We start from the raw sequence: 57,671 nt of genomic DNA, 5'->3' as shown, positions 1-57,671 counted from the left end.
CGCAGCACGAATCATATTTCCTGCGCTATCATACTGATAATTCAGGCCGTTCGCCTGAGTGACCGCATGAGGCCCAGCCCCCTGCTGACCATAGCTGTAGTTGCCCACGTCAGTTTTCGATTTGAGGTTGCCCAGCTTGTCGTAGCTGAAATCAAAAGGCCCTGCAAAGTCTGGATTATTCAGTCCGTGTTTATCGAGGGAATCCAGCACAACCCGGTTGCTCGTCACCCGATCCAGGCCATCGTAGACATAGCTGTCGGTAACGCCCAGCTCACTGTCCTGACGGTAAACCACATTATTATGGTTATCGTATTTGTAGTGCAGGAAGCGAACGTTTCTGCCTTTTTTCTGGGCACTTGGCAACGCCGCCTGAAACAGCTGGTCGCTCTGGTGTGTTGTCATGTAATCCGGACGGCCGGTTGCTGCATTGTGACTGTAGGTGTTCACCAGCCCGTTACCCAGAGTTTCTGCCAGCGTGTGATCAAATGCATCGGTATCACGTCGCTGCCAGTAATATACATAGGCAGTATTTGATGCTGACTTTGCCAGTTCGGCATTTGTCAGAATGGTATTGAGATGATCGGCCTGCCCGACCTGCTGCGTTTTTTCACATTGACTGCCTGAAACGTGCTGTATTTGATGCCCACCTAACTGATTGGCGTAATCGCAGTAGGCTCCGGTTAAATCGGCGACACGTTCAGCCAATGCAGTTAAGTCACTCGCCAGATCGGTGTAGAATTTATAACGCTGCCCTGAAATCCGCGCAGCTTCAGCCAGATCTTCTGCGGTAAAAAGCAGTTCTTCACGGGTTTCACCATCGGCATGTGCCGCGTAAATATCCCGATGGCTCATCAGATCTTTGTGACCATTACCGTCGTAATCCGCCAGAATCAGATCGTCGGAAGCAGTCAGTGGAAGTTTATCGAAATCCGCCTTGGTGAACTGATGAACCGTGGCATCATAATTCCGCTTTCCACCGCTGGTGCCCGCCAACGATGTCTCTAACTGGTACACCGCTTCACCTAAGGTGATATCCAGCGGCACGCTGACATCATCATGCAGCAATACCCAGGTCGCCGGACGCAAATAGCACTGCCCCTGACTGTCGCACCATTGCTTAAACCGATACCCATTGCCGAGCAGATCTGCTGATGCAGCGTCCAGACTCCGGATATTGACGGTTTTCCGCTGATATTCTGCTGCCTTTTTGTGAAAGAAAGCTTCACGGGTGGCATATTTCTCAGCCGTTGCCACATACTGCATGGCCTGAGCGGTCGCCTGATCGAGCAAGGCTTGGATATCTTCTCGGAAACTCGCGCTGGTAAAGACATCGTCAGCATAGGTTTTTGGACTACGCACTGCTGACATATAGCCCTGAGGGTTATAGATATATTCAACTGCAAAACGATCCAGCGTATTGTTTTTATCACTGAGTTGATTGACGAGACCCACGACAGAACTGTCGACGCCATTCGGACGCACTTCACGGCTGACACGCTCATAGCCATCGTATTCGTACCGTGTGCTGAATTTTTCCCCGCCCGTTTGTACCGTCACCTCTTCAGTGAGTCCGGCCGCGTTATAGTAATAGTCGGTCCGATTACCATAGCCTTCAAAGTAAGACAACGCCCCCGTGAGTCGTGTGTCATACACCCAACGCGAGGTGTGCCCACCTTCGGTTTGTGCCGTTTTTCGGCCAAGGGCATCGTAATCAATCGTCGTGATCACGCCATTGGCATCACGTTTTTCAATTAACTCACCCAGAGCATTGTAGGTATAGGTCCACTTCCCTAAGTCCGGGTCATCCAGTGAGCGACGGTGACCCAGATTGTCATACCGGACAGAAGTTGTATTTCCGGCTGAGTCGCTAGAAGAGCGAAGAAGGCCATCCGGATAATAGGTATAGGTTTGCGAAGCACCTTCCGGTTCGTGTTTCTGCAGTATATGGCCCAGCAGGTTTTGCACTGTGCTGTGCTGAAAGCCGCGTGCATCCGTGACTGTCGTTGTTAAGCCTTGATAAACCGTCGTGAATTCCGCCCGTCCGCCATGGCTGGCAGGTTCCGACTTTTTCACTTCACGGTCCAGAGCGTCATATTCAATCGTGACATAAGGCGCAGGCGCATGCTTTTTCACAAACTGCGGACGTGTCACTTTCACCTTACGACCTTGGCGGTCCCATACCGTATCCACGACCACAAACTGACCATTAAAGGCCTGATGCAGTCGACGAATTTCACGTCCCGCATAATCATACTGAGTCACGACTTCACCACCGGCAGCGGCTTTCGTCACCGAACATGACACCGTTTTCGGCGTCTTGTGCGGACAGGTCTCATTCAGGGTGTAGCCATAAGAGACTGTATGACCGTTCCCCGGCAAAGTTTCCTGTGTCAGACGATTGAAGCCATCATACCCGTAACGGGTTGTCCGGCCTTGCGGGTTGATGCTGGATGCCATGACGCCATCGGCGTTGTAACTGACCTGGGTCTCATGGCCCAACGCATTTTGAATCCGACTGGGAAATAATCCATCGTGATCGTAAATGGTGACGGTTTCACGTACAGGAACATCAGTGCCGGAAACAGATTCTGTCGTCAGATTACCCCAGCGATCATAATGAAATTGCTTGGTCAGCGTTTTACCGGCGACACCCACTGTCGCACCGGCTTCATAGTCTGACGCTGTGGTCCTTGATGCGCTGATCAGCCCGTTTGATGTGTAATCAAATTCATTCTTAACCGTCCGCGTCAGACCCGTTTTGATATCTTGCACGGTCGTTTGAGTCGATTTCAGCGCCCCCACCTGCCAGTATCTGTCGCCGGCTTCAGTCATCAATTGCGACACAGTTCGGGAACTGGAGGAAAGCTCATTGCCGCTGTCACTGTTGACATTTTTAAAGACAAAGCTACCGCCACAGGCTTTTGGCGATACGCGATTAAAATCTGCCCCTGAAATCGCGGTCAGATGACCGGTATAGGTCGTCACACCAACGGCATTCGTCGAAGCACCGCGACCATCGTAACGGTAGTAACTGTTGTATCTTTCCAGTACAAGCGGAGTTGAGACATCACCATGAATCAGAATGACAAAATCACTGGGCTTAAAATACGATTTTCCGTCTGAGCCACAGAACTTCTGCAGCCCGGCTTTGAACGTCGAGATTGTCTGCGAAGTCACGCCTTTGTATTGGGTAATATCGTAAATTTGATGGTGTTGAAGGGCACCGGGCGACAAGTATTCATGAGTCACCTTCTGGGTAAAATGGCCTGCATGCGCATCTGTCCCCGTGAGTGTCGTTTCTTCTTCTTCCACATTTCCGAAAGCGTCCACGACACGTTTGATCGTTTCTTTCTTGGTAATCAAAGACGCATTGTTCAGATCGTACTGAACAGATTCAGAAGTATTCGCGTAAACCTGGAAATAATCACCTTTTTTAACGGATGTATATTGATGACTGGTCGAGGAAACTTTTTTCCCATCTTTATAAACCGTAATACGGTTTACTTTTCCGGATTTAACCGGATCAATATTTTCAAATTCGGTGACCCGTACCGTTTGAACATCACCTTTTTCTGTTTCAGTCACCTTGGCAAAACCTAAAAAGCCATAACCTTCCCGATGAGATTTTGCCCCTTCATACAGATAACTGTAGCTCGTCGAACTGTAGCCACGGGGAGATTTCACAACATCTGACACCAGATAGCGACGAGGTGTACTGTTTTGCACCGGATACTGATGGTATCGGTGTTGCTTATGAACTGATGCGTCTGAAGCAGGCTTATACACAATGGTGTAATCAACACCGTACTCTTGAATTTTCTTAATTTTATCCTGAGCAAATGGCACGCTTTCTTTTAATAAGCGTCCATTAAAGTCATCTGGCCAACCATCTGAGTTAATATCAGAATAATCAACAAAAACGTTAGTGTTTCCCGAGGATTTACTTAGCTTTGTAACGAATGAATTATCAACATTAAACACACCACCACGATTAACGTAGACTTTATCATCATAATGAAAGTCCAAGTAGCCATCGCTATTAACATCTAATAATTTAATCTCGTAAGGTGTAAACTCAACCGTTGTACCTCTGCAGGTCTGAGGATGAATTGAGCTTACGCTACAATCATATTTAAAATCAACCAACTCACCTTTAACTTTAATATTAACAATTTGCGTGTCATTCTCGAAATCAACGCCATCAAAATACTTTATCGTTAGTTCATAACTGGCGTTTCCAACCTTCTTCGTCAATTCATTTGCTATCTGTCTTGACAGCAATACATCCAAATAACCATCACCATTAAAATCATTAACACTCTCTAGGCTATATCGTGAACTCGAGACTTTAACAACTTTATTATCAATAACTACTACGATGTCATTTTTATTAGTGAAAATAGCTTCATTGTTTTTACCGTCATGATCAAAATCATAATAAACACAATCACTACACCCTGTCTCTAATTTATATATACCATCGCCATTAGTATCTCTAGGAGATAGATTGTTCGTATTACTCCAGCTTTTATAGTCACTAACATATCCAGAAAAGAACTTAGAATATTTACCATTACCTGATGGGTAAGATATAAAATCCCCCAAAGAAGCACCTAGTGCTGAAAAAAGCCACTCTCCTGAATTCCAGGCGCATAAAGCCAAGTAGTATGGCTTATCATTTCCGTCCCAATCGTTAAAAGCAAAATCCTGACAAACTGGTCCATATTTATTCGTAAATTTATGACCGTCGATTTTGACTGAACTTTTATTCACCACAACATTTTTAAAATCTTCACTAAGAGAGAATAATTCAAAGATACCATCTCTTTCAATATCATAATATTTGACTTTCTTGGTATTAAAACCAAAACCTGACTTAGATGAAGAAAGACTGACACTTTTTTTTGACTGCCATTCAAAAGCCACCGGTGTGCTGCACGCACCGCCAACACATTGTTTAATTTCTTTCAAAAGAGAACGCTGGGTCCCAGCAGAGGATTGATAAGTCAGATGATAAGTGGCAAATTCACGACCTGAACCATTTCTGGAGACAATCGATTTGATCCGATGCTTCTGATTGAGCTTACTGCCTTTCAGATAAGAGAATGTTTGATCTGTCCGTGTATCATAATTGAGTACCACAGAACCGCCGACATAACTCACTTTGCTCAGCAGATGTGTCCCGGCAGCCTGGTTTTCTGAATAAGCATAGTGAATCGCGTTTTGTTTGGTTTTATCCGTTATTTTATTCAGCGACCATTTGTAGACATCTGACTTCCCGGGCAGTTCGACTCTTGCATCACCAGTGACACCATACTCAAACACCTGACCCGTTTTGGTCCAGACTTTGAAGTATTGTGGGCCATTCCCTTGCTGACCAAATGACATCACCTTACGATAGTCATCAATATGGGTCCGGTATTCTGTTTGTGCGCCACCAGCCTTACCGGAAATGGCGATTAAACGCTTTCCATCAATACAGAACTGATCTTCTGCATTAAAATGAACCCCACCCCAGACACCATCAATGGCACGGTTCTTCCCACAGCGGTAGATAGATGACAGCCCCTTCAGATGCCAGCCGACACCGAGCGGACCATTGCCACTGTTACTCCGGTATTCAAAACTGAGACTGGGCTGATGCCCCGCCCGGCCAGGCGCGACAGCAATGGGTAAAGAATAGGTCGCTTCACCGCCTGAGGTTTGATATTCACCGCTGAGGACAATATTCTTTCCATCACCAGCGGTCAAAGCAAAAGCTTTCACTGGCGAAAATCCAAGGAAGATTCCCAGAAAAATACATGATGCTATCGCCAGTTCATTGCCCGACAGACGATGGAAAATTCCGTTTTTCATTCTCGTTCCCTGCAACTGAATTTTTTATTCTTTATTTTGTTGTGATGAAAGCATCTGGTTCAGCGCTTCAAGTCGCTGTTTGAGTTCAACCAGCTCTCGTTCCCGGTTCTCATTCAAAACAACCGCTGTGGCATTGATATTATCCTGAGAAAATTGCGCCAGTTCTCCCCGGAGCAAAGGTAGGTCGGGGGCATCCTGATTCACCAGACCATAAGTCACGACCTGCTGTAATTGCTGAACTGGCGAGGGGTAGCTTGCATCATCACTGAGCACACTCTCTGTAGTTTCAATGCCTTCTTCTGTGCGGATTTCATCAATATTCACCGTTTCTTTTTGTGGTAACGATGTCAGTTGATAATACCCGGCACTGCATAGAGCCAGTACCAAAGCGAAGAACACCACTCCAGAGATGATCTTGGATTGAAGCACGACACTCCCCTCAAAAAGCCCATACATCGTCAAAATAATGACGAATTCAAAAGATGAATAGATTCACAGGTTGAGCATCATATATTTCTATAACGTTAAATCAACAGTTTCATACTTATTCTGTGCAGCCATCAAAAAGAAATATGACGGCTTCCGCTCTCAATCAGCCAATGAAATAAAATAAGTGATACATCTATTGCTTATAGGAATATCCAGATTAATTCCATATCACCGCAGTTCAATGATCTCCACATGTATCATCAAAATAATAACCCAATGAAAAGACAAGAATAAAAGACCACTGACCATTGAATAAATAAAATAATCACCCATTTCATTTGGCTATTTCTTGAAGGATAAAAACAAACGCGTGAACCCCTTCACTCTTACCAATCGACTGAAGGCAATCATTGCAGATGAATATCCCCCCATAAAAAAAGCCGGCTTCTGCCGGCTTTAAAAAATTACGATAATTCGTTGGAGGGATTCAATCGGGGCTGTGATTGCGTGAGGCGCTTGGCCAGATAATTCAGCAGGACACCATACATGGGGACGAACAGGCCCAGACTGATGATCAGCTTCACGCCATAATCCACCAGCGCGATCTCAACCCAGTGTTCGGCCATAAAGGCATCCGGGCTTTGGTAGAAAGCAATGGCGAAGAACGCCACAGTATCCATGGCATTGCCGAAAACGGTCGATGCAGCCGGGGCAATCCACCATTGCTTGCACTGACGCAGACGGTTAAACACCGACACGTCCAGGATCTGGCCCAGCAGATAAGCCATAAAGCTGGCAATCGCGATGCGGGCGACGAATAAATTGAATTCCCCGAGCTGTGCGAATCCCTGAAAATCGCCCTGATAGAAAATCACCGACAGCACATAAGAAACCGCCAGCGCTGGCAGCATCACCCGGGTAATGATCTGGCGGGCCATTGCCGCGCCATATATCCGCACGGTGAGATCTGTGGCCAGGAAGATGAAGGGAAAAGTAAAAGCACCCCAGGTGGTATGCACGCCGAACAGAGTAAAAGGAAGCTGTACCAGATAGTTACTGGAGGCAATGATCACCAGGTGAAAGGCCACCAGAATCCAGAGGGCCTGGCGTTGCTGCGCCGGAGAAAAAGCAGAAGTCGTCATTGATAGACCTTTTTGTCAATGGGGGCGAGGGAACCCATGAAGTTCACGCAGCACATTTTTTAGACAGTACTGCGACCAAGGGCGCCGATTATACCGTAACCAATCCGGCTGCCAACCCATCGGCGACACAGCAAACGTTTACTATAAAAAATTGATTACCGAGTCAACTTTTTAAGCCAGTCTGCCAAAAATTGCAACGTTTCATTGTCTTCCTGACTGAGGCTTTCCAGCCAGAGGCTGGCACTGTAGTGCTCGCCTTTCAGCAACAGGCGGCAGCCTTCAAAATCAATCAGCCAGACATGCAGATCGGCATTGGTTTCCTGCTCCACCACCACCGCATCCAGCACATGCACCAGCGATTGCGCCACAAGGGCAAAGCTGTCGTAATCAAAATCCGGAGCCGTCAGGTGCAGGCACCCGCGTTGCAGGTCCAGTTCTCGCACACCAAAACGGGTTTCTGAGAGAGTCATGGTTCACAATCCTTTTCTATCTTGTCGCGCTTGCAGGGCAATAGGCCGCTTTGGTGTAACCAAGTGTTTCTTAGCGTGTCAAAGCATAAGCAGCCTGTAGCAACCCAATCGCTTTCGTGGTTTGATCGCCCTGTTGTGCTGATGGCCAGGAGGCTGCAGCCCAACATGTGGTGAAGAATTGCATTCTCACCCCAATACGCAAGCTGTTTTGTAGTAAACAAAATCTCGGGTTTTGTTTCTGCTACACTCTCTGCCGGATAATCTGGGATTGTCCGGTATTTTTTTATCTGCCGCGGCTCAGTATTCCGCCGCAGCCAGCAGATGTTCCTCAATCACAGATAAAAACACCTTGCCGTATTTCTCCAGCTTCCGCTGACCGACACCGTTCACGGCCAGCATTTCCCCTTCCGAGGTCGGTAAGCGCTCTGCCATTTCCATCAGGCTCGCATCATTGAAGACGACATAAGGCGGCAGGGATTCTTCATCCGCAATCGCCTTGCGGACCAGACGCAGCTTGGAAAACAGCTTCTTGTCATATTGTCGTTTCAGACGGCTTTCGGTGCGTGAACTGCGCGCACTGCTGTCGATCCGCGGCACCGCCAGTTGTAACGGCACTTCACCACGCAGCACGGTGCGGGCTTTTTCGGTCAGTTGCAGAGTCGAATGATTCGCAATACTCTGCGCCAGATAGCCGCGGTGGATCAGCTGTCGCACAATACTGACCCAGAACTCATGGCTGTGTTCGCGACCAATCCCGTAGGTACTGAGCTTATCGTGCCCCTGCTCTCGGACTTTGGCATTCTGTAATCCGCGCAGCACATCCACCACATGGTGAATGCCGAAACGCTGATTGACCCGGTACACACAGGACAGCGCCTTCTGCGCCGTTTCCAGTGCTTCGAAATGGGTGGGCGGATCGATACAGATATCGCAGTTCCCACAGGCATGCTCGCTGTGCTCACCGAAATAATGCAGCAGCACCTGACGACGACAGGTCTGTGCTTCGGCAAACGCGCCCATGGCGTTGAGCTTATGGCTCTCTACCTGCTTTTGCGGGCCGTCATCTTTCTCATCCAGACAACGGCGCAGCCAGGCCAGATCCGCCGGGTCATAGAACATCACGGCTTCTGCCGCCAGTCCGTCCCGCCCGGCACGACCGGTTTCCTGATAGTAAGATTCAATATTCCGCGGGATATCGAAATGCACCACGAAGCGAACATTGGGTTTATTGATGCCCATGCCGAATGCCACAGTGGCGGCGACGACCTGAATATCATCCCGCTGAAACCCTTCCTGAACCCGGATCCGCTCCTCGTGTTCCATACCGGCATGATAGCCTGCTGCCCGAATCCCCTGCTCGGTCAGCTTTTCTGCCACCTGCTCGACTTTTTTACGGCTGTTGCAGTAAATGATGCCGCTCTGCCCGCGGACGGTCGACAGAAAGCGCACCAGTTGCGCCATGGGTTTGTATTTTTCCTGCAGGGTGTAGCGAATGTTGGGCCGGTCGAAACTGCCCAGATGGATAAAGGGATCGGTCAGCGACAGGCGGTTCATGATGTCCTGCCGTGTCGTGTCATCCGCCGTTGCGGTCAGGGCAATCACCGGCATGTCCGGGAAGTGCTGCTTGAGGCTGCCCAGCGCCGCGTATTCCGGCCGGAAATCATGACCCCACTGGGAAATACAGTGGGCTTCATCCACCGCCAGCAGGCTGACCGGTAACCCCATCAGCCGCTCGATAAAATCCCGGCTCAGGACGCGCTCGGGTGAAACATACACCAGCTTCAGACGGTTGTCGGCCATCCCCTGCCAGGTGGCCTGAATCGCTTCCGGAGACATGGTGGAGTTCAGACACCCAGCCGCCACACCGTTGGCCTGCAGCTGGTCGACCTGATCTTTCATCAGGGAAATCAAAGGAGAAATCACCAGCGTCAGCCCGTCACGCATCAGGGCCGGAATCTGGTAACAGAGTGACTTGCCGCCACCGGTTGGCAGGATGACCAGACAATCCCGGCCGGAAGCAACGGCGTCAATCACTGCCTGCTGGCCGGGCCGGAAAGACTGGTAACCGAACACCTGCTGCAGAATTTGCGCACTGGTGGCGGACGAAACGGCGCGGCTGAGATCTGGGGTTGAGGCAGACATGACATCACTCTTGAGGAACACAGCGGGCTATTCTATCTCAATCAGATCCCGGATGGGAGCCGTGCAAATCAACCGTCAGAAGTCACTGGTCATTTTTGGGGAGCTGGGATTATACTGCTCGTTCCGATACGCCTGGCGTATTTCCCAACCTTTCTGCTGATTTTTACCACAACATACTGGAATCGCATGGACGATCAAACAAAAATGACTCAGCGTGGTGTCATTCTGGCGCTGGCCGCCTACACCATGTGGGGGATTGCACCGATTTACTTTAAACAGCTGCAAAGTGTCAGCCCTTTTGAAATTCTCAGCCACCGCATTATCTGGTCTTTCTTTTTTCTGGCTGCACTCATTTTTCTGGGCCGGGGCTGGGGCAAAGTCCGGCAGTTGCTCAAACAGCCCAAGTCCATGCTGATGCTGCTGATCAGCTCACTGGTGATTGGCGGCAACTGGCTGATTTTTATCTGGGCGGTGAACAGTAACTATATGCTGGATGCCAGCCTGGGCTACTTTATCAATCCACTGCTGAATGTGTTGCTCGGGATGGTCTTTCTGGGCGAACGGCTGCGACCGCTGCAATGGCTGGCCGTGGCGCTGGCGGCTGGTGGCGTTGCGATTCAGCTGATCCACTTTGGCTCTCTGCCCTGGGTGGCACTGGTGCTGGCCGCAAGTTTCGGCGTCTATGGCCTGCTGCGCAAAAAGGTAAATCTGGATGCACAAACCGGCCTCTTTCTGGAAACCAGCATTCTGCTGCCGCTGGCGCTGGGCTATGTGTTTTTCTTCGCCGACAGCGCGACGTCTGACTGGACCCAAAATACGATGGGCACCAACCTGCTGCTGATGGCCGCCGGGGTCGTCACCACCCTGCCTCTGCTGTGCTTCACGGGGGCTGCAACCAAGCTGAAACTCTCAACACTGGGCTTTTTCCAGTATATCGGTCCGAGCCTGATGTTCCTGCTGGCCGTGATGGTATACGGCGAAGTCTTCAGCGCCGATAAGAGCCTGACTTTTGCCTGCATCTGGCTGGCGCTGGTGCTGTTCAGCTTCGATGGCATCAAAGGTCACCGCAGAAACCGCAAAAAAGCGCAGCCCGCCTGATCCCTGTCGCGTCTTCAGATCGCGTCATCCCACAGATTGCTCAACCTGACGGGCAATCTGTGGTAAAACCATCTATGCTCTATCCGTTTCTTATCCCTTGATTCACAACAATTTTAAGAAGGATCTGCCATGAAAAGGACTGCGCTTACCCTGGCACTGTCTGGCCTGCTGTTCTCCGCTTCCGCATTCAGCGAGCAAGCCGCCGATCAGGTTGCGCCTGAAGGGGCCACAGGCTTTCAACATAATGCTCAGGTCACCGGCAAAGACTGGATGATCGCCACCGCCAACCCCTATGCCAGCGATGCGGGCGCTGCCATGCTTGCCAAAGGCGGCAACGCGATCGATGCCATGATTGCCGCGCAGCTCGTGCTGGGACTGACTGAACCGCAGTCATCCGGACTGGGTGGCGGTGCTTTTCTGGTGTATTGGGACAGTGAAAAAGATGCACTGACCACTTTTGATGGCCGTGAGACAGCTCCTGCTGAAGTCACACCGCAGCTGTTTCAGGATGATCAGGGCCAGCCGCTCGCATTCTATGACGCGGTGGTGGGTGGCCGTTCCGTCGGCACACCGGGCACAGTCAAACTGCTGTGGCACACGCATCAGCGTCTGGGCAAACTGCCCTGGAAAGCGCTGTTCGAACCCGCGCTGACCCTGGCCCGTGACGGATTCACCGTGAGTCCGCGTCTGGCACAGCTGGTTCAGGAAGACAGCGAGCGCCTGCAACGATTCCCGGCGACCCAAGCCTATTTCTATCCGAACGGTCAGCCGCTGCAAGCCGGTGCAACCCTGAAAAACCCGGCTTATGCCGATACGTTGCAGCAAATTGCTGAACGGGGCGCGAGTGCCTTTTATCATGGTGATATTGCCAAAGATATCGTGAAAACCGTCCGGGAAGCGTCGGGCAATCCGGGTGTGCTCAACACCATGGATCTGGCGACTTACCGCGTGAAAGAGCGCCCGGCGGTGTGTGCCCCTTATCGTCAGTATGATGTCTGCGGCATGGGTCCGCCGAGTTCCGGCGCGCTGACGCTGGGTCAGATCCTGGGCATGCTCAGCCACTATCCGATGAAAGAACTCGGCCCGAATAAAGCCCTGAGCTGGCACCTGATTGGCGACGCCTCGCGACTGGCATTCGCCGATCGCGGCCGTTACATGGCTGACAGTGATTTTGTGCCGATGCCCACCGAAGGATTACTGGATAAAAATTATCTGCAGCAACGGGCCGGTCTGCTGAAAAGCAATCAGGCACTGAAGGAAGTCAGTGCCGGTCTGCCGCCCTGGTCACATGCGATGAACTATGGCAAAGACAACGCGATTGAGCTGCCGTCCACCAGTCATCTGGTGATCGTCGATAAAGACCGCAATATGATCTCCATGACCACCACCATTGAGAACGGCTTCGGCTCTCGTCTGATGGTGCGCGGATTCCTGCTCAATAACGAGCTGACCGATTTCTCTTTCAGCACCCATGACAACGGCATGCCCATTGCCAACCGGGTCGAACCGGGCAAACGCCCACGCTCGTCTATGGCACCGACCATTGTCCTGAAAGATGGCAAGCCGGTACTGGCGATTGGCTCTCCGGGCGGCAGCCAGATCATCGGCTATGTGGCGAAGACGCTGGTTGCCCATCTCGACTGGGGTCTGAGCCTGCAGCAAGCGGTGGATTTGCCGAACATGAACAACCGCTTTGGTCCGTTCGAGCTGGAACAGGGCACCGCCGCAGAACGCTGGGCACCTGAGCTGGAGAAACTCGGTTTTGACGTTCAGATCAAACCGCTGAACTCCGGGGTTCAGGCCATCGGGATTTTCCGCGGCCAGCTGAACGGGGCTGCCGACCCGCGCCGGGAAGGTAAAGTCGTCGCACAGTAATCGGCTGTCTCCCGCCCGGCAGGATCAAAAAACGCGCCGCCTCCTCAGGAGCACGGCGCGTTTTTTTAACAGCAATTGATGAGACGTTACACGGATTCCAGCTTCGCGTACTGAGTCACCAGCCACTTGATCCCTTCGCCATTGAAAGCGACCTGTACCCGGCTCTGGGCGCCGCTGCCTTCAAAGTTGATGATGGTCCCTTCACCGAATTTCGGGTGCTGAACCCGCTGACCCAGACTGAACCCGGTCTGATTGAAGTTTTCATTCACCTGCGTCTGACTGAATCGGCCGCCAGCGGTCGGGCGGGAAACCTGGGCTTTCATCCGCACTTCTTCCACATACTCATCCGGGATCTCCCGGACAAAACGCGACACCTTGTGGAAGTTGTCTTTGCCGTACAGACGACGCATTTCTGCATGAGTGATGTAGAGTTTTTCCATGGCCCGCGTCATCCCGACGTAGCACAGACGGCGCTCTTCTTCGAGGCGGCCCGGCTCTTCAGACGTGCGGAAACTCGGGAACATCCCCTCTTCCACGCCCACCATGAAGACCATCGGAAATTCCAGACCTTTGGCGCTGTGCAGCGTCATCAGCTGAACTGCGTCATCATATTCATCGGCCTGGCCTTCACCGGCTTCCAGGGCGGCATGGGACAGAAACGCAGCCAGCGGGCTCATCGCTTCCGCTTCTTCCGGCACTTCAAACTGACGGGTCGCCGTCACCAGCTCTTCCAGGTTTTCAATCCGGGCCTGCGCTTTCTCGCCTTTTTCCAGCTCGTACATCGCCCGCAAACCAGAAGCGCGAATCACTTCATCAGTTTGCTGATACAACGGCATGTCACGGGTGTCATCTTCCAGTGCGTTCACCAGCTCCACAAACCGGCGCAGCGAATTGGCCGCACGGCCCGCCAGCACCTGCTCATCCAGCAGCGCCACGCTGGCCTGCCACATGGTGGTTCCGCGATCCCGGGCCGCCATACGAATGGTGTCGAGGGTTCGCTCCCCCAAGCCACGCGTCGGGGTATTCACCACCCGCTCAAACGAAGCGTCATCGTTGCGGTTGGCGATCAGGCGAAGGTAAGACAGTGCATCTTTGATTTCCTGACGTTCGAAGAAACGCATCCCGCCATAAATCCGGTAAGGCATCCCCGATTGGATCAGGGCTTCTTCCAGCACCCGTGACTGGGCATTGCTGCGGTACAGCATGGCCGTGTCATTCAGAGCACCTCCGCTCTCCTGCCAGGCTTTGATCTTGCCGACCACAAACCGGGCTTCGTCCAGTTCATTGAACGCCGAATAAACGGAAATCTTTTCGCCTTCGCCGCCTTCAGTCCAGAGGTTTTTCCCCATCCGCTCGTTGTTGTTGGCGATCAGGGCGTTGGCTGCCTGCAGAATATTGCCGGTCGAACGGTAGTTCTGCTCCAGAAAAATACTGGATGCATTGGAAAATTCCCGCAGGAAGCGCTGAATATTCTCGACCTTGGCGCCCCGCCAGCCGTATATCGACTGATCATCGTCCCCGACAATCATCACATGGCAATCCGGACCCGCCATCAGACGCAGCCAGGCGAACTGAATGTTGTTGGTGTCCTGAAACTCATCCACCAGAATGTGCTTGAAACGGGCCTGATAATGCTCACGAATGTGCTTGTTATGCTTGAGTAACTCAAACGAGCGCAACAGCAACTCGGCAAAATCCACCAGACCGGCACGGTCACAGGCATCCTGATAAGCGGTATAAAGTTTCAGCCAGGTCTGCTCAACCGGATCGTTGAAGGTCTCGACATGCGACGGACGCAGACCTTCATCTTTCTTGCCGTTGATATACCAGGCAGCCTGACGGGCCGGCCAGTGCTTCTCATCCAGATTCTGGGCTTTGATCAGGCGGCGCAACAGGCGCATCTGATCATCCGAGTCGATGATATTGAAGTCTTCCGGTAATTTCGCATCGAGGTAGTGAGCGCGCAGCATGCGGTGGCTCAGGCCGTGAAAGGTCCCGTTCCACATGCCGGCACAGGTGCCCTGCATCAGCGCATTGATCCGGCCGCGCATCTCAGCGGCAGCTTTGTTGGTGAAGGTCACCGACATCAGAGAGAAAGGCGAGGCTTCTTCAACCCGCAGTAACCAGGCAATCCGGTGCACCAGCACCCGGGTTTTGCCGCTGCCGGCACCAGCCAGTACCAAATGGTTCCCCAGCGGTGCCGCCACCGCTTCGCGCTGTTTGTCATTCAGACCATCTAACAAGAGTGAAACGTCCATCGCCTTTCTACTGGTTATTTATACACTGGCGGTGATTATAACAGCTCGGTTAAAGATTTCCTGCCCTGTCTCACGGAAGTGACAGATCCGAAGTGCAGGCAGAAAACCGTGATTAATGCTGAAATTTATCTCAGCCTTATCCTTTCTACTGTGAGGAAGAGCGTCTACGATGCAAGAGAGCCTGAAGTCTGGCACATCTGATGCTCGTAAGTGACAACATCTCACTGATCTGACAAGAGGAATGATGATGAAAAAGAGTAACCTCGCCTTAGCCACCGCTGTCTCCGGCCTGCTGATTCTGGCAGGAACCGCTCCTGCCGTTGCCGCTGAAGGCGGCGCGAAAGAAAAATGCTACGGGGTCGCCAAAGCCGGTAAAAATGACTGTGCGACCAAAACAGGCTCCTGCGCCGGTACCGCCAAGCAAGACGGACAGAAAGATGCCTTTATCATGGTCCCCAAAGGTCTCTGTGATCGTCTGAATGGTGGCAGCACCCAAAGCAGCTAATCACCATGAATGATTACGCCTTTCAACAGGTTGGGGTTGGCCTGCGTGCCCCCCACCTGGATCTTTTTACCCAGTTCCCCCAGCCTCAGGTTGGCTGGCTGGAAATCCACAGTGAAAATTTTTTCCTCCCGGACAGCCCTGCACGCCAAACCTTAAATACTATCGCGACATCCTTTCCGATCAGTTGTCATGGCATTGGCCTGTCACTGGGTTCGGCCGATCCGATTAACGCTGAGCATCTGGCGCAACTGAAAGCGTTGGTGGATGATATTCAACCCATCGCCGTCTCCGATCACCTCAGCTGGAGTTCGGTCAACGGCCAATACTTCAATGATTTGCTGCCCGTGCCCTACACCGACGAAGCACTGGCGGTCGTCTGCAGAAAAATCCAGCAGGTTCAGGACACACTTGGTCGTCAGTTACTGCTGGAAAATCCATCCAGTTATCTGAGTTTCAGGCAATCCACCATGACGGAGTGGGATTTCCTGAGTGAGGTCCAGCGCACCACCGGCTGTGGGCTGCTGCTCGATCTGAACAATATTTATGTCAGCAGTTTTAACCATGATTTTGACTGCCAGACCTATCTGGACGCCATCGATCCCGCTGCGGTGAAAGAAATTCATCTGGCAGGTTTCATCGTCAGGCAACTGGAGGAAAACGAGATCTGGATTGATACGCACAGCCGACCGGTCAGCGAGCCGGTCTGGCAACTTTACCGGGACTGGGTCAGCCGTCATGGCCCGGTACCGACGTTGATTGAGTGGGATCTGGACATCCCGCCATTGCCCGAACTGCTGGCAGAAGCCGAAAAAGCCCGGCAGATTCTGCGCAGCATCCAGCCGGAGGCATCCCATCATGTCCGTCAGCAAGCGTGAAGCGCCCGAACTGGCCGAGCTGCAAACCCGGTTTGCTCAGGCTCTGCACTATCAGCCGAGTGAGATCGCCGGACACATCACCGAGGCAGGGCTCAGCGCGGAGCAACGGCTACAGATTTACCGCAATAACTTTATCATCAGCCTGACCGAGGTCCTGGAGGCCACGTATCCGGCCGTCAAAGCTGTGGTGGGTGAAACCTGCTTTACGGCACTGGCCCGCCAGCACATCCTGACCACCCCCTCGGAAACCGGCGATGTCAGTCAGTATGGGAAGGGGCTCGATCTCACCATTCAATCCCAGCCCGATTTGCACCAGGCTGTACCGTATCTGGCGGATCTGGCCCGGCTGGAATGGCTGGTCGACAGGGCCAGCCTGACGACAGATTCCGGACCGGATTTCCTCATGGCACAGTTACAGGGACTGACCGAAACCCGATTGGCCACGGCCCGGCTGATCCCTCGTGAACACTGCTGGCTGCTCGACAGTGACTTTTCGGTCGCTTCACTCTGGCTGGCCATCCGGGACAACGAATTCGAGCATTTAGACATGACCGCACCGGAATCCGCTGTGGTGTGTCCCGGCCCGGCTGTCTTCCCGACCTCGGGTGCAGGCACAGCGCTGGTGACCATGGCCCGACAACAGATCACACTGGATTATGCCAGCGATACCATGCTTGCCGCCTTGTCTGATTTCATCACCCGGCAAGTCTTTACCCGTATTTTTTCAGGTATCCAATATACGGATCCCACAGCACGCTGAGATGAGGGCTGGATATGTTTTATTACATCAAAGACATCGACAATCAGTGCAACCGAATACTGACTCCGCTCAAACCCTTGTTGCTGTTGCTGACCCGGCTTTGGGTCGCCTGGATTTTCTTCAACTCTGGCCTGATCAAATACCAGAGCTGGGACAGCACCCTATATCTGTTTGAGTACGAATATCAGGTTCCGCTGCTGCCCTGGCGCATCGCGGCCTATCTGGGCACAGCAGCCGAGCTGATCCTGCCGGTCTTTCTGGTGCTGGGATTACTGACGCGCCCCATGGCCCTGCTGCTGTTTGTGTTCAACATGATCGCGGTCGTTTCCTATCCGCTGTTGTGGGAGAAAGGCTTCTATGACCACCAGCTGTGGGGCATGATGCTGCTGGTCAATGTGTTCTGGGGCGCTGGGTTACTCTCACTGGACCATCTGTCCGGCCTGGCACGCCGACCCAGCCGTTTGCTGGAGTAGTGCGTTTCATACCAATCGCAGTAAATAACTGGTCATTCTAGCTTGCTAAAATATTCGATAACTTCGTTAGATTTTTTGATTGTAGAATAACTACTTATCTAAAAAATCCGCCTTGCTCTCAAACATTTTCCCGGCGCTATTTCTGATCATTTACTTACTTTGATTGGTATCAGACCAGTTGCAGCAACTGCGATAAGGTGTGAATTTCGACATCCGGCAGCCCTTTCAAACGGGCTTCCTGATGCAACTGACGTTGCTGATCATTGAGCCAGCACGCCTGAAAGCCACTGCGGCGTGCACCTTCAACGTCACTCACCAGATGATCGCCCACATGCAGAATGTCCTGAGGCGCGACGCCCAATAAGGCCTGGGCCTGGGCAAATAAGTCCGGTTCGGGCTTGGACAACCCATCCCGGCCAGCCACCAGCACTCTCGAAAAATACTGCCCCAACCCGATTTTATCGGCATCTACATTGCCGTTGGTAATCGCCAGCAAGGGCACACGACGGGCCAGTTCAGCCATCACTTCATGAGTTTGGGCCGGCACATCCACCTGATTGCGCACCGTCAGCACCCGTTCCAGCCCTTCTTCAGTCGCTTCTGCGGCCAGATCAGGCGTGTATCCCAGCGCCATCAGTCCGGTTCGGAGCATGACCCGGCGCCATTCCGTCACATCGTGACGCAGCATGGGATTCTCCCGGGCCAGACGATATTTAAGCTGCTGCCAGTCCCCGGGAGACATGGTCTTTGAAGCCGGATGAGACTGCGCCAGCCAGTCATGCATGGCCCGTTCCGTCCGCTGAATCACCGGATGGTTGTCGTACAAGGTGTCATCCAGATCAAAGGTCATGGCTTTAGGGGTACGAAAACTGCGGTAAAACTGCATGGTGCCAGCTCCTTCTGTTCGGCTTACTTACGTTTTTTAGCCCGCGGATGGGCCTGATCATAGACCTTCGCCAGATGCTGAAAGTCGAGATGGGTATAGATCTGTGTGGTACTGAGATTCGCATGCCCCAGCAGTTCCTGCACTGCGCGCAGATCACCGCTGGATTCGAGCATATGCGTCGCAAAACTGTGTCGCAGTTTGTGCGGATTGATATGGCTGGAAACCGCCTGTTTCTGACCCCACTCTGCCATCCGTTTCTGCACATTACGATTGGAGATCCGTTGGCCCAGTTTGGAAACAAACAGGGCCGGTTCACCGGGTGCAGCCAGATTCCCCCGAAGCTTCAGCCAGATGCCAACCCATTCCCGGGCCAGTCCGGCAAAAGGGACGATGCGCTCTTTATCGCCTTTACCAATCACCCGCAGATCGCCTTTACTCAGACTGATGTCTTTCACATTCAGCCCGACCAGCTCAGACAAACGCAGGCCCGCACCATACATCAGCTCCATCATGGCCCGGTCGCGCACCGACAGGGGATCGTTTTCATCCACACTGAGCAGTTGGTCCATTTCGTCTACATCCAGATTTTTCGGCAGCGGACGCGACTTGCGCGGTGCCGATACGCCCCGGGCCGGGTTCGCAGTCAGTTCCCCCTGATGAACCAGATAATCCAGAAAACTGCGCAGTGCAGATAATCGCATCGACAGGCTGCTGGCCTTCAGGCCATCACGCATCCCTTTACTGGCGAGCTGGCGCACCCAGCCCGCATCCAGAGTCTGCCAGTCGCTGACGCCCAGCTCCAGCAGTTGCTCCGCAATGGTTGTGAGCTGGCGTTTATAATTTTGCTGCGTATGCAGGCTCAGTTCCCGCTCACTGCGCAGATATTCATAAAAACGATCCAGAGATTTAGTCAGGCTGGCTGGCAGACTCACTCTATGACCTCCCGGCTGTATTCCCAGTGACGAATCAACCGCGCCAGTACACTGGCCAGTTGCTCAACAAACAGGGTGTCCATCTCCGGCTGAAAATGACCGCCATCCCGGCTGGCAAAACTCAGAATACCATCCGGCCGTTCCGGGTCGCCCAACGGCAGCACCACAAAGGAACCCAGTTGCGGCGGCTGGTGGAACAGCAGCTCGCTCTCCACTTTTCGCAGTCGCCCCAGATAGACATGCTGAGCATTCAGACGGGCCCGGCGAAAGCCTTCAAAAGCCTGACGGCTCAGATAAAGGTCATTATCCAGACTATCGAACAGGCGCACGCTGATGCTCAGTTCCAGCTCCGTGGCCAGCGTGGTCAGCACACTGAGTGCCTGATAGATATTATGGGTCTGAAATAACTGCTGTTGCGCCCTTGCGAAGGTGTGAAACAGGGCACTGTTCGACGCGGCGACCGACATCATGGTATCAATCTGCTTTTCCAGTGTGGTGACCTTATCGCGCAGTCGTGCCATTTGCCGTTCCACCAGCGACACAGTGCCGCGCTCGGCATGGGGCAGACGCAACTGCTCAAGCAGTTCAGGCTGATGCAAGAAGAAATCCGGATGTTGTGCTAAAAAGGCCACGACCGACTCAGGGTTGAGTGGTGCGGCCTCTTCATCATCAACCGGGCGTTTGTCCAGTTGGGTCATTTCAGTCATAACGATCGTTTACTTGATTGGGTAAAGTACAGCGGGGTTATCCCCCGCTGACCATTGGCTTGTCTATACATCGGCACTGACGGGTTCACAGCGTAATCTGACCATCATAGACATGCGCGACCGGTCCGGTCATATACAGCGGTTTCCCTTCTCCGGCCCAGCGGATATGCAAATCGCCGCCCGGCAGGCTGACTTTCACCTGGCTGTCCAGCAGTCCCTGACGCTGGCCAATGGCCACAGCCGCACAGGCACCACTGCCACAGGCCTGGGTTTCCCCGGCGCCGCGCTCATACACCCGAAGCCGGACAGCATCACGCGACAGCACTTGCATAAAGCCGACATTGACCCGCTCAGGAAAGCGCTCGTGACTCTCCAGCAACGGGCCCAGTGTCTCGACGTCCGCCGTCTCGACATCGTCGACCACAGTGACGCAGTGCGGGTTCCCCATGCTGGCAGTGCCACACATCACGGTGTGATTGTCTGCACGCAGAATATAGGTTTTCTCTTCCTGCTTGGCCGTGAACGGAATTTTCTCCGGCGCAAACGCAGGCTCCCCCATATTCACGGTCACCTGATTGTCATTTTCCAGCTGTAGGATCATCTTGCCCGCTTTGGTGCTGACGGCAATCCGATACTTGTTGGTCAGGCCTTTCATGGACACAAACCGGGCAAAGCAACGGGCACCGTTGCCGCACTGAGACACTTCACTGCCGTCGGCATTGAAGATCCGGTAGTGAAAGTCCGTTTCGGGATCATAAGGCGGTTCGACAACCAACAGTTGATCAAACCCCACCCCGCGATGCCGATCTGCCAGACGCCGGATGGCGTCCGGGGAAAAGAAGATGTTCTGGGTTACACAGTCGACGACCATAAAGTCGTTTCCCAAACCATGCATCTTAGAAAATTGAAACTGCATCGGCGTACTCTCGTGTCGGGTTAAGGCAGCAAGTGCTCAGATTGCCATAGTTGACTCAGCGTCTCACGCTCACGCACCACATGCGCCTGATCGCCATCCACCATGATTTCTGCCACACGCGGACGGGTGTTGTAGTTCGAAGACATCACAAATCCGTAAGCGCCCGCGGAACGCACCGCGACCAGATCGCCCTGCTCCAGTTTCAGCAGACGCTCTTTACCCAGGTAATCCCCGGTTTCGCAAATCGGACCGACAAAGTCATATTCTTTCGGTTCCCCTTCCCGTGGCACCACAGGCACAATCGCCTGCCACGCCTGATACAGGGTCGGACGGATCAGGTCATTCATGGCCGCATCCAGAATGGCAAAATTCTTATGTTCCGTATGTTTCAGATATTCCACACGGCTGACCAGCACCCCGGCATTGGCCGCAATGGCACGGCCCGGTTCGAAAATCAGTTCCAGGTCGCGGTGATTTTCCAGCCGATCCAGCAACGCTTTGGCATAATCCGACGGCAATGGCGGCTGCTCGTCGTTGTAGGTCACACCCAGGCCACCGCCGACATCCAGATGGCGAATCACAATACCTTCCGCTTTGAGGGTATCAATCAGGGCCAGCAGACGATCCGTGGCATCAATGAAAGGCGCGAGCTCCGTCAGCTGCGAGCCGATGTGGCAGTCAATGCCGACCACATTCAGGTTGGGCAGGCTGTGTGCCAGGCGGTATACCTCCGGCGCGCGTTCAAAATCAATGCCGAATTTGTTATCGCGCAGACCGGTAGAAATGTAAGGGTGGGTTTTGGCATCCACATCCGGGTTGATCCGAAGCGACACAGTTGCCACTTTGCCCATTTCGCCTGCGACCTGATTCAGGCGTTCCAGCTCTGGCTCAGATTCCACATTGAAACATTTGATGTTCAGCGACAGCGCACGACGCATTTCAGAAGCTGTTTTGCCAACGCCGGAAAACACGACTTTCGCCGCATCGCCGCCCGCAGCCATCACACGTTCCAGTTCACCGACCGAGACAATATCAAATCCGGAACCCAAACGGGCCAGCACGTTCAGCACGCCCAGATTCGAGTTGGCTTTTACGGCATAGCAAATCAGGTGCGGGTGATCCGCCACAGCACTGTCAAACGCACGCCAGTGGCGCTCCAGCGTGGCGCGGGAATACACATAAAGCGGGGTTCCGAATCGCTCGGCCAGATCGGCCAGTGCCATGTCTTCTGCGTATAACTGGCCGTCTTGCTGATAATTAAAATAGTCCAATGTCGTCTCTTCCCTGTTGTGGCAGCGATTATTCGGTTTGTTCGTTATTCTGCTGATCCGCGGGCATGTACAGCGGGCCGCTCTGGCCGCAGCCAGTCAGCGTCAGTATGGTCAGGATAATTGTTGCGATGAAACCTTTACGCATTTTGAAAGCCAGTGATAATGATTGCAATGCCCTCTATAATCGCACCCACACTCGGAAAAGCAATAGGACGAACAGGATGAACGATACTGAATTTCATAAACTGGCCGATCAGGTACTGATGCACATCGAAGAAGGCATCGACCAGTCTGGTGCCGATATTGAATATGAAACGACAGGCAATGTGTTGACGCTGGAGTTTGAAAACCGCAGCCAGATCGTCATCAACCGCCAGGAGCCGCTGCACGAAATCTGGGTGGCTTCAAAATCAGGTGGTTATCACTTTAAGTATCAGGAAGGGATCTGGCACTGCACCCGGAGTGGTGAAGAGCTGATTTCTCTGATCAAACGTGAGTGCTCCCTGCACGCTGAAGAGAAAGTCGACTGGTAAAGACTGGCGGCGCGTCCAGTCAGAGACGCGCCGGTTTGAGGCTGCGGGACTGCCTCAGGATAAACTCAGATGGCCGCCGTTACCGGAGCCGGATTCAGACATCGAGCTGTCGTTGTCTGCCGCCATCCGCCGTTCGGCCTGATAGCCACTCTTGTAAGGCAGCACCTGACATTCGCCTTCCACGCTGTACACAATATGGTAAAACTGCGGCAGGTTGAAGTTGATAAAGTTCGAGCTGTAGCTGAATCTGTCCTGTGCCGACGTATAAAAGCGGTTCACGCCATGGACCATTTCGTCCATATTGCCGCTGCACTGACGGTAGACTTCAATCCGGTTGGTTTCATCGAGAATATAGATATTGAATCCATCGTTCTCGCAGTCTTCAAAGAAAAACTGAATTAACCCTTCGCTGGCATAAGCATCGACAATCGACGGCGGATGCGGCTCATCGGTTTTGCCCACCACCACGCTGGCACTGCCCAGCAGTTTATTACTGGAAATACAGCGATAGAAGTCGACAGAGTTTTCCAGCTTCTGTACCGAGACACCGCGACGCTCAAAGAACAGGCCATGAGTCTGGCTGCCGATACGAATGGCTTTGAAGCGACGTTGCTTCTCCTGCAGCTCGACCGGCATCAGGCGCATTTCGATACATTCGGCCACCAGCTGATATACCAGGTTCCGGATCATCCCGCGCATATGTTTGCTGTAACAGAACACGTCCACAGACTCCGGCGGAATGGCATCCTGATGCATCTTGCTGAGAATCGTCTTCAGGGCATCCATCATGGCATTCTCGCCCTTGAAGTTCAGCGTCCGCACTTCGTTCCACGAGTTCCGGTACACCAGATCCACACTGCCCACCAGGCAAGCCTGCTCCGGACCGAAACTGAAAATATCGGTATTTTTAAAGTCGAACTTCACCGCACGGCTCTTCAACTCTTCCGTCGGATCCTGCTCAAGGTTGATGAAAATTCCCAGCTGGCGGATTTCACACGGGCTGGATAACGCATCCAGACTCGGCTTCGGACGGCGAATCGAAAAGGTATTGCGAATATCACTGACCAGCTGATACAGCTTGTCGATATCCATCGACGAATCCCGGACCACCGCATGCAGGTTGGTGGTTTCGGTCAGCAGGCCGTTGAAATACGCCCAGGCCACTAATTTGCTGAGATAGCGGTTATGTTCCAGCGACGGCTGGCCGAGAATCGCAAACGGATCCAGCGGCTGCTTATACAGATACCAGCCTGCGGTATTGGTCCGGCCGGCCGGCACCTGAATCAACGTCAGATCAGACTCATGCAAGTCCGGCGAAATCTGCGGGTTCAGCAAAGTCACTTTGCCCGGCAGGACCTCAAAAGCGGCATAGAGTTTCCGGGCCAGAATACTGATGTCTTCCGGACTGATAGACGAGGTAATATCGTTACGGCGGGCAAACAGGATCAGATTCCGGTAACTGAGCATCAGGGCATCAAGCAGCTCATTGTGCGCCCGTTTCACCTGCTCGACTTTCCAGTTCCGGCGATTATCCAGTTCTGCAATAACTTCCGGCGACCACTGCCACTCTGCTGTCAGTTCAGTCAGCACTTCCCGACGCCATACCACGGAACCCACGCCGGGTTCACGGGTCAGTTTCTCATGAGTTTTGAGATAAAAGCAGCGACGCACCAGATCCAGACGACGATGGTCATGAATCCGCTCCAGATAGCGGGTCACCTTCTCCAGCATCAGGTAGTAGGCATCCATCGCATAATGGGTCGACTGTTCCGAGAAGAAGCGGCGTTTGCCGTCCACACTCAACAGCTGCGTATGCGGGTACTCACAGGAATAGGCCTCAAGCAGGATCGCTTTCAGAACCGATTTGTAAGGTGAATCGATGCTTTTATACAGATGCCACAAGCTGGAGCCGAAATACTCTTCCGCCGGAATGCGGCACAGGCCGCCGAAATCAATCCACTCATCCCGGTTGATATAGCCATCTTCCGCCAGATAAGCCACGTATTCGTCGTAGCATTCTTCCATTTCCGGCGGCACCAGATACCACAGGAAACGTTGCCCGGCGAGATGCACCGCCGAACGGTAAAATTCGTCTAACAGCAACAGATGCTGACTGGAGCCGCAGTTATCGCCGCTCAGAGCCTCTGAGCGATTGTGGCGGAAGCGGTTGTCATCGATCAGAAAAAAGTTGGCTTCGACACCATAGGACATGGCCCAGGCCGAAACGGCCTTACACTTGTTGAGCAGCGCTTCACGCTCTTCAAGCGGCATCCGGGTGCGGATACAAACCCAGATATCCAGATCACTGGTCAGGCTCTGACCCAGCGACGAGGTACTGCCCATGGCATACAGGCCCAGGATATCACCGACAGTCTTTTCGTCATCACCCGCCAGTGCGGTGCGATCAAGATTAAAGTATTCACAGGCCAGAGACATCTGGCGATCGGAAGGGAGATAAGCAGAAATGCCTTGAGGTACCTCGGCATTCTGGTAGCCAGGTAAATCCGGATGATTCACATGCAATAGCACAGGCAACAGGCTGAACACCTGTTCGGACTGTGCATTCATGGCAAGCCGGGCACGCTCGACCCGACGCTGGTTATGTTTATCCAGCCTGCCAATTAACGAATTAATATAATTTTGCAAATTACTCTTCCAAGAGCTACCAGCATCCAGCGCGGCCCGAATCTTGTCATTCTTCGAGCAATCGGCGCGCCATTCGTGAGCAAAAACGTGATCAATCTAACAGTTTTAAGGCTATCCGTAAAGTCTGTATGGTTTATGCAAACTGCGCAGGCGGCACTGGATGGACAAGTCCGTTCAATATGACCTCAAAATAGTACAATGAGAAAAAATCGCCAGCACCCCAGACTTTGGAAGCCAGATCACACACATTAATGTGATCTAGATCGCGATTGTGATGTCACAGAACAGGACAAAAGCGCTTCACCGCACTAGGCACAACATCGACATTACCTTCCCTGTGCCGGAGTGGTACGATTAGTGGAAATAAACCATATTTAAAGCAATTAGATGGACTCCTATTTATGACTGAGAAGCCTATCCGGATCGCCACCCGTAAAAGCCCGCTCGCACTGTGGCAGGCCGAGTATGTTAAAGCGGCACTGGAATCAGCGCACCCGGGAATCGTGGTGGAACTGGTTCCTATGGTCACCAAAGGTGACATCATTCTGGACACCCCACTGGCTAAAGTGGGCGGCAAAGGCTTGTTCGTCAAAGAACTGGAGCAGGCCATGCTGGAAAACCGGGCTGATATCGCGGTGCATTCCATGAAAGATGTGCCCGTCGAGTTCCCGGAAGGTTTAGGCCTGGTCACCATCTGTGAGCGTGAAGATCCACGGGACGCTTTTGTCTCCAACCACTATGCCCATGTCGATGAATTACCCCAGGGTGCAATCGTCGGCACCTCCAGCCTGCGCCGTCAGTGCCAATTGCTGGCCCGCCGCCCGGATTTACAGATCAAAACACTGCGCGGCAACGTTGCCACCCGTCTGCGTAAGCTCGATGACGGCGAGTATGACGCTATCGTTCTGGCCTGCGCGGGTCTGAAACGTCTGAAAATGGACGATCGCATTCGCTGCGCGCTCGAACCTGAAGTCAGTCTGCCTGCCGTCGGCCAGGGTGCCGTGGGCATCGAATGCCGTCTGGACGATACCCGCATTCGTGCCCTGCTGGATGTCCTCAGCGATGAGACCACCACCACCCGCGTTCTGTGTGAACGAGCAATGAACAATCGTCTGGAAGGTGGCTGTCAGGTGCCGATTGGCAGCTATGCAGAACTGGAAGGCGATCAGGTCTGGTTGCGTGCTCTGGTTGGCGAACCGGATGGCACCCAGATTGTTGCCGGTGAAATTCGCGGCCCGATTGCCGATGCCGAAGCGCTGGGCACGCAGCTGGCAGAAGAACTGCTGGCCCGCGGCGCCCGTGACATTCTGACCCGACTGTACGACGAAGCCGAATGACGGTTCTGATCACCCGGCCAGCCCCTAAAGGTGATGCGCTGGCGTCCGCACTGGCCGAACAGGGCATTGCATCGCTGGTGCAACCCCTGCTGACCATCGCACCGGGCAGCGGCCTGCCGCAACTGGGTGATCAACTTGCTGCGTTGCAAGAAGGAGACTGTGTGATTGCTGTCAGCACTCATGCGGTAAAAATGGCGCATACTTATCTGACAGAACAACACATTCCTTGGCCAACAGGCGTGCATTATCTTGCCGTGGGCCAGCAGACGGCCGACGTCTTTGCCCAAGCCTGCGGCCAGTCAGTGTCAGCACCACAGCGGGAAGACAGCGAAGGTTTGCTAGCCCTGCCAGAACTGGCACAGCCTGCACAGCACAACGTGTTGATTCTGCGCGGCAACGGCGGCCGTGAACTGATTTTCGAGACGCTGGTCGAACGACAGGCCAGCGTCTCCTATTGTGAAACCTATGCACGACACTGGCTGGCACTCAAGGGTGACACACTGTACCCCGAATGGCAGCAACAAGGCGTCGACACACTGGTTGTCACCAGCGGCCAGCAACTGGCGTATCTGGTCCGGCTCATGCCGGTTCAGGCCCGTGACTGGCTCTATGGTTGTCGGTTGCTGGTGCCCAGTGAGCGTATTGAAACAGAAGCCAGGGACATCGGCTTTCGCCACGTAACCATGGTAGGCAGTGCCAGTAATGCTGCATTGCTTACTGCCCTAAGTACAACAGGCATAACGGGATAAACGGATGACTGAGAAGAAGACCAATAACGATCACCCTAAGGCAGGCAACCAGTCTGATGCCGCTGAGAAGGCAAAGGACACGCCGAAAACTGCCGACAACCAGCCGAAATCAACTGGCCGTACTGCCCAAGAGCCGGCCAAGCAGACGCCTGCCAAATCTGGCGGCAGCAAAACCGGCATCGTCGCGATTGCACTGGTGATTCTGCTGGGCGCGGGATTGTACTATCACGGCCACCAGCAAAATCAGGCGCAACAGGCCCAGCTCGCCACCCTGCAACAGCAACTGAGCGACATGAAAACGGCGCTGGCCCAAAGCGAAGCGTCCGTCAAAACCAGCGTGACAGAACAACTGGCCACCACGTCGACCGCGCTGGAACAGCAGGCTAACGATGTGGATGCCCTGCAAACGGCGTTGTCTGAACTCAAAGGCCGTCGTCCGAACGACTGGCTGCTGGCGGAAGCGGACTATCTGACCCGCATGGCCGAACGCAAACTCTCGCTGGAACATGATCTGACCAGTGCCACCCTGCTGCTGCAATCCGCGGACAGCCGTATCGCCCAGCTCGGAGACCCGAGCCTGACCGATCTGCGCAGCGCCCTGAGCAATGACATTACAATGCTGAAGTCGATTGCCCGGATTGATCGTGACGGTCTGGCTTTGCGTCTGACCAGCCTGCAGGCTCAGGTGGATGCCCTGCCACTGGCCAATGCCATCGTGCCGGAATCACTTGATGAACCGCAACAGGCGCAAGTCAGCGAGTCGATTTCCGACTGGAAATCCAACCTGATGACCTCGCTCAAACAGTTCAGCGGCCATTTCGTCACCTATCGCAAGCGCGACGGCAATGTGATTCCACTGCTCTCGCCGGATCAGAACTTCTACCTGCAGGAAAACATCAAGTCGAAGCTGGAAACTGCCATTCGTGCCGTCTTCCGTGAACAGGGCGAGCTTTACACCCAATCTCTCGCCAAGGCGAAAGACTGGGCCGGCCAGTTCTACAAAACGGACGATCCGAAAACCCAGAACTTCATTAAGACCTTAGATGAACTTGGACAGCAGCAAATTGAAGTCAGCTATCCAAAATCGCTGGAATCGCCGTCCATGCTGTCGGAACTCATCAACCAGCGCGTGCGCCAGCAAGTGGCACCCATCAAGGGTGAGGAGGATCCGGCATGATTAAACTTTTGTTGCTGGTCGCAGCCCTGATTGCTGGGATCATCGTGGGTCCGATGCTGGCCGGAAATCAGGGATACGTACTGATTTCCGCTGCGAATCAGACCCTGGAAATGAGCCTGACGACCCTGCTGCTGCTGGTTGTGGTCCTGTTCGGGCTGTTTTTCTTGCTGGAAAATCTGATCAAGTGGCTGCTGTCGCTGAGCAGTGTCACCCGTGGCTTTTTCTCCGGCCGGAAAACCCGCAAAGCCCGCCAGCTGACCTCCAACGGTCTGGTTAAAGTGCTGGAAGGCGACTGGAAACAGGCAGAAAAGCTTGTCGTTAAATCGGCGACTCACAGTGAAACACCGCTGCTGAACTATCTGGCTGCCGCAGAAGCAGCGCAGGGACAAGGCCAGTTCCACCAGCGGGATGAATATCTGCGTCTGGCTGCTGAGCTGGACAGCGAAAGCCTGGCCGTCGCCCTCACCCGCGCCCGTCTTCAGTGCCGCCATCACCAATATGAAGAAGCGGTGGCGACGCTGCAAGATGTCAAAGGCGCCCATCCGCGTAACCCGCTGCTGCTGGAACTGCTGAAACAATGCTATGTCGCGCTGGAAGACTGGCCAGCACTGCTGGGTCTGCTGCCCGCGCTGAAAAAATATGGCAGCCTGACCGAAGAACAGACGGATGCCCTGACTGTGAAAGCCGAATGCGGCCTGATGGCTCAGATCAGCCAGCACAGTGGCAGCGACGGTCTGATGGGCCACTGGAACAGCCTGAATCGCAAGGCTAAGCAAAACCCGGTGCTGGTCACCTGTTTCGTCCATGAAATGTGTGCCCGGAATGCCGACAGTGAAGCCTACACCGTACTGCGCGAAGCGCTGCGTAAGAAAATTGACCCGGATCTGGTACGACTGATGCCCACGCTGAAGCTGACCGACAACCATCCGGCCATCGTGACTCTGACAGATTTACTGCGTTACGACAGCAGCAACGCGACGACACACAGTGCGCTGGGGCAGCTCTACCTGCGGGACGGGAAATATAAAGAAGCCCGGACTCATCTGGAAAAAGCAATTGAGCTGCACCCGTCGGTGGCAGACTACAGCTATCTGGTCGAGGTGCTGGAGAAGCTGAACGATAAGGCCGCCGCAAACCGCCTCTCCCGGGAAGGCCTGGCGCTGGCATTACCGCCGAAAATCTAAGCTTTCAGAAACATCTGTTACCAAATGTAAAAAGCACCATTATTGGTGCTTTTTTATTCTATTTAACAAAGCATTAACGAGATTTAATTCGCTTTTGTTTCCATCTGTTAATAGCCATTTCAGCTTATATATTTCCTATTGATGGAAGTATTTAAAAAATATTCAATGTGGCCTCTTTTAGCTCGAATAGATGGAAGTAAGGCTATGCTCCCTTGGTTAATTGTTTCTGGCATTGTTGTTGCGGTAATCACTTGCCTGCTGACTGCTGTGCTGATCAAAGAATCCTGAGAATCATTTGATCCCCTGTAAAAAAGCCTCCATACGGAGGCTTTCTTGTTTTCAGGCAGACTGAACGAATGTCAGGCACTGGCCTGATAGATCAGCTTGTCGAACCGCTGATGTGCCTTGTCAGCTTTCTTCTGATATTTCGCCGCCTTTTTCTGGTACTTGCCGGACTTCTTCTGATACTTCTCGATTTTCTTCTCGTATTGACGCTTTTTCTTCGAGAGCTTTCTCAGTTTCTTATCCAGCTTGCGAACTTTGACAGACATGCTCAGCCATCCGGAGGACAGACGCACCGCGCCGCTCTCCAGGCTTTCACCCACCTCAGGCACTGCCGGAGATGCAAGATTTGATGGTACCGTGACGCCCGGCAACCCCATCGGCTTACACAAAGCCCCTTTGGTATTGGAAACGCGAGCACAACTGCGGCACAGGAAGCGGGGCTGGCTGACCAGCGCTCCGATCGCAGCCGCTTTGTCACTGATCTCTGCACGGCGGTATTTACATAATGATTTTGACATCACTCCCTCTCCCTCAAGGCAGCCGATTGCTCGACAGGCGACCTTATTTCATCGCCGCTTTGACATACACATCAAACCGGTTTTTCTTGGTTTCAATAACCGTGGACGGTTGCTGGCCATCCAGCCAGGGCGCGTAGTCCGGCCGTTTCACCACCACACGTTTGGTCGCCAGTGCCAGCGCTGGCGTCAAGAGTAGATCAGCATCGGTATCCGCACCAACCAGACTCTGAAAAACCCGCATTTCTTTTTTGACCAGCGCCGACTTCTTTTTGTGTGGAAACATCGGGTCCAGATAGACCACGTCTGGCGCGAGATAATCCGGATCATCCGCCAGCTGTGTCAACGCATCCTGACTGGTGGCATGCAACAGCGTCATCCGCTCACTGACCCAATGGCCAATCTCGGCATCGGTCTTTGCACGGCGTAATCCGTCTTCCAGCAACGCAGCAACCACAGGATGCCGCTCCACCATTTGCACGCTACACCCCAGTGAGGCCAGCACAAAAGCATCACGGCCCAAACCGGCTGTTGCATCCAGCACCCGGGGCATGGCGCCGCTTTTCAAACCGACAGCTTTCGCAATCGCCTGCCCGCGTCCACCGCCAAACTTACGGCGATGGGACGCAGCGCCCCCGGCCAGATCGACATACACCGCCCCTAACTTCGGCTCATCTCGTTTGAGCAGCGCCAGCCGTTCGTGTGTTAGTTGCAGCGCAAACAGAGCGTCCGGATCGGGTACCAGCCCCCAGCGTGCAGCCAGTGCATCCAGTTCAGGCTGACGTTCGGGTTGATCGCAAATGAAGGTGATTCGCACAGCTTTCTCCGCAAGAGGACTTCCGCCCGGCCACTGCCGGACAGAGAAGATTCAAACACAGCGGCGGATTATAGCAATCGGCATCATGAAATGGATGACTTTTTGAGAAGCGCACTCAGCCCGCCGATCACCGAAAGGGGCGATACCCGCTTACCAGATGTCAGCAGTCGTCTGATTCAGATGCGCCACCAATGCGGGTAAAGGCATCGGTTTGCCAAACCGGTAACCCTGCGCATAATCAACCCCTAACTGCTCCAACCGGCTGAGAATGGCATCGTTTTCAACAAACTCGGCGACCGTTTGTTTCCCCATCTTCTTCGCCAGATCATTGATAGCCGTCACCATCGCCATATCAACCTCATCATCGGCGATATCACGCACAAACATGCCGTCAATTTTAATCAGATCGACCGGTAATCGCTTCAGATAACCAAACGATGACAATCCGGCACCGAAATCATCCAGCGAAATCATGCATCCGAGGGATTTTAACTGGGTGAACAGCTCAATGGCTTCACTCATATTTCCGATGGCCGCCGTTTCAGTAATTTCCAGACACAGCTTACTGGCCGGGATACTGGAGCGACCAATCCGGGTGAGCAGGAAATCTACAAAGTCGGGATTGCCCATCGACTGACCGGAAAGATTGACCGAGCAAAGCTGAAGCGGAGCAACGGCTTCGGGATGCACTTCAAGCCAGTCGAGCACCGCATTGACCACGTAGCGGTCAATCAGGTGTGCCAGATTATAACGCTCTGCCGCAGGCATAAAGAGCCCCGGTGGGATCATCGCACCGTCACTGCTGCGCATGCGCAGCAGTACTTCATAGTGATGGCCCTTCGCCCGGGAAGCCAGCGGGGCAATCGTCTGGGCATACAGCTCGAATCGCTGCTCATCCAGTGCCCGGCGGATATGACTGACATAAGCCATTTCCCGCTCCCGCCGTTGCAGTTCTTCATCATCCGGACGGTAGAGATGCAGCCGGTTCCGGCCTTCATCTTTGGCGGCATAACAGGCCGTATCCGCCTGAGCATGGACCTGCTGGGGCGAACCTGCCGTATCATCAATCAACCGGATCCCAATGGAAGCACTGAGACTGAAGCGCGTGTTTTGCCAGTAGAATTCGCTTTCTTCCAGCAAGTGCAGAATTTCGGCCCCCAGACGCAAGGCACCTTCCACTTCGCAGTGATTCAGAATAATGGCAAATTCATCTCCGCCTAAGCGGGCCAGCGTTGCTTTGTGCGGCATGATCCCCCGCAGTAACCAGGCCACCTGCTTCAGTGCCTCGTCTCCGGCTTCATGCCCGGCGGTATCGTTGATGACTTTGAACTGATCCAGATCCAGATACAACATTGCATGGCGGGCACTTTTCTCCCGCGCTTCATTGAGCGAAGTATCCAGCTGGCGTTCAAAATAGCTGCGGTTAAACAGATTGGTCAGATAATCATGATTCGCCTGATATTCCAGCTTAGCTTCCAGTTCCCGGGTACTGGTGATGTCTTCCCCCACCAGCAACAACTGATGCTGGGATAACGACGAACGAATGGTTTCCCGGATCCAGACAGCCTTGCCACTGGCGCAGGTATAACGCAGCTGACGCCGCCAGACGCTTTGCTCTTCTTTGCCCTGATGGGTCGAAATGAAATGCTGCGGAATTTCCACATCGTCCAGATAGAAGTCTGTCACTTTATGGCCCAGCATTTCACGTTTGCTGTAGCCCAGAAGCTCTGTGGCAAACTGATTGACTGACTGGATCCGGCCATGCTGGTTAATTGCCAGTAATATCACGGGCTGCTGTTCGTACAGCAATCGGTAGCTGATTTCCCGTTCCCGGAGTTTTTCTTCCATATGATGACGGGCCGTCACATCCCGGGCTTCCAGCAGCAGCTGGCATTCTTCCCCTTCGGTCTGTGGCAGGGGTTTAATCGAGATATCCAGAATCCGGACACCGTCTTCACTGCTGTTGATCCCGGTTTCGAACCGGACCAGTTGTGTATGACTGGCGGAAAGGAAAGACTGTCTGAGCTGCTGCGTACTGGCTCGCTCCCAGCATCCCCACTCCCAAAACGGGCAATCATATTTAATCACCGAGCGGCCCAGCAGATCCTGCATCGCCAGGTTGGCCGATTTCAGTTGCCCGCCCTGATTCAGAATGGCAATAAACTGAAAGCTCTGATCAAACACGCCTTCAAATAGGGTCCGGCTTTGCGTCAGTTTGCGTTCACTGCGTCGCAACCGGCGAATGATCACGATCAGCAGCATGATAACGACCAGCATTGCTGCCAGCACCATGCTGATCAGCCGCACATGCCCAGAATACCGTTCAAGCCAGCTCACCGGCTGATTCACCAGGAGCACCTGCGACTGATCCACCTGAACTTTCCAGCGCTTGAGCGCCGGATAATTGAACATCACCTGACGCGGGCTGGTCAGAAATGCGGGAAACTCCGATACGGCACCGTTCAGCACCTGTTTGAGTAACTGTCCCAGCATCAGCCCCTGATCATAGCCCCGGCTCACCACGCCCCCCAGCGCACCGCTGTCGAGCAGAAAACGATAAGAGGCATACACCGGCGCATTGGCACGGTTGCTCAGGTGTTTCATCACTTCACGGCTGGATAAATACGTGCCGTTCCCATCCATAAAATAGCTCAGAAAAACAATGGCTGACTTCGGTGGTAACTGACTGACACTGTCGAACAACTCCGTAAAAGTCTGCGGACTCAGTAAAGTGTACGGCAGCTCCGGGTGCTGACTGAGATAATCCTGCGTATCCTGCCAGATTTCCCGGCCCGTGGTGGTATGGTCTGAAATGAAGTAGAAATGCTGAACATCCGGTTGTATGGTCTGAACCAGATTAATATTTGCTGAGACGTCATTGGCTTCGAAAATGCCGCCCACCCGCGACAGATTTGAATGCTTCTCGGGTCGGTATTGGTTCACCCCGGACATCAGTACCGGTGTCTCTCCAATATAGGCGGCCAGTTGATTCACCAGCCAGAGCGCATTGTCATCGGTTACGACAATGGCATCGAAGTTTTCATTCCCCAGTTTGGCTTTATAGAGATCCACCAGTTGGTGCAGATACCAGGGCGACTGGTAACGCTTGCTGTCCATGTAGTCTATCTGCAGATGGATCTGACTGGCACGCACGGCATCACTCAGGCCTGCCTGCTGGGCATCCGTCCAGCGCATGCCCTGATGATAGGAATGAATCACCAGCACATTCGCCTCGGCCAGCGCCAGCCTGGGCATTAGAAGTACCAGCAGCAAGAGTACTAAACGCATGAAGTGACAGTGATATCCTTGATTCTGTGGTCCGGTGATTCGCTCATCCTAAACCGTGCGTCAGACGCCAAGCCAGTATAAGATGCAGGAGTTGCGAACTACCACGGAAAGAAGCCATGACCCCGCTCCCCCGACTGGATGATTTAGACCGGGATATCTTAAATGCCCTGATGCATGATGCCCGGATCCCCTATGCCGAAATGGCAAAGCGCTTCAATGTCAGCCCGGCCACAGTGCATGTCCGTGTTGAAAAAATGCGCGCTGCAAACATCATTACTGGAACTGAGGTGATTATCAACCCTAAGCTGCTGGGTTATGACGTCTGTTGCTTTATTGGCATTAATTTAAATGCCGCGCGGGACTATCACTCGGCGCTGGCCAAACTGAACGAACTGGATGAAGTGGTTGAAGCGTATTACACCACAGGGGCGTATAACATATTCGTCAAACTCATGTGTCGGTCTATCGAAGAACTGCAGTATGTACTGATCGACAAGCTACAGGCCATTGATGAAGTACAGTCCACCGAGACCCTGATTTCGCTGCAGAACCCCATCAACCGCAACGTGAAACCCTGAATGACAGCCCATAAAAAAAGCGAGCCCACGCTCGCTTTTTTTATGGGCTGTCCGATGCTTATTTTTGCTCGGACAATGTCGCCTGACGCTCTGCCGCTTCTTCTGCCAGCCACTCGGCAACAGATTTCGCAAAATACGTCAGGATGCCGTCGGCACCGGCGCGCTTAAAGCACAACAGGGATTCCATGACGGTTTCTTTCTCTTTCAGCCAACCGTTCTGAATCGCAGCCATGTGCATCGCATATTCTCCGGAGACCTGATACGCAAACGTCGGCACCTGCAGCTCGGTTTTCACCCGGCGGACCACGTCCAGATAAGGCATGCCAGGCTTCACCATCACCATGTCTGCACCTTCCTGAATATCCATTGCGACTTCGTGCAGCGCTTCATCGCTGTTGGCCGGATCCATCTGATAAGTTTTCTTGTCACCGCCTTTGAGGTTTCCGGCAGAGCCGACTGCATCGCGGAACGGACCATAATAATTCGACGCATACTTGGCTGAATACGCCATGATTTGCGTGTGAATGTAACCCGCTTCTTCCAGTGCGGTACGAATCGCACCAATCCGGCCGTCCATCATATCGGAGGGGGCCACGATATCCGCCCCGGCTTCCGCATGGGACAGCGCCTGTTTCACCAGCACTTCGGTAGTTTCATCATTCAGAACATAACCATGCTCATCAATAATGCCGTCCTGACCGTGCGTGGTGAACGGGTCCAATGCGATATCGGTGATCACACCCATCTGAGGCACATGCTCTTTCAGCAGGCGCACCGCGCGCTGCACAATGCCTTCAGGATTATAGGCTTCCGCTGCACACACACTTTTGAAGTCCTGCGTGACCACTGGGAACAATGCAATCGCCGGAACACCCAGCTTCGACAGGTACTCCGCTTCCAGCAGCATCAGATCAATCGACAGGCGTTCCACGCCAGGCATCGACTCGACCGGCTCACGACGGTTCTTGCCCAGCAGAATAAACATCGGATAAATCAGGTCGTTCACTGACACCAGATGCTCAGCTGTCAGACGGCGGGAAAAGTCTTGCTTGCGCGCACGACGCATACGACGGGCCGGAAATGCCCCCTGAATAGATACAGACACTGCTCACTCCTTGTTGGTTGTGCGGGATCCGAAGATTAACGCCGCAATCAGTCACAGTTGCGGCTCATCTTACCACCGAACAGCAGTTTACGCTGGTTCGATCTGAAAAAATGCCCGGGTTGCAGAGAAAACCGCCGCCGACAGTGCGTCGACAGGCTGCTGACGGCAAGCGGCCACAGCGCTAACGATATGCGGCAGATAAGCCGGCTCGTTGCGGCTGGACTTTGGCTTGGGCCGCAGATCCCGGGGCAGCAGATACGGGCAATCCGTTTCCAGCATCAGGCGCTGATCCGGGATCAGATGCACGATGTCCCGCAACTCGGTGCCCCGGCGTTCGTCACACACCCAGCCGGTAATACCGATGTGCAGATCCAACGCCAGACAGTCTCTCAGCTCCTGTTCGGTGCCGGTAAAACAGTGCAGTACGGCTGCAGGCAGTTTGTCGCGCCAGGGTTTGAGAATCGCCATGAATCGATCATGCGCTTCCCGGCAATGCATGAACACCGGTTTTTGCAGTTCGGCTGCCAGCGCCAGTTGCGCTTCAAACACGGCTTCCTGCTGCGGACGCGGTGAAAAGTCCCGGTTAAAATCGAGGCCGCATTCCCCGATCGCGACAACGGCAGGATCGGCCGCCAGATCACGAATCTGCGGCAGCGTCAGGTCAGTCACCGATTTGGCATCGTGCGGATGCACGCCAGCGGTACTGTAACAATAACCCGGCCACTGATGGGCCATTGCCAGCGCCTCACGGCTTTCCTGTTCGCTGGTGCCGGTCAGAATCAGCGCCTGTACACCTGCCGCGCGGGCCCGGTCAATCACGGCGTCCCGATCTTTATCAAACCGGCTGTTGGTCAGGTTTACCCCAATATCGATCATTGACTTCATTCCCCCGAATGTTTCGCCATTGTACACAGCACGGCTCCTTGGATAAAAACCAATACATTATCTGCGCATATAAAAACAGCCGCACTGGGCGGCTGTTGGTCGGTTCAAACCGGTTTAATCGTCGTGCTGTTCGCCTGTCTCCCCCCGGATATAGAAACGGGTAAAGAACAAACCGACTTCAAACAACAAACACATGGGCACAGCCAGCAAGGTCTGCGAAATAATATCCGGCGGCGTCAGTAACATCCCGGCCACAAAGGCGGCCACGATAATATAAGGCCGTTTCCGGCGCAGGCTTTGCGGATCGGTCGCACCGGTCCAGCACAGCAGAATAATCGCGACCGGGATTTCAAAAGCAATCCCGAAGGCCAGAAACAGCGCCAGCACAAAATCGAGATAACTGGCGATGTCCGTCGCAACCTGAACGCCTTCCGGGGCTATGTTCGTAAAGAAGCCGAAAACCAGCGGAAACACCACGAAATAGGCAAATGCCACACCGCAGTAAAACAGCAACGAACTGGAAAACAGCAGCGGCATGACCAAACGACGTTCATGCTTGTACAAACCCGGAGCAACAAAGGCCCAGATTTGATACAGGATCAACGGCACCGCCAAAAACACCGAAGTGACCAGCGTTAGCTTAATGGGTGTAAAAAAGGGCGACGCCACATCTGTGGCTATCATGCTGGTGCCTTCAGGCATCCGCTCCACCAGTGGTGCAGCCAGCAGACTGTAAATGTCGTTGGCAAACCACACCAGACAGAGAAACACCACCAGCACACTCAATACAGAACGAAGCAGTCGGTTTCGCAGTTCCAGCAAATGACTGAATAAAGGCTGGGTATCTTCCACACTCGACATGAAGCGTTATTTATCCTGTTGTTGCGATGAGGAGGCCGGCTTAGATTCCGTTGCCGCATCCTTCAAAGGAGAGTCCGCTTGCTGCGATTCGATATCCGCCGCATGTTCAGGCTCAATGGCAGGCTCAGATTTCGCGTAAGGCCGCTGTACCGAGGCCGCTGCTTCCCTGAGTTCTTCCACCGATTTTTGTAAATCCGGTGCCAGATCCTGCATCCCCGCCTGCTCGGCCTTTTTCAGATCCTGATGCAGCTCGTGAATTTTCAGCTCCTGAGACAGTTCAGTCTTTACCGCCGTCGCCATATTTCGGGCCGCATTGACCCAGCGAGACAACGAACGGATGGCCACGGGCAAGCGTTCTGGCCCAAGGACAATCAAGCCGACAACCCCGATCAGAATCAGTTCCCAGAACCCGATATCAAACACGTGTTAAACCTGCTCTTTATCTTTTGGGCCTTTCTGCGGTTCAGCCGCGTCTTTCTTATCAGCCAGTGACTTCTGTTCGAAGTCGGCATCGGCCTGATTTTTCTTCTCGTCGTCGTCATTCAGTGCTTTTTTGAAGCCTTTCACGGCAGAGCCCAAATCACCGCCCATAGAGCGCAGCTTCTTGGTTCCGAACAACAACACAATGATCAGAGCAACAATTAGCAGTTGCCAGATACTGATTCCACCCATGTTTACCTATCCTTTTATTCCTGAGAAAGCCATGTTGCCTAAGGCAGCATCGCCGTTATTTCGTATAAGCCCGCCAGCCCATCAACCAGAATAAAGCGCCAGCTGAAGCCGATAAGGCCGGATAAAGATCAACCTGACTACCCAAAAGTATGGCAGAACATATGATCAGGGTCGCGCCGACACCAAAACAAAACTTTGCCTGGCCCTGCTGGCGGCGGCTGGACATGTAATTGTCGTACAGCTTATCAATCCGCTGATTCATTACCTTGCCCTGGCGCAAACTGTCATAAAGAAGTTCAGGCAGTTCAGGTAATTTTTCAGCCCAGAACGGCGCTTTCTCCCGGACGGCACCGATGATGGCCTGCGGCCCCACCTGACGTGACATCCAGTCCTCTAAAAACGGCTTGGCCGTATCCCAGAGATCCAGTTGCGGGTAAAGCTGACGTCCCAAACCTTCCACATAGAGCAGGGTTTTCTGCAACAGCACCAGCTGCGGCTGGACTTCCATGTTGAAACGACGAGCGGTATTGAACAGATTCAGCAGCACATGGCCAAACGAAATATCTGCCAGTGGCTTTTCGAAGATCGGTTCACACACGGTGCGGATGGCAAATTCAAACTCATCCACATTGGTATCGTGCGGTACCCAGCCCGAGTCCACATGCAGTTCGGCGACCTTGCGGTAATCGCGATGGAAAAATGCCAGCAGGTTTTCAGCCAGATAGCGTTTATCTTCCCGGTTCAGCGTCCCGACAATGCCAAAATCCAGTGCAATCCACTGCGGATCTGCCGGATTTTTGTGCGACACAAAAATGTTTCCCGGATGCATGTCGGCATGGAAAAAGCTGTCGCGGAAGACCTGGGTAAAAAAGACATTCACCGCTTTTTCCGACAGCAACTTCATGTCCGTGCCGTTGGCTTTTAAGGCCTCAACATCAGAAACCTGGATACCATAAATGCGTTCCATGACAAGAAGATTACTGTGCGAATAATCCGTAAACACTTCAGGCACATAAAGCGAGTCGCTGCCATCGAAGTTGCGTCGAAGCTGAATCGCATTGGCCGCTTCACGCATCAGATCCAGCTCATCGAGCAGGGTCTTTTCGTATTCGCGGATCACTTCGACCGGACGCAGGCGACGGGCCTCAGGCACAAAACGAGCCACCAGACGGGCCATGCGGTACATGAGTTTAATGTCGGCCTGAATCACCGGCAGAATATCCGGACGAATGACTTTAATAACGACTTCACGGCCATTGGCTTTCAGGGTCGCCGTGTGAACCTGCGCAATGGAGGCTGAAGCAAGCGGTGTCTGATCGAAATCGCTGAACCACTGTTCCAGCGGCCCCCCAAGGGATTTCTCAATTTGCTGACGTGCTAAGGCACCATCAAACGGAGCCACGCGATCTTGCAACAGTGCCAGTTGATCTGCGATATGTGGCGGGAACAGATCACGCCGGGTCGACATCATCTGGCCAAATTTGATCCACACCGGACCCAGAGACTGAAGCGCCAGACGCAGCCGCTCACCCAGACATTTATCCGGATGCTGATTCTGCACCCAGAACAGGCTTTTACGCATGAGTTTGGGCAGCCGGGTACGCGGGTCATCCGGCAGTAAATCATCCAGTCCGTACCGCAGCTGCACGGCAGTGATCTGATACAGGCGCTTAATTTCGGAAAAACGACTCATGATGCTCAGGCTGTAGTTGGTTGAGCCAGCCGATCTGCCAGCTGATTGATTCGGGCTTCAAGGCGCGCCAGTTGTGAGGCCGCGTCGTCGACCTGATCGGCAAAGTGGGCGATTTCCAGCGCCGGCGGTGCAAGTCGCCATTCTTCCGTCATCACTTCGCCTAAATCGCGACGGCGTGCCTGGGCATGCTCACGCAGACCCGCCAGCTTTTGCTTCGCACCGCTCACCACCGTATGTGCAACCACATCGCCGGTATAGCGGGATAACCGTTCTGCCACATCCGGCTTCAGGCCACTAAGCAGCGCTGAAAATTGCTGGGCGAGCTGGATATCCCCTTCCAGAGCCAGTTTGTCCGCCTTAATCAGCTGAGTCAGGTTCGCCTGCTCCCGCAGTTCCGGCAATGCGGCCAGACTGAGCGACAAACGACACTGGGTTTCCCCTTCATACACCGTCAGCACATCAATTTGCTGACTGAAGATGAAATAGAATTGTTTGCCCAGCTCGTGAACCCGGACACTGATCACTTTGCCTCGCAGACGAGTCAGCCGACGCTGGCTGACTTCGTCGTCTTTGAGCAGCGTATTCAGGGCAGTTTCCACCACACCGGTGAGAAGCGCATCAACTGGCATCAGGACCTCAGAACTTGTAACCACGATGCAGCGCGACAATACCGCCTGTCATGTTATGGTAGCTGGTTTGCTCGAATCCCGCGTCCTGCATCATGCCTTCCAGCGTCGGCTGATCCGGATGCATCCGGATGGACTCCGCCAGATAACGGTAGCTTTCTGCATCGCCGACCACCATTTCGCCGACGCGCGGCAGAATATGGAACGAATAGGCATCGTAGAGCTTGGAAAGCGGATCAATCACGGGTTTAGAAAACTCCAGCACCAGCAAACGACCACCTGGCTTCAGTACCCGGAACATGGAGCGCAGCGCTTTGTCTTTGTCTGTGACGTTACGCAGACAGAAACTGATGGTGATGCAGTCAAAGTAATCATCCGGGAACGGCAGTTCTTCGGCATTGGCCTGCACATAGGCAACGTTGCCGACAATTCCGCGATCCCGCAACTTGCTGCGACCAACTTTCAGCATCGAATTGTTGATGTCTGCCAGCACAACCTGACCTTCTTCACCGACCATGCGGGAGAATTTCGCGGCCAGATCCCCGGTACCACCGCCCAGATCCAGCACTCGATGGCCACGACGGACACCACTGCAATCAATGGTGAAACGCTTCCACAGACGATGAATGCCCATCGACATCAGGTCGTTCATCAGATCGTATTTGTCTGCTACCGAGTGAAACACTTCCGCAACCAGCTGCGCTTTCTCATCTTTGCCCACCTTGCGGTAACCAAAATCAGTCGTTTGTGTAGGTTCAGTCATGCTCGTTCCATCAAATTCGTTTTATGGGCCGTAGTTTACTTGAAGCGTCATGGTGTGTCATTCACCGTCTCGGTGATGCCGTGCACAGCCTCACTGTCTTGCAGGGCACGTTCCGTCACCGACGGCGGCAGATCCCGTTTCACTTCCACGCCCAGTTCCTTAAAGCTTTCGGCCTGGCGAATAATATTGCCCCGGCCAGACGCCAGCTTATTCATCGCCCCCTGATAACTCAGGCTGGCTTTGTCCAGCGCACCGCCCACCTGCTCCATATCCGAGACAAACAACCGCAGCTTGTCGTACAGTTTTCCGGCCCGCTCGGCAATCTGCCGTGCATTCTGGTTCTGGCGTTCGTTGCGCCACAGGTTATTGATGGTTCGCAACGCCACCAGCAGTGTGGTCGGGCTGACCAGCATAATATTGCTGTCCATGGCATCACGGATCAGCGCCGGATCGGCTTCAACCGCCGCCTGAAACGCAGGTTCGACCGGAATAAACATCAGCACATAATCCAGACTGCGCACACCATGCAACTGATGATAATCCTTACGACTCAGGCCTCGGATATGACCGCGCAGCGAGGTCAGGTGCTCACTCAGTGCCTTGTCCCGCTCCACCTGAGTCTCGGCATGAAAATAACGTTCATACGCCACCAGCGACATCTTGGCGTCAATCACCACATCTTTGTCCTGCGGCAGGTGCACCACCACGTCCGGCTGATAACGCTTGCCATGACTGTCTTCCAGATTCACCTGCGTGCGGTATTCATGGCCTTCGCGCAGGCCGGATTCCGTCAGCACCCGCGACAGCACCACTTCTCCCCAGTTCCCCTGCGCTTTATTGTCTCCCTTCAGCGCCTGCGTCAGATTCACCGCTTCCCGGGCCATCTGCTCGTTCAGCAACTTGAGGCTGTTAATTTCATGCACCAGCGTATGCCGCTCACGGGCTTCATGGCTGAAACTGTCGTTGATCTGCTTGCGAAACCCTTCCAACTGCTCTTTCAGCGGGCTGAGTAACCCGTCCAGACTGAGCTTATTCTGCGCATCCACGCTCCGGCTTTTCTGTTCGAACAGGCGGTTGGCCAGGCTTTCAAACTGCTGTTGCAGCCGGGTTTCAGCGTTTTCCAGCAGCTGAATTTTTTCATGCGATGCTTTCTGCTCCTCCCGGTAACGGGTCTGCAGTTCACGCAGATCCGCTGCCAGGCCGTATTCAGACTGGCGGGATGCCTCCAGCCGTTCAGTCAGCGCCTGATGCTCCTGACGCAGGGTTTCGAGATAACGCAGCTTTTCAACCGCCGCCGCCAGCCGGGCATGCATCTGGCGCAGTTCATTGCTGAGCCTATCCCGCTCCACATCCAGCGTGTCCAGCTCTTGCTGTTGCTCAGCCAGTTCCTGACGCAGTTGCTGCTCTCGCTGCTGGGCCAGCCGGGTTTCCGCCTCCAGCTGACGCTGCCAGATCTCGGCCTGCTGGCGCAATCGCCCCTGAAACCAGGCCGCTGTTGCCCCGCCCGCTGCAACGGCCGCGGTGATCGCCGCCGCCAGCCACTGGCCATTCTCACTGAGCCATTCACCCATCATCAATCTGTTTCCTGCATGCTTTTGTATTGATGCAATAAGGCTAAAAAGATACTGGATAAATGTCCAGATGTTGTCTGCATCAAACTGAGATCGCAGCAGCATCCCAGTGCTGGCTGACTAAGCACAAATGGCATAAACTGACGGTTTTTACGGCAGGAGATCGGCAACGCTCCTGCCGCCCCACCGCCAGCAGCAGGAAGCCGCAGTATGCAGGAAAAGAAAGCGCTTGGATTCGGCCTCGCCGCCGTCCTTTTATGGTCCACCGTCGCTACCGCCTTCAAAATCACCCTCAATTATTTTTCACCCGTTCAGATGGTGGCTGCGGCCAGCGTCGTCTCTGCGATTGCCCTGCTGGTGATTGCCGGTTTTCAGGGCAAGCTCAGCCTACTGCTGCCGACGCTGCGTGCCCGGCCGTTTTATTACCTGATGCTCGGCCTGATCAATCCTTGCATCTATTATCTGGTGCTGTTTCAGGCCTATGAATTACTGCCAGCCTCGCAGGCTCAGCCGCTGAATTACAGCTGGGCGATCACCCTGACTCTGATGGCTGCGGTTTTTCTCGGTCAGAAAATCCGGCCGCAGGACTGGGTGGCCTGTCTGTTCGGATATCTGGGCGTGGTGGTGATCGCCACCAAAGGGGATCTGATGGCGTTGCAGTTCGACAGTCCGCTCGGCGTCACGCTGGCCCTGCTGTCCACCCTGCTCTGGGCACTGTTCTGGATTCTGAATACCAAGAATCAGGCCGATCCCGTTGTGGGTGTCCTGCTGGGTTTTCTGCTGTCGCTGCCGTGCTCAGTCGGCCTGAGTCTCGTGATGGGCGGCTGGCAGCCCATTCCCTGGCAGGGCTGGCTGGCTGTGACTTATGTCGGCCTGTTTGAAATGGGGATCACCTTTGTGCTTTGGCTCAACGCCATGAAACTGACGCGCAATACCGCCAAACTGAGTAACCTGATCTTCCTGTCGCCTTTCATTTCTCTGATGCTGCTGGCCACCATCATTGGCGAGACGATTCATCCGGCGACCTTAGTGGGTCTGGTGATGATTATCATCGGCCTGCTGATCCAGCAATGGCGCAGTAAAGCCAAGTCTGAAGATGCCAACGCTTCCTGCTGATTGAGCGGGACAAACACCTGAAAAAAAGGCCTGTCACCAAGTGACAGGCCAAGCGAGAGTTGAAGGGTTGTCGAGACCCAGCGCCTTTTTCGGGCGTCTAGTTATATGCCAAAAATTGTTATTCCTGCACCGGGGCCGGATGCCACTGGCGACCGCGACGGGACAGCAAAATCAGCAGGCCCGGCAACAGCATCAGCATCTGGAACGTCAGCAGCAGCGGCGGTGTCAGATCCAGTCGCTGAGTCAGGCTGACCATCAGGCCCGCACCGCTCATCTGGAACAGACCCAGCATGGCCGCAGCGGTTCCGGCACGGTCGCCAAAAGGCGCCAGCGCTTTTCCGGCCGCCGAACCCAGCACAAAAGCAAAGCCGAACGAGCTCATGAAGATCGGCAGCATAAAGGCCCAGGCTGCTGAGATATCTTTCAGAATCAGCATCATCCCGCCAGACACCGTCAGCATCGCCAGGCCAGACATCAGCGTACGGCGGGAACCCACCTTATCCATACATTTCGGCGCGACCATGCAGGCAATAATATTGAGCACGGCATTGATACCGAACCACAAGGTGAACTGACCCATGTCCAGCCCCAGGTGCACCATCAGCCACATCGGCGCTGAGGTCACATAAGCCAGAATCACCGCCATCGCCAACATGGCCATGGAAGCATGAAAAACAAACACCGGCTCACGCAGCACAGACACATAGCGGGACGGACTGAACATTGCACCGCTGACAAAGGTCTCTGCCGGACGGGTTTCCTTGAAGAAAGTCGTCAGCAGTGCTCCGGCCACTATCGCAAACCCCGCCATAAAGCTGAAGTTAGCGCGCCAGCCAAATTCATGAGTCAGCCAGGAGCCCAGCAGAGGCGCCAGCGCCGGGATAAAACAAATTGCACCGTTCAGATAACTGATCATCCGGCCGCTCCGCTCCGGACCAAAACTGTCCCGCACGGCGGCAAACGCAGCCACCGACGTTGCACAGGCACCGAAGCCCTGCAGGAAACGGGCAAGCAGCATGATATCCAGCGACTGCGCCACATAAGCCAGCGTGGAACTCATGGCATACACAGCCACCCCGATCAGGGCGATGGGACGACGACCAAAACGGTCCGCCAGCGGGCCGGCAAAGACCTGTCCAAGACCCAGGCTGAACATAAACCAGGTCACCGTATCCTGAACCAGCGTTGCATCCACGGCAAAACTATCGGCCATGGCCGGTAACGCAGGCAGGTAAATATCGATAGCCAGCGGGCTAAACAGCACCAGCAGGACCATCAGTGCCACGATGCGGCGGTTTGATGCAGACGATTCAGGCTTCATTCACAGGTTCCTCTCCAAAGACCGCGCCAGTGTAAGGACTTCGTGATATGAATTAAAATGGTTTATATTCACTGTGAAGTTTCCATTTTGGAATATCTTAATCGAATCACGGATCTTACGATGACTGTAGATAAACTCGCCCGGATCGACCTGAACTTGCTGGTCTGCCTGCATGTCCTGCTGCAGGAGTGCAGCGTCACTCGTGCGGCACAACGCCTTTGCCTGAGCCAGTCGGCTGTCAGCAAAAGTCTGGCGCGGCTGCGCGAGCAGTTTCATGATGCCCTGTTCGTCCGCAGCGCCCATGGGTTGCTACCGACCCCCCGGGCCAAAAGCCTGCAACCTGTGCTGGAAAAACTGTTGCAGGATATTGAAAACCTGACCGAACCGGCGGAGTTCGTACCGCAAAACAGCGACCGCCATTTCAAAATGTCACTGGTTGAAAGTGCCTACCCACTGCTGATGCCACGCTTTCTGGGAGAAATTTTCAGTCAGGGTCCGAACATCCTGCTGGATACCCATGCCTGGGAGCCGGACACGTTCGATAAAATGCTGCGCGGCGAAATCGACTTTGGCATCACCGGCAAAGATCTCAATCCGCTGGATGCTCAGCTCACCCTGATGCCGCCCAAGGGGATTCTGTTTCAGGAACTGCACCGCGATACCCAGCGCTGTATCGTGCGGCCCGGCCATCCGGTTCTGGCGCTGCATGCGGATGGGCAGTGGAATCAAAGCAATTACCTGCGTCAGCGACATATTCAGGTCCGCTGCGGCCGGGATGACCGCTGGCTGCTGGACTACAAACTGGCAGAGCAGGGCCTGCAACGCGATATCGCCATGTATGTGCCAGACTTTAATAGTGCCGCCAGCCTATGTACCCATACTGACCTAATTTTTACGGCCCCCAGCCATTTTGCCGATTATGTCGCGGCTCAGCTCAATTTGGTCGTGTTGCCATTGCCCACAGCACTTCCTGCTATGGCGTACACGCTTTTCTGGCCAAAACATCAGGAAAATGACTCTGGCCATAGATGGTTAAGGCAAATCATCGTTAACGGATGCCGCGAATTGTCTAGTCGATAATTGCAGGCGCCAGCCAAAAGCGCTACCGTAACCGGATCATCTTGCTGCCGTCGTCAGGGTGATTAAGGCACAGGCTTGGCGCATCCCCCTGGGATGACCTCAACAAAAAGGAATAGAGACAGATGCAATCAGTGATTTCTCAACGCGTGGCACAGATCCGCGAGTGGCTGGCCGCAGAACAGCTTGACGCTCTGGTGATCCCGCATGAAGACGAATTTCTGGGTGAATACATCCCGGAACACAATGAACGCCTGCTGTGGGCAACCGGGTTTACCGGCTCTGCCGGTGCAGCCGTCATTGCCCGTGATAAGGCTGCCGTCTTCGTGGATGGCCGCTATGTGGTTCAGGTTCGTAAACAAGTGCCGGGCGACGTGTTTGAGTACCGTCATCTGATCGAAGAACCACCGATGTACTGGGTGGAAACACAACTCGCTTCGGGCAGCAAAATTGCCGTCGACCCGCGCCTGCACAGCGGTGCCTGGCTGCAGCGTACTCAGCAAACCCTGAACAGCGATCTGACGCTGGTGCTGCTGGAAGCCAATCCGATTGATACGCTGTGGGAAGATCGCCCGGCCCCTACCCTGTCGGATGCCCGCCTGATGGGGCTGGATTTCGTCGGCCAAAGCAGCAGCGACAAACGCGCTAAAATAGCTGCCAGCCTGCAAAAACAAAAGGCTGATGCCGTTCTGCTGACTCAGCTCGACAGTATTGCCTGGCTGCTGAACGTGCGCGGCAGTGATGTTGCCTGCTTGCCTGTGCTGCTCTGTGCAGCCATTCTGCATAACGATGGCAGCGTCGATTTCTTCATTGATCAGGCCCGTCTGCCGGCTGAGTTTGCGGCACACGTCGGCGAAGGTGTCCGCGTTCAGGCTCCGGAAACCCTGAAAATCAGCTTAAATGCCCTGCAAGGAAAACGCGTCCTGCTCGACCCGGCCACCAGCAATGCCTGGGCCGGACAAACCCTGCGTGACGCTGGCGCCATTATCCTTGAAGGCGCAGATCCCTGCATGCTGCCAAAAGCGGCGAAAAATGCCACTGAAGTTGCCGGCATGAAGGCCAGCCATATCCGTGATGGCGTCGCGGTTTCTAAGTTCCTGGCCTGGGTGGATCGTCAGGTCGCAGACGGTAAATTGCTGGATGAAGCGACACTGGCCGATCAGCTGTGGCAATTCCGCACTGAAGACCCAAGCTGTACGGATGTCAGCTTCGACACCATTTCTGCAGCAGGCGGCAATGCAGCCATGTGTCACTACAATCACAATAATCAGCCTAAGCCAGGTGTGCTGGAAATGAACAATGTCTATCTGGTGGACTCCGGCGGTCAGTACCCGGACGGCACCACAGACATCACCCGGACCATCGCTATCGGCACGCCGGGCGAGGAAGTGAAGCAAACCTTCACGCTGGTACTGAAAGGCCATATCGCGCTGGCCAGTGCCCGTTTCCCGCGCGGCACCACAGGTTCGCAGCTTGATGCTCTGGCCCGTCAGCATCTGTGGGCTTATGGCTTTGATTTCGACCATGGCACCGGCCATGGCGTCGGCCACTTCCTGAATGTGCATGAAGGTCCGCAGCGGATCTCCAAAGCACCGAACCCAACCGCGCTGCTGCCGGGTATGGTGCTGTCGAATGAGCCGGGCTACTACCGTGCCGATGCATTCGGCATCCGGATCGAAAACCTGGAACTGGTGGTGGAAGTGGCAACCGAAGGCGACATGACAGTGCTGGGCTTTGAATCCCTGACCCGTGCGCCAATTGACCGTCGTCTGGTGGATCTCAGTTTACTGAACGATGTCGAGCTGGATTGGCTCAACACCTATCATCAGAAGGTCTTTGATGTGATCAGCCCATCTCTGGAAGGTGCCGATCTGGACTGGCTGAAACAGGCAACGGCACCGCTTCAACGCTAAGCGCTCGTTTCGAGGATGCTTCTGAAAGTCCGGCCATCGTGCCGGGCTTTTTTTATGGATCGCCGTTCATGCGGCGTCGCGCAATAAACAGCCACTATTAAGTCTTTTCACACCAAACATTCACCCGTTAGCATGCCTGACTGAAACGATAATTAATTAAATTCATAAGGTTATGTCATGAAAAAACCACTCTTACTCGTCCTGCCTTTCTTATCGCTGAGCGCGTTTGCCAACACCAATCCTCATCTGGATATTTACAATAAATCGATCAGCCAGACCATTTACAAAGGTCAGCGGGTCAACATACCGGTCAAATTCAATCTGCCGACTGACCGCCGCCATCTGGTAACGCTGGGGTTTGACAACAATGAACCCCGGGCGGTGGACTGTAAGATCGAAATTTATAATGCAGCAAACCAGCGCGTCCATAATCTGGATTGTCGCCCTGGCCGCGGCGAGCATGCTTTCGAGACGCCTATCGCCTACTGGCAGGATAATTACCGCGCGATCATTTCGTTGTATAACGCAGATTTCACGCAGGGCAGCCAGCGCTTTGAAGGTAACTTCCGGTTCAACTACGGCGAAAGCACATCCATTGACAACGACCACCTGCCCACCTGGTGGAAAAAGACATATGACGTGGTGGGTCTGGATGCCAACACAGATCACGATGGTGACAATTTTACCCTGCTGCAGGAATATTACGGGAACAGCAAACCGAATGACGCCACCAGCTTTCCGGATCACGACCCGGTGATCGATTTCGATGAGACACTTTCAGCCGGGACATCAATCTATGCCCGCTTCGGCACTCCGGTCACGAAGACCGTTGAAATCACACCTTACAACAACAAAAAAGTAAAATCGCTGGAGCTGATCGTCGAGACCACTGCCAACGCTCGCAACCAGTCGGTAGTCGCATTCTTCTATAATGAAAATAACGAACAGATTTACCCGAGCTACCTGAAATACCCATCCGGTAACCTCTCGGTGTTCTTTGATCAGCCTGTCGAAGTTCAGAAACTGAAAATTAAACTGACCGCCAAACATTTCTCATCCAACATTCATGCGCGTTACGACACCAAGATTAACGCCGTCTTTACGGAATAATCCGATTGAATCCATAAAAAAAACAGGCTGAAGTTATGCTTCAGCCTGCTGTTTCAGAGTTTCTGTGCCAGGGTTCATCAGGTCATGATGACCGAACCCCGGAATACGCGGGATGCCAGTCCTTCCAAACCACCTCAAATCCGTGCTGCTTCACCGAATGTGCAACATCGGCGACAGCTCTTTCATCACTGATCGCAAATTGCTCCAGCTCCGGTTCGTCATCGGCGTAGCCGCCCGGTTGGGTTTTCGACCCCGCAGACATACTGGTGATCCCAAGCGGCAGTACATTGTCGCGAAAATGCGGAGATTCCCGGGTCGACATCGACAATTCTACTTCCGGATTCAACAGCCGGTAAGCGCAAATCAGTTGCACCAGCTGGCGATCGTTCATCACAGATTTCGGCTCTAAACCACCGGTACATGGCCGCAGACGCGGGAACGAAATCGAATAACGACTCTGCCAGTACGTGCGTTCCAGATAATCCAGATGGCTGGCGACAAAAAAGCAATCCGTGCGCCATTCCTCCAAACCAATCAGCGCACCAATGCCGATTTTATCGATCCCTGCCCGGGCCAACCTGTCCGGGGTTTCCAGCCGGTATTCAAAGTCCATCTTATTGCCGCGTAAATGATGCTGGGCATAGGTCGGAGCGCTGTAAGTTTCCTGATACACCATCACCGCATCCAAACCCAGAATTTTCAGTTCGGCATAATCGTCCTGATCCAGCGGCTGAACTTCCATTGATAAATAGCTGAAATGGCGCTTAATCGCCGGAACACATTGCCGGAAATAGGCCATCCCAACCTTACGCTCATGCTCTCCCGTCACCAGCAGCACATTGTCAAAATTCATGGCCTTGATCGCGTCGCATTCCCGCTCAATCTCTGCCAGATTCAGGGTACGGCGCTTGATTTTGTTCTCCATGGTAAAACCACAGTAAGTACAGCTGTTGGCACAGAGGTTCGACAGATACAAAGGCACATAAAACCCGATAGTCCGGCCAAACCGCTGCCGGGTCAGGGCTGCCGACTGCTGGGCCATCTGCTCCAGATACGGCTCTGCCGCCGGGGAAATCAGCGCCTTGAAATCTTCCAGATCCCGCTTGCGGCGGCTGAGCGCTCGCTCCACATCGGTGGCCGTCTTGCTGTAAATCGACATCCGGACATCATCCCAGTCCAGTTGCCGCCATACATCGACATAACTCATGGGACCTCCTTAGCTGCCGGCATCCAGAAATGCGGTCAGCGGACTGGAAGCCACCGCCTGATTGACGGTACCCGCAAGCCCCGCCTCAAACGCCATCCGACCGCTTTCCACCGCCAGTTTAAAAGCCCGGCCCATGGCAATCGGATCGGCAGATGCCGCGATGGCCGTATTCACCAGTACCGCATCCGCACCGCGTTCCATCGCCTCAGCCGCATGAGACGGCGCACCAATCCCGGCATCCACAATCACAGGAACGCGCGCCTGATCGATAATGATGTCGAGAAAGTCCCGCGAAGCCAGTCCCTTGTTCGAGCCAATCGGCGCCCCCAGCGGCATGACCGCAGCGCAGCCCACCTCTTCCAGGCGCTTGCACAACACAGGATCGGCATGGCAATAAGGCAATACAATAAAGCCTTGCTGTACCAAAGTTTCTGCTGCGGCAAGGGTTTCAACCGGGTCTGGCATCAGGTACTTGGGATCCGGGTGAATTTCCAGCTTCAGCCAGTTGGTGCCCAGCGCCTCCCGGGCCAGTTGCGCGGCAAAAATCGCCTCTTTGGCATTTTTGGCCCCCGAAGTATTGGGCAACAGATTGACCCCAGCCTCCCGCAGCGGGGCAAGAATATCGTCATCCAGGTTTTCAATGTCGACGCGCTTGAGTGCCATGGTCACCAGCTCAGAGCCGGACGCCAGAATTGACTGTGCCATCGCGTCCCGGCCGGCATACTTACCGGTACCGGTGAAAAGACGGGAAGAAAATGTTTTATCAGCAATGGTCAGCATCTTAACCTCCGGCAATGGCTTGAAACAGTGCAATGGTATCGCCGTCACTGAGCCGGGTATCTGCCCAGCTGTCGCGGCTGACAATGTCTTGATTGAGTGCAACCGCCGTCGCATCCAAAGGCAGCGCGAGTTGTTCCAGCAATTGCAGCAGCGATGTTTCGGCTGTCAGTTGCAGGGCTTTGTCGTTCACTTGAACGGTCATCGTGGTCATAAAGATTCCTTACTGCATACAGGACATTGCGGGTTCACCGGCAGTCCAAATTGCTGCCATTGCAGGGTCAATGCATCAAACTGGCGAAACTGACCGACACCGGGCTCACCGCTGCCCGTAATGGCTTTGATCGCCTGCAGGGCCTGAAATGTCCCCATAATGCCGACCACAGGTCCGGCAATCCCGGAATCACTGCAGTTCTGCGGGGCTTTCATCTCGCCGTTCGGAAACAGGCAGTGGTAACAGGGCCCCTGCTGCGCGCGAAAGTCAAAACTCATCAGTTGCCCCTGCCAGCGGATTGCTGCGGCAGAAATCAGCACTTTCTGATGGGCAAAACAGGCCTGATTGATCGCATGACGGCTGTCGAAATTGTCGGTACAGTCCAGCACGACATCAGCCAGACTGATTTCCATCGCCAGTTGCAGTTTGGCCAGATTTGCCGTGACGGCACGGGCACGGATATGCGGGTTCAGCGCTTTGACCTGCGTGACTGCCGCCTGCGCTTTGCTTTCTCCCTGATGCTGATCGCGGTAGATAATCTGACGCTGCAGATTCGAGCGCTCGACCCGATCGCCATCCGCAATCACCAGACTGCCCACACCTGCGCCAGCAAGATAGAGCGCAGCCGGTGCGCCCAGACCACCCGCACCGATAATCAGGACCTTCGCCTGCTCAAGGGCCTGCTGACCCGATTCACCAATCTCGGGCAACTGCACCTGACGGTGATAGCGCATAAATGATTCATCAGACAACACGGTTCACCTCACCAGTTTGTCTGCGAAGGCTGACAACGCCTGCGCTGTATCCGGGGCGGCAGTCACGGCACGCACCACAGCGATACTGGAGACGCCGGTCTGCCAGACTGCATCGACATTGGTCAGGTCAATGCCGCCAATCGCAACGGTCGGGAATCGGCCCCCAACGGTCGCCAGATGTTCTGATAACTGCGCAACGCCTTGCGGCGGGGTCGGCATCTCTTTGGTCGGGGTCGGGAAAATATGGCCAATCGCCACATAACTGGGTGCGATCGCCATACCACGCTGAAGCTCTGTTGCGGTGCGGGTTGAAACGCCCAGACGGATCCCGGCAGCCCGCAATGCATCCAAATCAGCAATATCCAGATCATCCTGTCCCAGATGCACACCATACGCACCGTGCCTCAGAGCAAGCTGCCAGTAATCATTGATAAACACCTGCGCCTGATACGCCCGTCCCAGACGGATGGCCTCAACGATTTGTGCTTCCAGTTCAGGATGCGCCGGCTCCTTGATGCGTAGCTGAACGGTTTTCACCCCTAACGGCAACAACTGAGCAATCCAGCGAACATCATCCACCACGGGATAGAGCGGCCCGATGCCGCCCTCCATCGCAGGAAATCCCTGTTTTACATCACCACTCATGCCTGTTCCGCCTCATGGTTTTTTGCCTGATGATACAGCTCGCTGCCTTTCTCACGGAATTCCTCAGCCTTCTGACGCATCCCTTCCAGCGGATCCTCAAGCATCTGAATCACCAGCGCTTCTTCATTCGCTTTGGCGTACTCGCGCACTTCCTGAGAGATTTTCATCGAACAGAATTTCGGACCGCACATCGAGCAAAAATGCGCGACTTTGCCGGATTCCTGCGGCAGCGTTTCATCGTGATAAGCACGGGCAGTATCCGGGTCGAGGCCCAGATTGAACTGATCTTCCCAGCGGAACTCGAACCGCGCCTTAGACAGCGCATTGTCACGTACCTGTGCCCCCGGATGGCCTTTCGCCAGATCCGCAGCATGCGCACAGAGTTTGTAGGTGATCAGGCCGGTTTTGACGTCATCCTTATTGGGCAGACCTAAGTGCTCCTTCGGCGTGACGTAGCACAACATGGCACAGCCATACCAGCCAATCATGGCCGCGCCGATCCCCGAAGTGATGTGGTCATAACCCGGTGCAATATCCGTGGTCAGCGGGCCCAGAGTGTAGAAAGGCGCTTCATCGCAGTGTTTGAGCTGCTCTTCCATGTTCTCTTTGATCAGATGCATCGGGACATGCCCCGGCCCTTCAATCATCACCTGAACATCGTATTCCCACGCAATTTTGGTCAGCTCACCCAAAGTTCGAAGTTCACTGAACTGCGCTTCATCGTTCGCATCGGCCACCGAGCCCGGACGCAGACCATCGCCGAGTGACAGGGAAATATCGTACTGGGCACAGATCTCGCAAATCTCGCGGAAATGCTCATACAGGAAGCTTTCTTTGTGATGGGCCAGGCACCATTTCGCCATGATGGAGCCCCCACGGGATACGATGCCCGTGACACGTTTCGCTGTCATCGGTACAAACCGCAGCAAGACACCGGCATGAATGGTGAAATAGTCGACGCCCTGTTCTGCTTGCTCCAGCAAAGTATCGCGGAACACTTCCCAGGTCAGGTTCTCGGCAATACCGTTCACTTTCTCCAGCGCCTGATACATGGGCACCGTGCCGATAGGCACCGGACTGTTGCGAATGATCCACTCTCGCGTTTCGTGGATATTACGTCCGGTCGACAGATCCATCACGGTATCGCCGCCCCAACGGGTCGACCAGACCAGCTTCTCTACTTCTTCTTCAATGGAAGACGTCACCGCAGAGTTACCGATGTTGGCATTCACTTTCACCAGAAAGTTCCGGCCGATAATCATCGGCTCAGACTCCGGGTGGTTGATGTTCGATGGAATAATCGCCCGACCTTCGGCAACTTCTTTACGTACAAATTCAGGGGTAATGTCTTTAGGCAGGTTGGCCCCGAAGCTTTGTCCCGGGTGCTGCTGATTGAGGACCTCATCCCGGTAACGGGCGCGACCCATATTTTCGCGAATTGCGATATATTCCATTTCCGGTGTGATGATCCCCTGGCGGGCATAATGCATCTGTGTCACACACTGACCTGTCTGAGCGCGACGGACGCGGGCACGATGCGAAAAACGAAGCTCATCCAACGTGTCATCCGCCAGACGTTCTTTGGTGTACGCTGAACTCAGCTCATCCAGCAGTTCGGTATCGCTTCGTTCTTCAATCCAGGATTCACGAAGTTTCGGCAAGCCCTGATAGATATCAATGGCCTGTGCAGGGTCGGTATAAAAGCCGGAGGTGTCGTAGACACGAATCGGCTCATTCGGTTCAAAGATGGGGTTATTTTTATCACCACCGACTAATGAATCAGCCTGAGAAATTTCCCGCATGCCGACACGGATATCGTCCCGGCTGCCGATTACATAGATTTTTCGTGAATTGGGATAGGCTTGGGTGGTGAGAGAATCAATGAATTGTTTCGCTTCCAGTCTCGCTTGTTTGCGACTCGACATAGCAATTTCCTTTTATCCATTTCAGGGAAGTTGCTTGGCGGATGGGCGCGTAAACAAGAGGCAGACACAAGTAGGGCGTGTCGCATCGTCTGATACAGCTGCTATCACGAAAAGATAGCAAGGCAGAAGATTTTTCTCTTGTTCCCTTCGCAGATACTAATCTGATCAGGTTCAACGGATCCCGCGATGCGGTCTCAGCCAGTTGGCACTCCGACAAGTTGAGCAACGAGTATATGCAAGACAGCGGCTTCCAGCAAGCAGCAGCTGATGTTTTATCCACTCAGCGGATCACCAGCAGATCGCAGTCGAGCTTCTGAGCCAGATGATGATGAAGATCGTTCAACCAGAGTATCTCGTGCCGGGTACGGCCAATAATCACCAGTTCAGCCTTCACCTGATGGGCCAGCTTTGTGATTTGTGCTGCGATATCACCATCTGCCAGATGAATCGCCCGAACAGGTTGCGGTGAATGCTGCGCCAGCCCAGACAGTTGTTTCATCCGTTTTTGCTGCTGTGCGTTGTGTGCTTCTTCCAGTTGTAATTCTATATCCAGAAAACTGACCTCCCCGACACCTGGTTCGACATAGCCCAGAAAGTAATCCGCCTGATGATGTGAGGCAATCACACCGGCTTTCACCACCTGCTGTTTCGCCTGCGGATGATCCGGATTCACCGCCAGCAATACGCTCTTATACAGCCTCATCAGATCTCCTTCACCATCATTCTTTTTTACCTGCTTTCAGGCATTCAACATGGGCTCCATTTCATGCTATTAGTATGGCTGAACATTTTATTGTCAGAGAAAACCTATGAATCAATTGATGACGCTGAGTTTCATTGCCGCAGGCGGTGCTTTCGGTGCCTGCAGCCGTTACCTCATTGCTGAGCTCTGCGTAGTCCTGTTCGGACGGGGATTTCCTTACGGCACACTGGCGGTCAATGTGATCGGCTCCCTGATCATGGGTGCTCTGATGTCTGCGCTGAACCAAGGCTGGATTGCTGCAACCCCGTGGCGGCCGCTGATCGGTCTGGGCTTTCTGGGTGCACTCACGACCTTTTCCACCTTTTCAATGGACAACCTGATTCTGCTTCAACAAGGCGCTCTGATGAAAGCTGGACTGAATATACTGCTCAATGTCGCCCTGAGCCTGCTTGCCTGTTTTCTGGGGTATCAGTTGCTCCAGCGTGGATAATGCTGCTGATTGCCTTGTAACGCCGAGGACACACGACATCGACCTCGTTCAGAAACGGGCTTCACTTCGCAGGGGATGACGGACGATCGGACTGGCGTTCCAGCGGGCTGGCGCTCCAGCCGCCGACATCAGCGCAACGCGCTGAATATCAGAAACGACAAAGCCCCGTCCGGAGACGAGGCTTTTAAATTTGGCAGGGGATGACGGATTCGAACCGCCGACATTCGGTTTTGGAGACCGACGTTCTACCGGACTGAACTAATCCCCTAGAAGTGATGAGTATTGTATACAGCTTGACGAGAATTACCAGCCCTAGATCCTGAAAATGATTCATTGCTTTATCAAGCGCTTATAAAAACAGCAGCTTGACGTCGCTTTCAATCCAGCATTCCGGTCCGCAGTACTTTTCGGAAGTCCTGATACAAAAAAGCCCCAGTCTTTCGACGGGGACGCCTAGTCAAGGGCTTCTAAGAAGTGGCGGAGCGGACGGGACTCGAACCCGCGACCCCCGGCGTGACAGGCCGGTATTCTAACCAAC

Annotated in this window: 50 protein-coding genes, 1 tRNA gene and 1 riboswitch (1 of these 52 running past the window's edge); of the genes, 17 read left to right on the top strand and 34 right to left on the bottom strand. The window is 53.9% G+C overall.

Translation table 11 applies throughout. The features are described from left to right. The 5 genes from Q4579_RS18885 to recQ all read right to left on the bottom strand — a co-directional run. On the bottom strand, positions 1-5,856 hold part of the coding region annotated (locus tag Q4579_RS18885; RefSeq protein WP_303566280.1) for an RHS repeat-associated core domain-containing protein (this coding region is incomplete at its 3' end). Its footprint begins 1,187 nt before the window's first position; 5,856 of 7,043 annotated nt are visible. 24 nt (positions 5,857-5,880) lie between these two features. Beyond that, on the bottom strand, positions 5,881-6,285 hold the full coding sequence (locus tag Q4579_RS18880) for a hypothetical protein (RefSeq protein ID WP_303566279.1): 405 nt from the start codon (positions 6,283-6,285) through the stop codon (positions 5,881-5,883). A gap of 464 nt (positions 6,286-6,749) precedes the next feature. Continuing rightward, positions 6,750-7,427 carry a 7-cyano-7-deazaguanine/7-aminomethyl-7-deazaguanine transporter gene (locus tag Q4579_RS18875; protein WP_303566278.1) on the bottom strand — a complete coding sequence of 226 codons (678 nt, stop codon included), beginning with the start codon at positions 7,425-7,427 and terminating at the stop codon, positions 6,750-6,752. Positions 7,428-7,582: 155 nt separating this feature from the next. Next, the gene (locus tag Q4579_RS18870) at positions 7,583-7,897 is read right to left on the bottom strand and encodes a DUF3630 family protein (protein ID WP_303566277.1); all 315 of its coding nucleotides are present in this window, start codon (positions 7,895-7,897) and stop codon (positions 7,583-7,585) included. Positions 7,898-8,194: 297 nt separating this feature from the next. Further along, complete coding sequence (recQ, locus tag Q4579_RS18865; RefSeq protein WP_303566276.1) at positions 8,195-10,039, bottom strand: ATP-dependent DNA helicase RecQ; 1,845 nt, start codon at positions 10,037-10,039, stop codon at positions 8,195-8,197. A gap of 186 nt (positions 10,040-10,225) precedes the next feature. Between recQ and rarD the strand changes: the two genes are divergently transcribed. Together rarD and ggt are read left to right on the top strand one after the other, a co-directional pair. After that, positions 10,226-11,137: an EamA family transporter RarD gene (rarD, locus tag Q4579_RS18860; RefSeq protein WP_303566275.1), complete on the top strand. Its 912-nt coding sequence runs from the start codon at positions 10,226-10,228 to the stop codon at positions 11,135-11,137. 129 nt (positions 11,138-11,266) lie between these two features. After that, positions 11,267-13,012: a gamma-glutamyltransferase gene (gene ggt, locus Q4579_RS18855; RefSeq protein ID WP_303566274.1), complete on the top strand. Its 1,746-nt coding sequence runs from the start codon at positions 11,267-11,269 to the stop codon at positions 13,010-13,012. Positions 13,013-13,098: 86 nt separating this feature from the next. Here ggt and uvrD read toward each other — a convergent pair whose 3' ends face one another. Next, positions 13,099-15,270 (bottom strand): DNA helicase II, encoded by a 2,172-nt coding sequence (gene uvrD / locus Q4579_RS18850; RefSeq protein WP_303566273.1) that lies wholly within the window; start codon positions 15,268-15,270, stop codon positions 13,099-13,101. A gap of 247 nt (positions 15,271-15,517) precedes the next feature. Between uvrD and Q4579_RS18845 the strand changes: the two genes are divergently transcribed. From Q4579_RS18845 to Q4579_RS18830, 4 genes are read left to right on the top strand one after another with little or no spacing between them, the layout of a single operon-like run. Continuing rightward, complete coding sequence (locus tag Q4579_RS18845; RefSeq protein ID WP_303566271.1) at positions 15,518-15,775, top strand: DUF2282 domain-containing protein; 258 nt, start codon at positions 15,518-15,520, stop codon at positions 15,773-15,775. A 5-nt stretch (positions 15,776-15,780) separates the two neighbouring features. Continuing rightward, positions 15,781-16,650, top strand: coding sequence for a DUF692 domain-containing protein (locus Q4579_RS18840; RefSeq protein WP_303566270.1), 870 nt, complete (start codon positions 15,781-15,783; stop codon positions 16,648-16,650). Continuing rightward, entirely contained in the window at positions 16,631-17,410 is a 780-nt protein-coding gene (locus Q4579_RS18835) for a DNA-binding domain-containing protein (protein WP_303566268.1), read from the top strand. Before Q4579_RS18840 ends, Q4579_RS18835 begins: the two co-directional genes overlap by 20 nt. Positions 17,411-17,424: 14 nt before the next feature. Further along, entirely contained in the window at positions 17,425-17,883 is a 459-nt protein-coding gene (locus tag Q4579_RS18830; protein ID WP_211646626.1) for a DoxX family protein, read from the top strand. 169 nt (positions 17,884-18,052) lie between these two features. On the opposite strand, the gene yigB is transcribed toward Q4579_RS18830, so the two are convergent. From yigB to Q4579_RS18800, 6 genes are all read right to left on the bottom strand, one after another. Beyond that, positions 18,053-18,769: a 5-amino-6-(5-phospho-D-ribitylamino)uracil phosphatase YigB gene (gene yigB, locus Q4579_RS18825; RefSeq protein WP_303566267.1), complete on the bottom strand. Its 717-nt coding sequence runs from the start codon at positions 18,767-18,769 to the stop codon at positions 18,053-18,055. A 23-nt stretch (positions 18,770-18,792) separates the two neighbouring features. Beyond that, the gene (gene xerC, locus Q4579_RS18820) at positions 18,793-19,701 is read right to left on the bottom strand and encodes a tyrosine recombinase XerC (protein WP_303566266.1); all 909 of its coding nucleotides are present in this window, start codon (positions 19,699-19,701) and stop codon (positions 18,793-18,795) included. Continuing rightward, on the bottom strand, positions 19,698-20,408 hold the full coding sequence (locus Q4579_RS18815; RefSeq protein WP_303566264.1) for a DUF484 family protein: 711 nt from the start codon (positions 20,406-20,408) through the stop codon (positions 19,698-19,700). The genes xerC and Q4579_RS18815 overlap by 4 nt, the downstream gene beginning before the upstream one ends. A gap of 85 nt (positions 20,409-20,493) precedes the next feature. Continuing rightward, positions 20,494-21,324 carry a diaminopimelate epimerase gene (gene dapF, locus Q4579_RS18810; protein ID WP_303566263.1) on the bottom strand — a complete coding sequence of 277 codons (831 nt, stop codon included), beginning with the start codon at positions 21,322-21,324 and terminating at the stop codon, positions 20,494-20,496. 20 nt (positions 21,325-21,344) lie between these two features. Continuing rightward, positions 21,345-22,595: a diaminopimelate decarboxylase gene (lysA, locus tag Q4579_RS18805; protein WP_303566262.1), complete on the bottom strand. Its 1,251-nt coding sequence runs from the start codon at positions 22,593-22,595 to the stop codon at positions 21,345-21,347. A 28-nt stretch (positions 22,596-22,623) separates the two neighbouring features. Then, complete coding sequence (locus Q4579_RS18800) at positions 22,624-22,740, bottom strand: lipoprotein (RefSeq protein WP_303566261.1); 117 nt, start codon at positions 22,738-22,740, stop codon at positions 22,624-22,626. Between the two features lie 76 nt (positions 22,741-22,816). Here Q4579_RS18800 and cyaY point away from each other — a divergent pair, with 76 nt between their 5' ends. Further along, a complete protein-coding gene (cyaY, locus tag Q4579_RS18795) occupies positions 22,817-23,128 on the top strand; it encodes an iron donor protein CyaY (protein ID WP_211646632.1) in 312 nt (103 codons plus the stop codon). Between the two features lie 54 nt (positions 23,129-23,182). On the opposite strand, the gene Q4579_RS18790 is transcribed toward cyaY, so the two are convergent. Next, positions 23,183-25,774 (bottom strand): class I adenylate cyclase, encoded by a 2,592-nt coding sequence (locus tag Q4579_RS18790; RefSeq protein WP_303566260.1) that lies wholly within the window; start codon positions 25,772-25,774, stop codon positions 23,183-23,185. Between the two features lie 401 nt (positions 25,775-26,175). Here Q4579_RS18790 and hemC point away from each other — a divergent pair, with 401 nt between their 5' ends. Genes hemC through Q4579_RS18770 form a run of 4 tightly spaced genes read left to right on the top strand, consistent with a single transcriptional unit; the run spans position 26,176 to position 30,221 of the window. Next, a complete protein-coding gene (hemC, locus tag Q4579_RS18785) occupies positions 26,176-27,111 on the top strand; it encodes a hydroxymethylbilane synthase (protein ID WP_303566259.1) in 936 nt (311 codons plus the stop codon). Beyond that, the gene (locus tag Q4579_RS18780) at positions 27,108-27,860 is read left to right on the top strand and encodes a uroporphyrinogen-III synthase (RefSeq protein ID WP_303566258.1); all 753 of its coding nucleotides are present in this window, start codon (positions 27,108-27,110) and stop codon (positions 27,858-27,860) included. The genes hemC and Q4579_RS18780 overlap by 4 nt, the downstream gene beginning before the upstream one ends. A 4-nt stretch (positions 27,861-27,864) precedes the next feature. Next, positions 27,865-29,037 (top strand): uroporphyrinogen-III C-methyltransferase, encoded by a 1,173-nt coding sequence (locus Q4579_RS18775; protein ID WP_303566257.1) that lies wholly within the window; start codon positions 27,865-27,867, stop codon positions 29,035-29,037. Beyond that, on the top strand, positions 29,034-30,221 hold the full coding sequence (locus tag Q4579_RS18770; protein WP_303566256.1) for a heme biosynthesis HemY N-terminal domain-containing protein: 1,188 nt from the start codon (positions 29,034-29,036) through the stop codon (positions 30,219-30,221). Before Q4579_RS18775 ends, Q4579_RS18770 begins: the two co-directional genes overlap by 4 nt. 359 nt (positions 30,222-30,580) lie before the next feature. Here the strand turns inward: Q4579_RS18770 and Q4579_RS18765 are convergent, their stop codons facing one another. The 3 genes from Q4579_RS18765 to Q4579_RS18755 form a co-directional block, all read right to left on the bottom strand. Continuing rightward, positions 30,581-31,024 (bottom strand): hypothetical protein, encoded by a 444-nt coding sequence (locus Q4579_RS18765; RefSeq protein WP_303566254.1) that lies wholly within the window; start codon positions 31,022-31,024, stop codon positions 30,581-30,583. Between the two features lie 43 nt (positions 31,025-31,067). Continuing rightward, on the bottom strand, positions 31,068-31,838 hold the full coding sequence (locus Q4579_RS18760; protein ID WP_303566253.1) for a class I SAM-dependent methyltransferase: 771 nt from the start codon (positions 31,836-31,838) through the stop codon (positions 31,068-31,070). Positions 31,839-31,988: 150 nt separating this feature from the next. After that, positions 31,989-35,126: an ABC transporter substrate binding protein gene (locus tag Q4579_RS18755; protein ID WP_303566252.1), complete on the bottom strand. Its 3,138-nt coding sequence runs from the start codon at positions 35,124-35,126 to the stop codon at positions 31,989-31,991. Positions 35,127-35,242: 116 nt separating this feature from the next. Here Q4579_RS18755 and asnC point away from each other — a divergent pair, with 116 nt between their 5' ends. Further along, complete coding sequence (gene asnC, locus Q4579_RS18750; RefSeq protein WP_027251479.1) at positions 35,243-35,704, top strand: transcriptional regulator AsnC; 462 nt, start codon at positions 35,243-35,245, stop codon at positions 35,702-35,704. Between the two features lie 58 nt (positions 35,705-35,762). Here the strand turns inward: asnC and hemB are convergent, their stop codons facing one another. The 9 genes from hemB to rmuC all read right to left on the bottom strand — a co-directional run bounded on the left by hemB (position 35,763) and on the right by rmuC (position 43,883). Next, the gene (gene hemB / locus Q4579_RS18745) at positions 35,763-36,809 is read right to left on the bottom strand and encodes a porphobilinogen synthase (RefSeq protein WP_303566251.1); all 1,047 of its coding nucleotides are present in this window, start codon (positions 36,807-36,809) and stop codon (positions 35,763-35,765) included. A gap of 87 nt (positions 36,810-36,896) precedes the next feature. Beyond that, on the bottom strand, positions 36,897-37,685 hold the full coding sequence (gene tatD / locus Q4579_RS18740) for a 3'-5' ssDNA/RNA exonuclease TatD (protein WP_303566282.1): 789 nt from the start codon (positions 37,683-37,685) through the stop codon (positions 36,897-36,899). 123 nt (positions 37,686-37,808) lie between these two features. After that, positions 37,809-38,555 (bottom strand): Sec-independent protein translocase subunit TatC, encoded by a 747-nt coding sequence (tatC, locus tag Q4579_RS18735; RefSeq protein ID WP_303566250.1) that lies wholly within the window; start codon positions 38,553-38,555, stop codon positions 37,809-37,811. Between the two features lie 6 nt (positions 38,556-38,561). Beyond that, positions 38,562-38,978, bottom strand: coding sequence for a Sec-independent protein translocase protein TatB (gene tatB / locus Q4579_RS18730; protein WP_303566249.1), 417 nt, complete (start codon positions 38,976-38,978; stop codon positions 38,562-38,564). Between the two features lie 3 nt (positions 38,979-38,981). Next, positions 38,982-39,227: a Sec-independent protein translocase subunit TatA gene (tatA, locus tag Q4579_RS18725; protein WP_211646645.1), complete on the bottom strand. Its 246-nt coding sequence runs from the start codon at positions 39,225-39,227 to the stop codon at positions 38,982-38,984. A gap of 55 nt (positions 39,228-39,282) precedes the next feature. Beyond that, positions 39,283-40,920, bottom strand: a complete 1,638-nt coding sequence (gene ubiB, locus Q4579_RS18720) for a ubiquinone biosynthesis regulatory protein kinase UbiB (RefSeq protein ID WP_303566248.1) — start codon at positions 40,918-40,920, stop codon at positions 39,283-39,285. A 5-nt stretch (positions 40,921-40,925) separates the two neighbouring features. Beyond that, positions 40,926-41,549, bottom strand: a complete 624-nt coding sequence (locus tag Q4579_RS18715; protein ID WP_303566247.1) for an SCP2 domain-containing protein — start codon at positions 41,547-41,549, stop codon at positions 40,926-40,928. Positions 41,550-41,556: 7 nt separating this feature from the next. Then, positions 41,557-42,309 (bottom strand): bifunctional demethylmenaquinone methyltransferase/2-methoxy-6-polyprenyl-1,4-benzoquinol methylase UbiE, encoded by a 753-nt coding sequence (ubiE, locus tag Q4579_RS18710; protein ID WP_303566245.1) that lies wholly within the window; start codon positions 42,307-42,309, stop codon positions 41,557-41,559. A gap of 47 nt (positions 42,310-42,356) precedes the next feature. Beyond that, entirely contained in the window at positions 42,357-43,883 is a 1,527-nt protein-coding gene (gene rmuC, locus Q4579_RS18705; RefSeq protein ID WP_303566243.1) for a DNA recombination protein RmuC, read from the bottom strand. Positions 43,884-44,090: 207 nt separating this feature from the next. On the opposite strand from rmuC, the gene Q4579_RS18700 reads away from it, so the two are divergent. After that, the gene (locus Q4579_RS18700; protein WP_303566241.1) at positions 44,091-44,996 is read left to right on the top strand and encodes a DMT family transporter; all 906 of its coding nucleotides are present in this window, start codon (positions 44,091-44,093) and stop codon (positions 44,994-44,996) included. A 118-nt stretch (positions 44,997-45,114) separates the two neighbouring features. Here the strand turns inward: Q4579_RS18700 and Q4579_RS18695 are convergent, their stop codons facing one another. After that, the gene (locus Q4579_RS18695; protein ID WP_303566240.1) at positions 45,115-46,317 is read right to left on the bottom strand and encodes a multidrug effflux MFS transporter; all 1,203 of its coding nucleotides are present in this window, start codon (positions 46,315-46,317) and stop codon (positions 45,115-45,117) included. A gap of 120 nt (positions 46,318-46,437) precedes the next feature. Between Q4579_RS18695 and Q4579_RS18690 the strand changes: the two genes are divergently transcribed. The 3 genes from Q4579_RS18690 (at position 46,438) to Q4579_RS18680 (ending at position 50,417) form a co-directional block, all read left to right on the top strand. Further along, complete coding sequence (locus tag Q4579_RS18690; RefSeq protein ID WP_303566238.1) at positions 46,438-47,397, top strand: LysR substrate-binding domain-containing protein; 960 nt, start codon at positions 46,438-46,440, stop codon at positions 47,395-47,397. A gap of 122 nt (positions 47,398-47,519) precedes the next feature. Further along, complete coding sequence (locus tag Q4579_RS18685; protein WP_303566237.1) at positions 47,520-49,307, top strand: aminopeptidase P family protein; 1,788 nt, start codon at positions 47,520-47,522, stop codon at positions 49,305-49,307. A 177-nt stretch (positions 49,308-49,484) separates the two neighbouring features. Beyond that, positions 49,485-50,417 (top strand): hypothetical protein, encoded by a 933-nt coding sequence (locus Q4579_RS18680; RefSeq protein WP_303566236.1) that lies wholly within the window; start codon positions 49,485-49,487, stop codon positions 50,415-50,417. Positions 50,418-50,499: 82 nt separating this feature from the next. On the opposite strand, the gene thiH is transcribed toward Q4579_RS18680, so the two are convergent. The 7 genes from thiH to Q4579_RS18645 all read right to left on the bottom strand — a co-directional run bounded on the left by thiH (position 50,500) and on the right by Q4579_RS18645 (position 56,643). After that, on the bottom strand, positions 50,500-51,624 hold the full coding sequence (thiH, locus tag Q4579_RS18675) for a 2-iminoacetate synthase ThiH (protein ID WP_303566235.1): 1,125 nt from the start codon (positions 51,622-51,624) through the stop codon (positions 50,500-50,502). Positions 51,625-51,633: 9 nt separating this feature from the next. After that, positions 51,634-52,404, bottom strand: a complete 771-nt coding sequence (locus Q4579_RS18670) for a thiazole synthase (protein WP_303566234.1) — start codon at positions 52,402-52,404, stop codon at positions 51,634-51,636. A 1-nt stretch (position 52,405) separates the two neighbouring features. Then, on the bottom strand, positions 52,406-52,615 hold the full coding sequence (thiS, locus tag Q4579_RS18665; RefSeq protein WP_303566232.1) for a sulfur carrier protein ThiS: 210 nt from the start codon (positions 52,613-52,615) through the stop codon (positions 52,406-52,408). After that, positions 52,612-53,370 (bottom strand): HesA/MoeB/ThiF family protein, encoded by a 759-nt coding sequence (locus Q4579_RS18660; protein ID WP_303566231.1) that lies wholly within the window; start codon positions 53,368-53,370, stop codon positions 52,612-52,614. Before Q4579_RS18660 ends, thiS begins: the two co-directional genes overlap by 4 nt. Positions 53,371-53,373: 3 nt before the next feature. Beyond that, positions 53,374-54,015, bottom strand: a complete 642-nt coding sequence (gene thiE / locus Q4579_RS18655; protein WP_303566229.1) for a thiamine phosphate synthase — start codon at positions 54,013-54,015, stop codon at positions 53,374-53,376. Continuing rightward, positions 54,012-55,940: a phosphomethylpyrimidine synthase ThiC gene (thiC, locus tag Q4579_RS18650; protein WP_303566228.1), complete on the bottom strand. Its 1,929-nt coding sequence runs from the start codon at positions 55,938-55,940 to the stop codon at positions 54,012-54,014. Before thiC ends, thiE begins: the two co-directional genes overlap by 4 nt. A 125-nt stretch (positions 55,941-56,065) precedes the next feature. Continuing rightward, a riboswitch (TPP riboswitch) is annotated at positions 56,066-56,163 on the bottom strand. A gap of 57 nt (positions 56,164-56,220) precedes the next feature. After that, positions 56,221-56,643, bottom strand: coding sequence for a universal stress protein (locus Q4579_RS18645; protein ID WP_303566227.1), 423 nt, complete (start codon positions 56,641-56,643; stop codon positions 56,221-56,223). Between the two features lie 106 nt (positions 56,644-56,749). Between Q4579_RS18645 and crcB the strand changes: the two genes are divergently transcribed. Then, positions 56,750-57,133: a fluoride efflux transporter CrcB gene (gene crcB, locus Q4579_RS18640; protein ID WP_303566226.1), complete on the top strand. Its 384-nt coding sequence runs from the start codon at positions 56,750-56,752 to the stop codon at positions 57,131-57,133. A 191-nt stretch (positions 57,134-57,324) separates the two neighbouring features. On the opposite strand, the gene Q4579_RS18635 is transcribed toward crcB, so the two are convergent. After that, a tRNA-Trp gene (locus Q4579_RS18635) sits at positions 57,325-57,401 on the bottom strand. Positions 57,402-57,671 lie beyond the last annotated feature (270 nt).

It is taken from the genome of Photobacterium sp. 1_MG-2023 (assembly GCF_030547945.1).
In the GTDB taxonomy this organism is placed as follows: domain Bacteria; phylum Pseudomonadota; class Gammaproteobacteria; order Enterobacterales; family Vibrionaceae; genus Photobacterium.
This window is presented reverse-complemented; position numbering and strand designations above follow the sequence as displayed.

Bases quoted from the DNA above. Each gene is read 5' to 3' on its own strand.
- Q4579_RS18875 (WP_303566278.1), bottom strand. From the start codon at position 7,427: ATGACGACTTCTGCTTTTTCTCCGGCGCAGCAACGCCAGGCCCTCTGG.
- Q4579_RS18870 (WP_303566277.1), bottom strand. From the start codon at position 7,897: ATGACTCTCTCAGAAACCCGTTTTGGTGTGCGAGAACTGGACCTGCAA.
- recQ (WP_303566276.1), bottom strand. From the start codon at position 10,039: ATGTCTGCCTCAACCCCAGATCTCAGCCGCGCCGTTTCGTCCGCCACC.
- rarD (WP_303566275.1), top strand. From the start codon at position 10,226: ATGGACGATCAAACAAAAATGACTCAGCGTGGTGTCATTCTGGCGCTG.
- ggt (WP_303566274.1), top strand. From the start codon at position 11,267: ATGAAAAGGACTGCGCTTACCCTGGCACTGTCTGGCCTGCTGTTCTCC.
- uvrD (WP_303566273.1), bottom strand. From the start codon at position 15,270: ATGGACGTTTCACTCTTGTTAGATGGTCTGAATGACAAACAGCGCGAA.
- Q4579_RS18845 (WP_303566271.1), top strand. From the start codon at position 15,518: ATGAAAAAGAGTAACCTCGCCTTAGCCACCGCTGTCTCCGGCCTGCTG.
- Q4579_RS18840 (WP_303566270.1), top strand. From the start codon at position 15,781: ATGAATGATTACGCCTTTCAACAGGTTGGGGTTGGCCTGCGTGCCCCC.
- Q4579_RS18835 (WP_303566268.1), top strand. From the start codon at position 16,631: ATGTCCGTCAGCAAGCGTGAAGCGCCCGAACTGGCCGAGCTGCAAACC.
- Q4579_RS18830 (WP_211646626.1), top strand. From the start codon at position 17,425: ATGTTTTATTACATCAAAGACATCGACAATCAGTGCAACCGAATACTG.
- yigB (WP_303566267.1), bottom strand. From the start codon at position 18,769: ATGCAGTTTTACCGCAGTTTTCGTACCCCTAAAGCCATGACCTTTGAT.
- Q4579_RS18815 (WP_303566264.1), bottom strand. From the start codon at position 20,408: ATGACTGAAATGACCCAACTGGACAAACGCCCGGTTGATGATGAAGAG.
- dapF (WP_303566263.1), bottom strand. From the start codon at position 21,324: ATGCAGTTTCAATTTTCTAAGATGCATGGTTTGGGAAACGACTTTATG.
- Q4579_RS18800 (WP_303566261.1), bottom strand. From the start codon at position 22,740: ATGCGTAAAGGTTTCATCGCAACAATTATCCTGACCATACTGACGCTG.
- cyaY (WP_211646632.1), top strand. From the start codon at position 22,817: ATGAACGATACTGAATTTCATAAACTGGCCGATCAGGTACTGATGCAC.
- hemC (WP_303566259.1), top strand. From the start codon at position 26,176: ATGACTGAGAAGCCTATCCGGATCGCCACCCGTAAAAGCCCGCTCGCA.
- Q4579_RS18780 (WP_303566258.1), top strand. From the start codon at position 27,108: ATGACGGTTCTGATCACCCGGCCAGCCCCTAAAGGTGATGCGCTGGCG.
- Q4579_RS18775 (WP_303566257.1), top strand. From the start codon at position 27,865: ATGACTGAGAAGAAGACCAATAACGATCACCCTAAGGCAGGCAACCAG.
- Q4579_RS18770 (WP_303566256.1), top strand. From the start codon at position 29,034: ATGATTAAACTTTTGTTGCTGGTCGCAGCCCTGATTGCTGGGATCATC.
- Q4579_RS18765 (WP_303566254.1), bottom strand. From the start codon at position 31,024: ATGTCAAAATCATTATGTAAATACCGCCGTGCAGAGATCAGTGACAAA.
- Q4579_RS18755 (WP_303566252.1), bottom strand. From the start codon at position 35,126: ATGCGTTTAGTACTCTTGCTGCTGGTACTTCTAATGCCCAGGCTGGCG.
- asnC (WP_027251479.1), top strand. From the start codon at position 35,243: ATGACCCCGCTCCCCCGACTGGATGATTTAGACCGGGATATCTTAAAT.
- tatD (WP_303566282.1), bottom strand. From the start codon at position 37,685: ATGATCGATATTGGGGTAAACCTGACCAACAGCCGGTTTGATAAAGAT.
- tatC (WP_303566250.1), bottom strand. From the start codon at position 38,555: ATGTCGAGTGTGGAAGATACCCAGCCTTTATTCAGTCATTTGCTGGAA.
- tatA (WP_211646645.1), bottom strand. From the start codon at position 39,227: ATGGGTGGAATCAGTATCTGGCAACTGCTAATTGTTGCTCTGATCATT.
- ubiB (WP_303566248.1), bottom strand. From the start codon at position 40,920: ATGAGTCGTTTTTCCGAAATTAAGCGCCTGTATCAGATCACTGCCGTG.
- Q4579_RS18715 (WP_303566247.1), bottom strand. From the start codon at position 41,549: ATGCCAGTTGATGCGCTTCTCACCGGTGTGGTGGAAACTGCCCTGAAT.
- ubiE (WP_303566245.1), bottom strand. From the start codon at position 42,309: ATGACTGAACCTACACAAACGACTGATTTTGGTTACCGCAAGGTGGGC.
- rmuC (WP_303566243.1), bottom strand. From the start codon at position 43,883: ATGATGGGTGAATGGCTCAGTGAGAATGGCCAGTGGCTGGCGGCGGCG.
- Q4579_RS18700 (WP_303566241.1), top strand. From the start codon at position 44,091: ATGCAGGAAAAGAAAGCGCTTGGATTCGGCCTCGCCGCCGTCCTTTTA.
- Q4579_RS18695 (WP_303566240.1), bottom strand. From the start codon at position 46,317: ATGAAGCCTGAATCGTCTGCATCAAACCGCCGCATCGTGGCACTGATG.
- Q4579_RS18690 (WP_303566238.1), top strand. From the start codon at position 46,438: ATGACTGTAGATAAACTCGCCCGGATCGACCTGAACTTGCTGGTCTGC.
- Q4579_RS18685 (WP_303566237.1), top strand. From the start codon at position 47,520: ATGCAATCAGTGATTTCTCAACGCGTGGCACAGATCCGCGAGTGGCTG.
- Q4579_RS18680 (WP_303566236.1), top strand. From the start codon at position 49,485: ATGAAAAAACCACTCTTACTCGTCCTGCCTTTCTTATCGCTGAGCGCG.
- thiH (WP_303566235.1), bottom strand. From the start codon at position 51,624: ATGAGTTATGTCGATGTATGGCGGCAACTGGACTGGGATGATGTCCGG.
- Q4579_RS18670 (WP_303566234.1), bottom strand. From the start codon at position 52,404: ATGCTGACCATTGCTGATAAAACATTTTCTTCCCGTCTTTTCACCGGT.
- thiS (WP_303566232.1), bottom strand. From the start codon at position 52,615: ATGACCACGATGACCGTTCAAGTGAACGACAAAGCCCTGCAACTGACA.
- thiE (WP_303566229.1), bottom strand. From the start codon at position 54,015: ATGAGTGGTGATGTAAAACAGGGATTTCCTGCGATGGAGGGCGGCATC.
- thiC (WP_303566228.1), bottom strand. From the start codon at position 55,940: ATGTCGAGTCGCAAACAAGCGAGACTGGAAGCGAAACAATTCATTGAT.
- Q4579_RS18645 (WP_303566227.1), bottom strand. From the start codon at position 56,643: ATGAGGCTGTATAAGAGCGTATTGCTGGCGGTGAATCCGGATCATCCG.
- crcB (WP_303566226.1), top strand. From the start codon at position 56,750: ATGAATCAATTGATGACGCTGAGTTTCATTGCCGCAGGCGGTGCTTTC.